At 45.5% G+C, this 57,671-nt stretch carries 43 protein-coding genes and 1 tRNA gene; 21 read left to right on the top strand and 23 right to left on the bottom strand.

Translation table 11 applies throughout. The features are described 5' to 3' along the window. The first annotated feature begins 3 nt into the window (after positions 1-3). The 3 genes from QUA90_RS15295 to QUA90_RS15285 all read left to right on the top strand — a co-directional run bounded on the left by QUA90_RS15295 (position 4) and on the right by QUA90_RS15285 (position 1,039). Complete coding sequence (locus QUA90_RS15295) at positions 4-228, top strand: hypothetical protein (protein WP_333446351.1); 225 nt, start codon at positions 4-6, stop codon at positions 226-228. A gap of 119 nt (positions 229-347) precedes the next feature. Continuing rightward, positions 348-668, top strand: coding sequence for a hypothetical protein (locus QUA90_RS15290; protein WP_333211457.1), 321 nt, complete (start codon positions 348-350; stop codon positions 666-668). 29 nt (positions 669-697) lie between these two features. Next, a complete protein-coding gene (locus QUA90_RS15285) occupies positions 698-1,039 on the top strand; it encodes an HNH endonuclease (RefSeq protein WP_333446349.1) in 342 nt (113 codons plus the stop codon). 151 nt (positions 1,040-1,190) lie between these two features. Here the strand turns inward: QUA90_RS15285 and petL are convergent, their stop codons facing one another. After that, a complete protein-coding gene (gene petL / locus QUA90_RS15280) occupies positions 1,191-1,292 on the bottom strand; it encodes a cytochrome b6-f complex subunit PetL (RefSeq protein ID WP_006633742.1) in 102 nt (33 codons plus the stop codon). 77 nt (positions 1,293-1,369) lie between these two features. Between petL and aroB the strand changes: the two genes are divergently transcribed. Beyond that, the gene (aroB, locus tag QUA90_RS15275) at positions 1,370-2,464 is read left to right on the top strand and encodes a 3-dehydroquinate synthase (RefSeq protein ID WP_333446347.1); all 1,095 of its coding nucleotides are present in this window, start codon (positions 1,370-1,372) and stop codon (positions 2,462-2,464) included. A 96-nt stretch (positions 2,465-2,560) separates the two neighbouring features. Here aroB and QUA90_RS15270 read toward each other — a convergent pair whose 3' ends face one another. After that, positions 2,561-3,331, bottom strand: coding sequence for a tetratricopeptide repeat protein (locus tag QUA90_RS15270; RefSeq protein ID WP_333330034.1), 771 nt, complete (start codon positions 3,329-3,331; stop codon positions 2,561-2,563). 191 nt (positions 3,332-3,522) lie between these two features. On the opposite strand from QUA90_RS15270, the gene QUA90_RS15265 reads away from it, so the two are divergent. Further along, complete coding sequence (locus tag QUA90_RS15265) at positions 3,523-4,359, top strand: stomatin-like protein (RefSeq protein WP_333231035.1); 837 nt, start codon at positions 3,523-3,525, stop codon at positions 4,357-4,359. On the opposite strand, the gene folP is transcribed toward QUA90_RS15265, so the two are convergent. From folP to QUA90_RS15240, 5 genes are all read right to left on the bottom strand, one after another. Continuing rightward, positions 4,350-5,216: a dihydropteroate synthase gene (gene folP, locus QUA90_RS15260; protein WP_333446345.1), complete on the bottom strand. Its 867-nt coding sequence runs from the start codon at positions 5,214-5,216 to the stop codon at positions 4,350-4,352. The genes QUA90_RS15265 and folP overlap by 10 nt on opposite strands. Positions 5,217-5,309: 93 nt before the next feature. Beyond that, positions 5,310-5,870 carry a Uma2 family endonuclease gene (locus QUA90_RS15255; protein ID WP_333387897.1) on the bottom strand — a complete coding sequence of 187 codons (561 nt, stop codon included), beginning with the start codon at positions 5,868-5,870 and terminating at the stop codon, positions 5,310-5,312. A gap of 123 nt (positions 5,871-5,993) precedes the next feature. Next, positions 5,994-6,719, bottom strand: a complete 726-nt coding sequence (tpiA, locus tag QUA90_RS15250; RefSeq protein WP_333446375.1) for a triose-phosphate isomerase — start codon at positions 6,717-6,719, stop codon at positions 5,994-5,996. Positions 6,720-6,794: 75 nt separating this feature from the next. Then, positions 6,795-6,980 (bottom strand): PCP reductase family protein, encoded by a 186-nt coding sequence (locus tag QUA90_RS15245; RefSeq protein ID WP_006633749.1) that lies wholly within the window; start codon positions 6,978-6,980, stop codon positions 6,795-6,797. 385 nt (positions 6,981-7,365) lie between these two features. After that, a complete protein-coding gene (locus QUA90_RS15240) occupies positions 7,366-8,046 on the bottom strand; it encodes a hypothetical protein (RefSeq protein ID WP_333446343.1) in 681 nt (226 codons plus the stop codon). 836 nt (positions 8,047-8,882) lie between these two features. On the opposite strand from QUA90_RS15240, the gene QUA90_RS15235 reads away from it, so the two are divergent. Together QUA90_RS15235 and QUA90_RS15230 are read left to right on the top strand one after the other, a co-directional pair. Further along, the gene (locus QUA90_RS15235; protein ID WP_333446341.1) at positions 8,883-9,896 is read left to right on the top strand and encodes a PleD family two-component system response regulator; all 1,014 of its coding nucleotides are present in this window, start codon (positions 8,883-8,885) and stop codon (positions 9,894-9,896) included. A 225-nt stretch (positions 9,897-10,121) separates the two neighbouring features. Then, complete coding sequence (locus QUA90_RS15230) at positions 10,122-16,139, top strand: response regulator (protein ID WP_445300113.1); 6,018 nt, start codon at positions 10,122-10,124, stop codon at positions 16,137-16,139. A gap of 334 nt (positions 16,140-16,473) precedes the next feature. Here the strand turns inward: QUA90_RS15230 and QUA90_RS15225 are convergent, their stop codons facing one another. The 3 genes from QUA90_RS15225 to psbD all read right to left on the bottom strand — a co-directional run bounded on the left by QUA90_RS15225 (position 16,474) and on the right by psbD (position 23,491). Then, on the bottom strand, positions 16,474-20,334 hold the full coding sequence (locus QUA90_RS15225; RefSeq protein WP_333446337.1) for a GAF domain-containing protein: 3,861 nt from the start codon (positions 20,332-20,334) through the stop codon (positions 16,474-16,476). A gap of 562 nt (positions 20,335-20,896) precedes the next feature. After that, complete coding sequence (gene psbC, locus QUA90_RS15220; RefSeq protein ID WP_333048188.1) at positions 20,897-22,276, bottom strand: photosystem II reaction center protein CP43; 1,380 nt, start codon at positions 22,274-22,276, stop codon at positions 20,897-20,899. A 156-nt stretch (positions 22,277-22,432) separates the two neighbouring features. Then, positions 22,433-23,491 carry a photosystem II D2 protein (photosystem q(a) protein) gene (psbD, locus tag QUA90_RS15215; RefSeq protein ID WP_333055206.1) on the bottom strand — a complete coding sequence of 353 codons (1,059 nt, stop codon included), beginning with the start codon at positions 23,489-23,491 and terminating at the stop codon, positions 22,433-22,435. 203 nt (positions 23,492-23,694) lie between these two features. Here psbD and QUA90_RS15210 point away from each other — a divergent pair, with 203 nt between their 5' ends. From QUA90_RS15210 to QUA90_RS15180, 7 genes are all read left to right on the top strand, one after another. After that, entirely contained in the window at positions 23,695-24,261 is a 567-nt protein-coding gene (locus tag QUA90_RS15210; RefSeq protein ID WP_333057558.1) for a photosystem I assembly protein Ycf4, read from the top strand. A gap of 313 nt (positions 24,262-24,574) precedes the next feature. Further along, positions 24,575-25,360, top strand: coding sequence for a peptidylprolyl isomerase (locus QUA90_RS15205; RefSeq protein WP_333325447.1), 786 nt, complete (start codon positions 24,575-24,577; stop codon positions 25,358-25,360). A gap of 126 nt (positions 25,361-25,486) precedes the next feature. Continuing rightward, positions 25,487-26,758, top strand: a complete 1,272-nt coding sequence (locus QUA90_RS15200; protein WP_333446333.1) for a beta-ketoacyl synthase N-terminal-like domain-containing protein — start codon at positions 25,487-25,489, stop codon at positions 26,756-26,758. Positions 26,759-27,093: 335 nt separating this feature from the next. Further along, positions 27,094-28,203, top strand: coding sequence for an ATP-binding protein (locus QUA90_RS15195; RefSeq protein WP_333387874.1), 1,110 nt, complete (start codon positions 27,094-27,096; stop codon positions 28,201-28,203). Positions 28,204-28,385: 182 nt separating this feature from the next. Then, on the top strand, positions 28,386-30,263 hold the full coding sequence (mutL, locus tag QUA90_RS15190) for a DNA mismatch repair endonuclease MutL (protein WP_333446331.1): 1,878 nt from the start codon (positions 28,386-28,388) through the stop codon (positions 30,261-30,263). A gap of 401 nt (positions 30,264-30,664) precedes the next feature. After that, positions 30,665-31,489, top strand: coding sequence for a transglutaminase family protein (locus tag QUA90_RS15185; protein ID WP_333387868.1), 825 nt, complete (start codon positions 30,665-30,667; stop codon positions 31,487-31,489). A gap of 391 nt (positions 31,490-31,880) precedes the next feature. After that, positions 31,881-32,498, top strand: a complete 618-nt coding sequence (locus QUA90_RS15180) for an alpha/beta hydrolase (RefSeq protein WP_333387865.1) — start codon at positions 31,881-31,883, stop codon at positions 32,496-32,498. Between the two features lie 159 nt (positions 32,499-32,657). Here QUA90_RS15180 and QUA90_RS15175 read toward each other — a convergent pair whose 3' ends face one another. Further along, positions 32,658-33,122 carry an SRPBCC family protein gene (locus tag QUA90_RS15175; RefSeq protein ID WP_333325431.1) on the bottom strand — a complete coding sequence of 155 codons (465 nt, stop codon included), beginning with the start codon at positions 33,120-33,122 and terminating at the stop codon, positions 32,658-32,660. A gap of 147 nt (positions 33,123-33,269) precedes the next feature. On the opposite strand from QUA90_RS15175, the gene QUA90_RS15170 reads away from it, so the two are divergent. Both QUA90_RS15170 and QUA90_RS15165 read left to right on the top strand, forming a co-directional pair. Continuing rightward, positions 33,270-34,469, top strand: a complete 1,200-nt coding sequence (locus QUA90_RS15170) for a transposase (RefSeq protein WP_333446329.1) — start codon at positions 33,270-33,272, stop codon at positions 34,467-34,469. Positions 34,470-34,570: 101 nt separating this feature from the next. Beyond that, positions 34,571-36,247, top strand: coding sequence for a mechanosensitive ion channel (locus tag QUA90_RS15165; RefSeq protein ID WP_333446327.1), 1,677 nt, complete (start codon positions 34,571-34,573; stop codon positions 36,245-36,247). 242 nt (positions 36,248-36,489) lie between these two features. Here QUA90_RS15165 and QUA90_RS15160 read toward each other — a convergent pair. From QUA90_RS15160 to QUA90_RS15145, 4 genes are all read right to left on the bottom strand, one after another. Then, positions 36,490-36,563 (bottom strand) — tRNA-Pro (locus QUA90_RS15160). Positions 36,564-36,600: 37 nt separating this feature from the next. After that, positions 36,601-36,969: a DUF1818 family protein gene (locus tag QUA90_RS15155; protein WP_333216042.1), complete on the bottom strand. Its 369-nt coding sequence runs from the start codon at positions 36,967-36,969 to the stop codon at positions 36,601-36,603. Positions 36,970-37,110: 141 nt separating this feature from the next. Beyond that, positions 37,111-37,758 (bottom strand): hypothetical protein, encoded by a 648-nt coding sequence (locus QUA90_RS15150; protein WP_333446325.1) that lies wholly within the window; start codon positions 37,756-37,758, stop codon positions 37,111-37,113. 251 nt (positions 37,759-38,009) lie between these two features. Beyond that, positions 38,010-38,246 (bottom strand): DNA-directed RNA polymerase subunit omega, encoded by a 237-nt coding sequence (locus QUA90_RS15145; protein WP_333080095.1) that lies wholly within the window; start codon positions 38,244-38,246, stop codon positions 38,010-38,012. Between the two features lie 80 nt (positions 38,247-38,326). Here QUA90_RS15145 and QUA90_RS15140 point away from each other — a divergent pair, with 80 nt between their 5' ends. From QUA90_RS15140 to QUA90_RS15130, 3 genes are all read left to right on the top strand, one after another. Then, positions 38,327-39,019, top strand: a complete 693-nt coding sequence (locus QUA90_RS15140; protein ID WP_333216046.1) for a GDSL-type esterase/lipase family protein — start codon at positions 38,327-38,329, stop codon at positions 39,017-39,019. Positions 39,020-39,179: 160 nt separating this feature from the next. Then, a complete protein-coding gene (locus QUA90_RS15135) occupies positions 39,180-40,751 on the top strand; it encodes a GmrSD restriction endonuclease domain-containing protein (RefSeq protein WP_333080099.1) in 1,572 nt (523 codons plus the stop codon). Positions 40,752-41,157: 406 nt separating this feature from the next. Beyond that, positions 41,158-42,411, top strand: coding sequence for an S-layer homology domain-containing protein (locus QUA90_RS15130; RefSeq protein WP_333446322.1), 1,254 nt, complete (start codon positions 41,158-41,160; stop codon positions 42,409-42,411). Positions 42,412-42,538: 127 nt separating this feature from the next. Here the strand turns inward: QUA90_RS15130 and QUA90_RS15125 are convergent, their stop codons facing one another. The 7 genes from QUA90_RS15125 to QUA90_RS15095 all read right to left on the bottom strand — a co-directional run bounded on the left by QUA90_RS15125 (position 42,539) and on the right by QUA90_RS15095 (position 49,702). Continuing rightward, a complete protein-coding gene (locus QUA90_RS15125; protein ID WP_333389642.1) occupies positions 42,539-43,048 on the bottom strand; it encodes a pentapeptide repeat-containing protein in 510 nt (169 codons plus the stop codon). A gap of 151 nt (positions 43,049-43,199) precedes the next feature. Continuing rightward, on the bottom strand, positions 43,200-44,549 hold the full coding sequence (locus tag QUA90_RS15120; protein WP_333080103.1) for an LCP family protein: 1,350 nt from the start codon (positions 44,547-44,549) through the stop codon (positions 43,200-43,202). A gap of 14 nt (positions 44,550-44,563) precedes the next feature. After that, positions 44,564-44,911 carry a DUF6717 family protein gene (locus QUA90_RS15115; RefSeq protein ID WP_333080104.1) on the bottom strand — a complete coding sequence of 116 codons (348 nt, stop codon included), beginning with the start codon at positions 44,909-44,911 and terminating at the stop codon, positions 44,564-44,566. 423 nt (positions 44,912-45,334) lie between these two features. Continuing rightward, positions 45,335-46,510: an aminotransferase class V-fold PLP-dependent enzyme gene (locus QUA90_RS15110; RefSeq protein ID WP_333325410.1), complete on the bottom strand. Its 1,176-nt coding sequence runs from the start codon at positions 46,508-46,510 to the stop codon at positions 45,335-45,337. Between the two features lie 56 nt (positions 46,511-46,566). Further along, positions 46,567-47,172: a molybdenum cofactor guanylyltransferase gene (locus tag QUA90_RS15105; protein ID WP_333325407.1), complete on the bottom strand. Its 606-nt coding sequence runs from the start codon at positions 47,170-47,172 to the stop codon at positions 46,567-46,569. Between the two features lie 294 nt (positions 47,173-47,466). After that, positions 47,467-48,531, bottom strand: a complete 1,065-nt coding sequence (locus tag QUA90_RS15100; RefSeq protein ID WP_333446321.1) for an anthranilate phosphoribosyltransferase family protein — start codon at positions 48,529-48,531, stop codon at positions 47,467-47,469. Positions 48,532-48,727: 196 nt separating this feature from the next. After that, a complete protein-coding gene (locus tag QUA90_RS15095) occupies positions 48,728-49,702 on the bottom strand; it encodes a LysR family transcriptional regulator (RefSeq protein WP_333325400.1) in 975 nt (324 codons plus the stop codon). A 595-nt stretch (positions 49,703-50,297) separates the two neighbouring features. Here QUA90_RS15095 and QUA90_RS15090 point away from each other — a divergent pair. Next, on the top strand, positions 50,298-53,732 hold the full coding sequence (locus QUA90_RS15090; RefSeq protein ID WP_333446319.1) for a PAS domain S-box protein: 3,435 nt from the start codon (positions 50,298-50,300) through the stop codon (positions 53,730-53,732). 20 nt (positions 53,733-53,752) lie between these two features. Here QUA90_RS15090 and QUA90_RS15085 read toward each other — a convergent pair whose 3' ends face one another. Next, the gene (locus tag QUA90_RS15085) at positions 53,753-55,969 is read right to left on the bottom strand and encodes a polysaccharide biosynthesis tyrosine autokinase (RefSeq protein WP_333446317.1); all 2,217 of its coding nucleotides are present in this window, start codon (positions 55,967-55,969) and stop codon (positions 53,753-53,755) included. Between the two features lie 1,343 nt (positions 55,970-57,312). Here QUA90_RS15085 and QUA90_RS15080 point away from each other — a divergent pair. Beyond that, positions 57,313-57,663, top strand: coding sequence for a hypothetical protein (locus QUA90_RS15080; RefSeq protein WP_333446315.1), 351 nt, complete (start codon positions 57,313-57,315; stop codon positions 57,661-57,663). Positions 57,664-57,671: the final 8 nt, after the last annotated feature.

Here is a 57,671-nt window from a genome sequence, read left to right as displayed (position 1 = left end):
CCTATGATACCAACATCCAAGCCCAAATTAAACACTCATCCCTGGTGTATCGTGCGGCAATTGCCAAATATGCAGCGATTGGTTGTTGCTAGGTTCCACCGCCGAGGTGATGCAGAGGGATATCTCCAGATTTTACGGCGGTTGTTGCCGGCGGCTAAACACGCGATCGTATTTGATACGACTGGGGTCGATAAATTGCCCGAAGTTCGATCGACTCAATTAGATTGAATGTTTTAATTAATCAGGAGCGATCGAGTTTTACAACAAGTGCGATCGCTCTTTCCTTAAATTCACTTAACAACGGATAAGCTACAATATTCCAAGAGTATCTGAGAGCTGTTATTCCTATGAATACTCAATTAATGGTAAAACCTTCTTCTTTGATGCCCCAAGGCATCAAAATGGTAGAATTTGGGAATATTTACTTATTCAGATTTACCGACGATCTCCAATCTCGCATGGAAGAACTGCTAGAGAGAAAAAGACTAGATTTGTTAACTGTCGATGAAATTCCAGAATTAGCTGGCATCATCGAACTATCCCGAATTTTTACCTTGATTAACGCCCAACTTTCCACCCAAGCTAAATGGTGTCCGATCGCACTCGACAATTTATACGACAACGAGCTAAATATCTCTGCGAATACTGCCACTCTCCAGAATATCTAAGCGCAGATCGCTTTACCATAGATCATCTCATGCCCAAATCTATCGGCGGATCTGATGACAGTGAAAATTTAGCATTAGCTTGCCGTCGCTGCAACGAACGCCACTACAATTTTACCAACGGAATTGACCAGGAAACTCAGCAAGAATGTTTATTATTTAATCCTCGTCAGCAGCAGTGGTCAGAACATTTTATCTGGACAGCAGATGGTCTAAATATTGTCCCTAAAACTCCCATAGGTCGAGCAACTTGCAATCGGCTTGACCTTAATGATGAACGTTATGATGAAGAGGATTCGATTCGGCGATCGCGCAGGTTTTGGGTAGAAGGTGGTTGGCATCCACCTGCTGAAGATGCTCGTCAATTAGAATAAGCACGATCGTTCAAGCCAAAAGTTTTATGAAATGAAGCACTTGCGCCGTCAATCTACAGATAAACCTAGAGATTTTTCGCGCAAATACTTCGCCCAAACGATACTTTTGCCAGAGATTAAATCCTCTGGTTGAGACATCTAAATTAGCAAATTAGATGAGTTTGACAGCCCGCAGACCAAACATCAGCACTGTCGCCAAGCCGATCATGCCGCCAAAAATCCCAAAATAAGTTATTGCTCCGCTAAGAGTCATGGCAATTTCTCCAAAACAATCAATAAAAAGACCTATAAGAACTATAATCTAAAATCTAATATCTAAATTAGATAAATATGCAATCCATAATTAAAGTTGACTTGGGGCCACAATCTTACAATGTTTGCGTGCGATCGGGCGGCTTAGACGAACTCGGCAGTCTGATGGGCGATCTAAGTTTGGGCAAAAAAGTGCTGCTGGTGTCGAATCAGTCGATTTTTCGGCAGTACGGCGAAAGAGCAACCGCAGCCCTCGAATCAGCCGGGCTGGAAGTCGGTACCTGCATTTTACCACCGGGAGAACAGTACAAAACTTTAAATTCGGTACAGAAAATTTACGGTGCGGCTTTGGAAAACCGCTTAGAACGTTCCTCGACAATGGTGGCTTTGGGCGGCGGGGTGGTTGGCGATATGACGGGTTTTGCTGCGGCGACGTGGCTGCGGGGAATTAATGTCGTACAAGTTCCGACTTCGCTGTTGGCCATGGTTGATGCTTCTATTGGTGGCAAAACGGGGGTAAATCATCCTTTAGGGAAGAATTTAATCGGGGCTTTTCACCAGCCGCGTTTGGTGTTAATTGACCCGGATGTACTCAAAACTCTGCCGGCGAGGGAGTTTCGTTCGGCGATGGCGGAAGTGATTAAGTACGGGGTGATTTGGGATGTTGAATTGTTTGAAAAGTTGGAAAAGTGCAAGCGTTTGGATCAAATGCGCTATGTGAAGGCGGATTTGTTGGCTGAAATTTTGAGTAGGTCTTGCCAAGCTAAGGCTGAGGTGGTCAGCAAAGACGAGAAGGAATCGGGTTTACGGGCGATTTTGAATTACGGGCACACCATCGGTCATGCTGTGGAAAGTTTGACCAATTACAAGGCGATCAATCACGGGGAAGGAGTGGCAATCGGCATGGCTGCGTCAAGCCGATTGGCTGTGGAGTTGGGAATGTGGGATGCTGAGTGCGATCGCCGTCAGTCTGCTTTGATTGAAAAAGCGGGTTTACCTGCCAAATTGCCTGCTGGTGTGGATGTTGAGGAAATTTTGCATACTTTGCAACTCGATAAGAAGGTGCAGGATGGCAAGGTGCGGTTTGTGTTGCCGGTGCGCTTGGGTGAGGCTGCTGTGAGCGATCGGGTGGATGGAGATTTGATTATACAAGTTTTGAAGGAAATGCTTTAGATTCTCGTTTTTGGGTGTGTTTAACCGCCGCTGAACGCTGATTCACGCCGATCGCCAAAGATGTTTTTTCTTTCAATCGGCGATCGGCGGTTGAGTTTAGGACTCGCTGGATCGCGAATTAATTTCCTCCAAAATTTTATCTACTCTGTTAGCAGCTTGAGTTCTACCTTGCTTGATAAATAACTCCTTAGCTTTTTTGAGACTGGCTACCGCCTCCGCTTGGTTTTCCTTGTCTCCTAGCTGGTACAAACCGACTCCTAAATTGTTTAAAGCATCGGGATATCGATCGTTAATTTTAACGGCTTGTCTCCACTGAACAATTGCCTCTGGCAACTGGCCTTGACTTGCCATTGCCACGCCTAAATCGTTGTGAGCTTTGGCGTGCTGTGGGTTGACTTCAATTGCTTTTTGGAATAGAACGATCGCATCGCTCATTTTATCTTGCCCCGACAGCATAGTTCCCAACTTGTAATAAGCATCCGCTTCTTTGGGATAGCGAGCGATTAGTTGCCGGTACAAAGCTTCGGCATTGACAGCATTTCCTTGACCGTAAAGGTCGTTGGCAGTTCTCAAACCCATCGTGTAGCCTTTACCTACAACTTGGCACTTTTTCTCGGAGTTGCCTTCCTGCTTGCAAATCCTTAGTTCGTCTCCCTTCATCTCGTAGGACAGAACTTCCCGAACAGCAGGGGTGCGGCGCGGGGGCTGCAAGTTCTGCGATTGCAAGTTTTGGGAGAGTTGCAGGGCGATTGTCTCAGCTTGTGCCGGTTGGGCCGCTGCGACATTGCAGATTCCTGCACCCAACAAAAGGCTTGGGGCAATCCACCTCAAAGGTTTGAGCCAGGGAAACTCTCGATCGTTTTTCATGTCTTTTGTGGAAACGTGTTGTTGATATGCTGGGTTTCACTAGCGCCGTAAGAGTCGGAGCCGATGGGGCCCACCCGATGAAATAGTTAGTTATTAACAGTCGAGATATTTTAGCACTGCGGGGCCGAGTTTGAGTTAAATTAGAGTAGAATTCCGATCGATTCTCAGTCAACCTTAGCAGGAAAATAGAAATGGGGCAGTCTATTCTTACCATGCTCTTTGCGCTCATCCTCGGCTACGCTGTTAACTCAAGCGTCAAAATAGTCAGCGGTGGCGACGAAGCTTTAGTGGAACGTTTGGGTCAATACAAGCGCACCCTCAAGCCAGGATTCCACTTTATCAGTCCCCTGGTCGAAAAAGTCGTCTGCGTGGACACAAGCCGTGAAAGAGTTTTAGACATTAAACCTCAGTCAGCAATCACGGGAGATAATGTGGCTCTCGAAGTCGATGCCGTTGTGTATTGGCGGGTTGTAAATTTACAGAAAGCTTATTATGGAATCGATCAAATTGAAAATGCGATCGCCAACTTAGTGTTAACGACGTTTCGCGCTGAAATTGGTCGATTGCCCATGCAAGACATCTTGGGTTCCCGAGATGACATGAATAAAAAGTTACTCAAGAAGTTGGACGAAGCTACCGAAACTTGGGGTGTCAAAGTAATTCGGGTGGAAATTCAAAGCATTACACCTCCGAAAAGGGTGCAAGAAGCTATGGAATTGGAGCGCGCCACCAAGAGCGAGTGGCAAGCAATGGTTAATAAGGCGATCGGGACTAAGGAGTATATGAGGCTCTTAGTTGAAGCTTTAGACTCCCATCCCAATAGCAAGCAAGTTTTGAATTACTTAGTAACAGAAAAATACTTAGACGCTCAACAAAAATTGGGCGAAAGCGACAATGCCAAAATTCTGTTTATGGACCCGAGGAGCATGACCGAAGCCCTGGGCGAGCTGATGGGTTCTATGCCCGATGTGATTCATTCTGAGGGCGGAGAAATGAAAGTTATCGATACTCCGACTTCTCAAGACTGATTCCTGAAGATAGCGTCGGCAACCAGACAAACATCGTGCATTTCTCTGACATCGTGAACTCGCAAGATATCTGCCAAATTTGCGATCGCACCTGTACAAGCCGCCGCTGTCCCCCAAACTCTTTGTTTCGCTTCTGGCTGATTCAAAATGTGACCGATGAAGCTTTTTCGCGATACTCCCACTAAAATGGGACAGTTTAAAACACGGAATTTTCGCAACTCTCGCAGAATTTCTAAGTTTTGACTGTAATTCTTAGCAAAACCAATACCAGGGTCGAGAATTATTTGAGATTTGTCAATCCCCGCAGCAACTGCTGCCGCAATTCGACTCTCGAAAAATTCCCCAATTTCTCCCATTAAATCCAGATAATCTGTGAGTTGTTGCATCGTCTGGGGAGTACCCCGAATGTGCATCAAAATTATTGGCACTTTTAACTGAGCAACGGTTGACAGCATTTCCGCATCAAAAGTAGCTCCCGAAATATCGTTAATTATATCCGCTCCCGCCTCAACCGCAGCTTTAGCAACCTGCGATCTGGTAGTATCGACCGAAATAGGAACTGAGCCAAAAATATCGGCTTTTTGTCGCAGTATTTGTACTACAGGTATAACGCGATCAATCTCTTCTTCTAAAGATATTTCCGCTGCACCTGGCCGAGTAGATTGACCGCCAATATCAATAATATCAACTCCAGATTTTACCATATTTTCAGCTTGCGCTAAAGTAGATTCTATGGTATAGAAATCTCCGCCGTCACTAAAACTGTCAGGGGTTACGTTCACAACGCCCATCAAATAAGTTCGTTTTCCCCACTCAAAAACTTTATTTCTAATTGTAATTTTTTTGTTATTTATCATATCACCTAATCACTCGGCGATTGAAATCGCTTCTTGTAAAACGAAATTCATCTCTAAAATACGCAAGAATAAAGCAGAAGCGCCATTCTTAATTCAACCAAAACTTAACCAGCTAAAAACAGTGTCAACTGTCAATTCTAATTCAATTTTATCAATTATTGGCAACAGATATGCACCTTTGTACAGTTCTACTTTTTGTCCTGGAAATACTGCCAAAATACTCTCTTCTTCTGGATCTAGCAACCACCCCAACTCAGTGCCGTTTCGCGAACAGTGGAGTAAGTTACTCAGCACTTTTGTTTGGCTTTGGTTTGGAGAGAGAATTTCTATCGACCAGTCGGGATTAATGTCAAAGCGGTTAGCAATTCTACCCGACGGCAAACAAGGAATTCTTTCCCATCGGAATACTGCTACATCTGGCACGATTGATGCGCCGCCAAAAGTGCAGCGCAACTCGGGAAAAGCATTGGCAATTTTCCGAGTTTTCGCTACTTGATTGATAGTCTTGCAGAGTTCACCTTGAAGTACGCTGTGTTCACCTTGAGGCATGGGCTTCTGAATGATTTGTCCCTCAAGAAATTCTGAGGCCGGTTCAGTTTCAGGAAGTTTGAGGAACTCGTCTAAGGCTGGCTTGGGTTTAACGATCGCAGTCATAGGTTAATTCTCCCGATCCGAGAAACACTGAACGGCACATCACAATTGTAGGCGATAGCTGTTTAATTCCCGCTGCCCTTGTTCCAATTACCAGTTAACACTTACCAATTAGCAATTACCTAATTACTGATAATTGACAATTCGAGCAAAACTCGCAGCTTCCAAACTAGCACCGCCTACCAGAACCCCGTCAATCTCAGGCATCGCCATAACTTCATCAATATTCTCCGGTTTAACAGAGCCGCCGTACTGAATTGGCACGCCCGGATTAGTCAATTTACTGCGAATCAAACCAATAACTCGGTTAGCTTCCTTCGTTTCGCAAGTATCGCCAGTGCCGATCGCCCAAATCGGCTCGTAAGCAATTACCAACTTATTTTGGTCAACATCAACTAGATCTTTTTCCAACTGAGAAAAAATGTGAGATTCAGTTTCCCCTGCATCTCGCTGCTGCTTGGTTTCCCCAACGCACAGAATCGGAATTAAATCGTATTTCTGAGCCGCTTTCAGCCGCAAATTCACCGTTTCGTCAGTTTCCCCAAAATATTGGCGTCGCTCGCTGTGGCCTACGATGACATAGCGCACACCAAGTTCACTGAGCATTGGCCCGGAAATTTCCCCAGTAAAAGCTCCAGACTCTTGCCAGTGGACGTTCTGAGCACCGAGTCTGATCCGGCTGCCGTGCAAATTTTTCGAGAGGACAGCCAAGGAAGTGAAGGGAACGCAAAGCACGACTTCCCGTTCCTCTGGGGTTTCCGTCAGGCAGGACATGAATCCTTGAAGAAACTCTAGGGATTCAGTCCTAGTTTTGTACATTTTCCAGTTGCCAGCAATAACTATTTTCCGCACGGGTGACTCAGTAGCTCTGTGAACATCAAAATCAGGCAAATTATAGTGTAAAGCTTTAGGGTACCTTTCGAGCCCTTATTGCCCAAACTCAATGCGAGCTTGCTCAACTAAGTCAACGGTGACGACTTCGGTTTCGGCTTCGCGGGCCAACTGCTCGATGCGGACGCGGGCTTGTCCCCGGACAAAGTAGGGAATATTTTTCAGCTTCGCCTTGGCTTCTGGCGTCCATTTTAAATCATCGGAAAATTCGGAATCGGGCATGGCGTTTTGAGCGATCGACTACAAGCCTTCATGGATCTGGCTTTGATGGAAAGCCTTGATTTCTTAAATTTACCACGAGTTGCGATCGCCCCACACCTTCTCACTCTGCCTTAAATTTGTTGCCTAAAATAGCCGACGCTTCTTGTAAAAGCTGATTCTGCTCTTGTCGAATTGCCTCCAACCTGGCCAAAATATTAGCAAGTCGTTCTTGAGACTCCAAACTGTTTGATTCCACTCCCCTCAATTGTAAACCTGAATTATTTTTGTCTTCGGTATTCTTTGAAACCAATGAGTTTACAGCCACTCTACCGACATTACTTACAGATTTAGAGCCGACAGTCAAAACTCTTTGCATAAATTTTACAGGGCTTTGCAGAATAAATAATCATCCTTCAGCAAACAAGCTACTTAAACCCTGAAAAAGACCCAATATAATGAATGTAAATAGCAGTATCAGTGCTAAAAATATCAGCGGATGACTCACAAACCAGAAGACTACAGGGTGAGAATCAATCCATTTTGTGACGGTAGCATTAATAGCACTTTGAAGGGCATCTGAAGCGGTATCGCTCATATTTGTCGCCTTGTGAATGCTATCTTCTAATGAAGCCTTAGCCTTTTCGGTAGCTTGATTTACACTCTCTACAGCTTGGCTAGTGCTTTGATTCAGAGTATTGATCGCAGAGTTAGTAGTTTGATTAATAGTTTCTTTAGCACTTGCCGCAGAGTGAGAAACAGCATCAACAGCTTTGTTGGTACTTTCACTGATGCGACTAACTGCTTGATTGCCGACTTCCGATATAGAAAGCCTCACTTTTTCTGTTTTCTCCGCTACAGTACCTAAAGCATTGTTCGTAGCTTGATTAACAGTATTAACGGCATAATTCGTAGTTTGAGTGAGAGCTTCTTTTGCCTGAAATGCAGTTTGTGAGAGAGAAAATTTAGCTTCCGCTGTTGCTTCTGAAGTAGAATTCACTGCTTTTCCGACTTGTTCCGTCCAAACTTCTTTCGTTTTTTGAAAGCTTTGAGAAAAATCTTGAGAAAAATCAGGGAGTGTTACTTCCATAGTCAGTGATCTCCATCAAGTTAATTTACTGTTTTCCAGTGATTATAGTATATAGCAATTCTTGCAGGAGTCATAATTTTTTTACCCACCCCAACCCTCCCCGAACTCGCGGGGAGTCCGTAAGAAATTCACAAATGATGCGAGAATTGCTATAGTATTAGCTTCCATGCCCCCATGCTTTGAAAGATAGTGCCAACGCTTTGACGATGTGTTCCAGACTCAAGCCCAAAGACAGGAGTTTATACACTATCTGGGGGGATTATTGGGAGAAAGAAGAGAAACAACCTATCGGAGAAGGCGCAAAAGGCTGTAAAAATTTCTTAACAAAGCTTACGCCTTTTGGCCGTCAGAGCTTCCTGGTGCGGACAAACGCTCAACTAAGGGCGAAGCTATACGCGATAATGTGACCATCAGATGTATTTCCCAAAAATAGCTCGGACGATCGCTCAAAGATGAGGTAGGAATTTGATGCACCTGAAAAAGGCTGAATTTAGTTGAGAAATATAGCATATTATTCCAGTGGTGATCGCGGGATAACTGGCGATCGTTCGTCAAAGCTCGCTCGACGTTGTAAAAACTGTTTAATGCCCCCCAAAATAATTACATATTTACAAAAATTAGCGCAAGTTACCAGACTTTATATCCCCAAAAAAAAGCGAGAAATTTTAAGTTGAGTGTGGCTGTTGGTTTAACAAACCGGACGCTGCCGAGGATGTTGTTGCGGCAGCTTATCTGGTGTATAATTTATGACATATTTGCCAAGTTTTCACTTTCCATCCCACGGTCAAAATATGCTAGGCTAGAATGTTTCCAAAGTTTAAGATACACCCTGACGTATGTATCAATCATTAGAAGAGTCAGCCATTTCGACTAACCCATCTACGGAATCGTCCTCTCTAATTCTGATTGTGGATGACGATGCCTTGATTCGTTTGCAACTTAGACTGTATTTACAGAAGGAAAAATACCGAGTGGCCGAAGCTAGTGATGGGTTGACAGGGCTAGCAGCTTATGAGGAAGTACATCCAGACCTGATCCTGCTAGATGCAGTGATGCCTACTATGGATGGTTTTGCTTGTTGTCAAAAATTATCTGAAGTGCCTGAGAGCGATCGCCCACCTATTTTGATGATTACTAGCTTGGAAGACAAAGAATCTGTCGATCGAGCGTTTGCAGCAGGAGCGGCTGACTATATCACTAAGCCGATTCACTGGGCTGTTCTGGGACAGAGAGTGCGACGGTTGATTCAGCAATTCCACTTGCAACAGCAACAAACCCTACTTTACAAACAGCTAGAAGCCGCCAATCGGCAATTAAAATACCTCGCGTCAATTGACGGCTTGACTCAGATTGCCAATCGCCGTCAGTTTGACCAACAGCTAGAGGAGGAGTGGCGACGCATGACGAGGCAGCAAACTCCTTTGTCACTGATTTTGTGTGATATCGATTTATTCAAGCCTTACAACGATACTTATGGACACCAAGCAGGGGATGTATGTTTACAGCAAGTTGCCGCAGCTCTCAATCGCAGTATTAATCGAGCTGGAGATTTAGTCGCACGTTATGGAGGTGAAGAATTTGTAGTGATTTTGCCCGAAACAGAGCTTGAGGGAGCCGTCCAAATCGTTAAAAAAATTCAGGATTGCATCCAAGCTTTAGCAATAGTTCATAAGAGTTCTCCGAATCATTGCATTACGCTCAGCTTCGGTATTACCAGTGTGATTCCTACCCAAGAGAGCCGGCCAGAAACTTTAATTACTGCTGCCGATGCAGCACTTTATCAAGCCAAAGACAAAGGTCGTAATACTTTTTGCACCAAGATTCATACAGTTAATGAATTCACCCGTTAAATCATAAGGGTAAGAACTATGCCTCTCGAAATTGGGAATAATTATTTTTTAAAAGTTTAGCGAAATATCAAGTCCTGCATGAGTAAGCCTTGATTTTAGTATTAAAGCCTCAATAATCGGTTGTGCGACATTCATGAAAACTGTCAGGGATAGAACGAGAGTGTGTCTACGACAATTTTTTACCAAAATCAGTTTATATTCAGCAAGTAGCGATTCTAGAAGTTTATGGAAGGAGCTAGCTCAGTGCGTGATCAAAGATGGTTTGGTGCGATCGCCCTTCTCACTGGTGCGGGTTTTCTGGGCAACTATTTCAGTGTGTCTCTTTTATTTGGGGTTGATTTTCTCTTTGGCAGTATTGCGGTACTGATTATTACTTACTATTTCGGCTGGGGCTGGGGAGGCTTGGCTGGTCTAATAGCAGGCAGCTATACTTATGTCCTTTGGCATCATCCATACGCCACGATTATTTTGGTAATTGAGGCTCTGTTTGTAGGGTTTCTTTGCAAGAAGCGCAAACATCCGAACCTCCTTTTATTCGATGGGATTTACTGGTTCTTAATTGGAATGCCCCTCGTTTGGCTTTTCTACGGTCAAATGATGCACATGGACGCGAATCAAGCCATCCTCGTTATGTGCAAACAAGCAGCCAACGGCATTTTTAATGCCTTAGTTGCCAGCTTAATCATTTCGTATGCGCCGAGAAATCGGTGGGTTATTCATTCAAAACATCTCGCCCTCTCTTTACAACAAACTATTTTTCATCTGTTGGTTGCTTTTGTCTTTATTCCAGGACTGCTCCTATTAGTGATTGATGGTAGATCCTTTCTTGGTCAAATCCAGACAACGGTGCAAACGGAGTTACAAACAAACGCAAAAAGTCTCACGAGCGCAATATCTAGATGGCATCAGCGACATCTCTTAGCTTTGAATACATTAGCTGAGAAATCGCTCATACCTGAAGCCGCAACTGCTGCTAATACAGCGATTAAATCATCCGAGCAGCTAGAACAAAACATTAGCCTGATCGAGCAGTTGTTGCCAGATTTTGACAAAATTTATGCGACCGATTCATCGGGAAAGATTTTAGCTACTTCTTCTCCTTTTAATCAAAGCCGTCGGCGGTTGATCGAAGAAAGCAGGGAACATAAATCTCTCATTACCCAGGCTCAAAAGCGATCAAAACCTTGGATGACTTCTATCCACAAAGATTTATTAATGGACGAAACTCATGTAGGATTGAATGTACCCCTGCAAGTTCAAGGTCGTTTTCTTGGGGTAATCCACGGTTCATTAGGATTGACCAAGATCAAATCTCTCTACATTTTCCAGAGTAACGATCGGCAATTAGGCATTACATTGCTCGATGAAAACAACCGAGTCATTGCGAGTAATCAATCCGACCAAAAGCTTTTGATTAGGGTTCAGGATTCAAAGAACGGCAGCACTCGCACCTTAGAGGGAACCTTGCAGCAGTGGCTTCCTAGCAATGGCAAAAATCCGATGATCCGTTGGAAAAACTCTCTGTATATACAGGAATTTACAATTAGCTCCGATCTGGACTGGAGATTACGTTTAGAAATTCCAGCCTCTCCCTATGTAGAAAATTTACAAAATCGCTACAAGGCTGACTTGATTATTCTACTCGTCATCACCATGTTGGCATTTTTGTTTGCAACGCTGGTTAGCGAACGACTGGTCAAGCCATTATCCTATTTAGCTGGTGCGACTGCTGACTTACCCAACAAGCTTTCAGAAGGAACATTTGAATGGAAACATAGCTCTGTTACTGAAATCAATGAGCTTGCTCGCAATTTTCAATTGATGGCGATCGCACTCAATCAAAGGTTTAGGGAGATTAAACAGGCTAACGCCACATTAGAAGAGCGGGTTCAAGAACGAACGCAAAAATTATCCAGAATCAATCGCTCTCTCAAAGGTGAAATTCAGAGACGTAAACAAGCCGAAGCTGAATTAAGAACAAGAGAGGCGGCGATACGATCTTTATATGAAGCTACTTCTACCCAAAATCTCAATTTTGAGCAGCGCATCCAAGCGTTGATTGACATGGGATGTGAGAATTTAGGGCTGGAAAGTGGCATTTTAGCTCGCGTGCAAAATAATCTTTATGAGGTAATGGTTGCGCGATCGCCCGATCGAGTCCTGAAACCAGGTGATGCCCTTGATATTAAGCAAACTTTGTGCTGTGAAGCTTTAGACACAAATGAACCCCTAACCATCGAACATATAGGCACCTCAAAATGGCGTTACCATCCTGCCTATCTTGCCCAAGGCATGGAAGCTTATATTGGAACACGAGTTTTAGTTGCAGGCAAAGTTTACAGTACCCTCAGCTTTTCTAGCAAATCTCCCCGTGCAGACAGCTTTAAATCTGCCCATGTGGAATTACTGAAGCTGATGGCTCAATGGATAGGTAGTGAAATTGAACGGCATGAGGCAGAAGTCGCTCTGCAAGCGAGTGAAGAGCGGTGGGAACTCGCCCTACGTGGTAGTAATGATGGGGTATGGGATTGGAACGTCAACACCAATGAAGTATTCTTCTCGGCTCGCTGGAAACAGATGTTGGGCTACGAAGACCATGAACTCCCTAATCACCTGGATGAATGGAGCAAGCGGGTGCATCCCAATGATCTCGATTGGGTGATGCAAGTAATTCAAGATCACTTTGAGGGCAAAACTCCCTTTTATATTACAGAACATCGATTGCTTTGCAAGGATGGGAGCTACAAATGGATTTTAGCTCGAGGGCAAGCGCTTTTGGATGAAGCAGGCAAAGTTGTCCGTATGACTGGTTCTCACAGCGATACTACCGATCGCAAAAAGTTGGAGCAGGAAATTCAAGCCAGAGAGCAATTATTGAATGCTTTCTTTAACGGAGCTTCCCTAGCAGGGGTGGGGCTGTGTATCCACGATCGGCAGTTTAAATTTTTACAAATCAATGAGGCACTAGCTGAATTTAATGGCCACTCTGTGGAGGCTCACTTAGGTAAGACAACCGATGATATTTTGGGAGAATTTGCTGCTGGTGTAAATCAACTATTACAAAAGGTTTTAGCAACTGGAAAACCTTCGATCAATTTGGAAATTAGCACAGCATTATCCAGTCCAACGGGTGTCAAGCGCCACTGGCTCGTTTCTCACTTTCCCATTTTCAAGGATGCAGAGCAGCCTGTAGCAGTGGGTTGCATTCTAATTGAAATTAGCGATCGCAAACGCGCCGAAGCAGAACTGCAACAAATGAGTGCCGCGCTAGAAAATGCCGTAGCAGGCATCTCTCGACTCGATACTCAAGGACGCTATCTGTTTGTTAACGCAACTTATGCCGCCATCACGGGATATCAGCCGGAGGAAATGCTAGGGATGGACTGGCAAAGAACCGTTGCTCCTGAAGATGTTGAGAGAATGGTAGCTGCTTATCAACAGATGTTGAGAGAGGGCAGAGTTGAGGTTGAGGCTAGGGGGATGCGAAAAGATGGCTCCAGCTTCTATAAACAATTGGTGATGGTTTCTGCTTATGACGAGCAAAATGTCTTTGTGGGGCATCACTGCTTTATGAAGGATATTACCGATCGCAAGCAGGCAGAAGAAGCACTACAGCGACAGTTGCAAAAAGCCCTACTGCTGAAGCAAATTACCCAAGAAATTCGGCAAAGCCTCAATGCTCAGCAGATATTTGAAACGGCTGCTATTCAGATTGGGCAAACTTTTGGGGCCAGTCGCTGCTTAATTCGCACTTACCTGGACAATCCACAGCCTCAGTTTCCTGTCGTTGCAGAGTATCTAACACCCGGAGCAGCCCCCAGCAGGGAGCATGACATTCTGGCCGCGAGTCCTGCTTATACAAAACAGTTGATGGCTCAAGATGAAGCGATCGCCTCCCCGGATGTCTATTGCGATTCATTACTCTCCTCTGCTCATTCAATTTTTACCAGACTCAAATTGAGATCGACATTAGTAGTGCGAACTTCTTATCAAGGAGAGCCGAATGGTGCCATTTGTTTGCACCAGTGCGATCGTTACCGTCATTGGACTCCCGATCAAGTGGATCTGCTAGAATCCGTCGCGACTCAAGTAGGAATTGCCCTCGCTCAAGCCAAATTACTAGAGCAAGAAACTCGACAACGAGAAGAATTAACTCTGAAAAACTGTGCCCTGGAGCAAACTAGACGAGAAGCCGAAGCTGCGAACCGAGCCAAAAGTGAGTTTCTGGCGATGATGAGCCATGAAATTCGCACTCCCATGAATGCGGTTATTGGCATGACGGGACTACTGCTAGATACAGAACTCAAGGCTCAACAGCGAGACTTTATCGAGACGATTCGCAATAGTGGGGATACGCTTCTGAGTATCATCAACGACATCCTTGACTTCTCCAAAATTGAGTCGGGCAAGCTGGAGCTAGAAAAGCATCCCTTGAGCTTGAGAGATTGCATAGAAGGTGCGATCGATCAACTTGCAGTTAAAGCAGATGAGAAGAATATTGAGTTGGGCTACCTGATCCACCCTAAGACTCCTAATTTCATTTTGGGTGATGTCACCCGTCTCCGTCAGATTCTAGTTAACTTGCTCAACAATGCGATTAAGTTTACTGAAACTGGGGAAGTTACCATTTCCGTGGAAGCCTCTCTAGTGGATTCTGACAAAACAATTTCTGAGCCAGGGAACTTGTCAGAAAGCTTGTATGAAATCCAGTTTGCCATTCAAGACACAGGCATTGGTATTCCAGCCAACCGGCTCGATCGACTGTTTAAGTCTTTTAGTCAAGTAGATGCTTCGACGACTCGGCAGTATGGAGGGACAGGTTTAGGTCTGGCGATTAGTAAGCGACTTAGTGAAATGATGAACGGCATGATGTGGGTTGAGACCAGAGGTCACGTCGGAGGAACCCCTTCACCCAAATGGCTAGCCACTAATTCTCATCGAGTCACAATGGGTTCTACCTTCTACTTCACAATTGTGGCTTCCTCTGTGGCTACTGAGTTAGCGGAACCGATGGAAATGATACCAGAACTATCTGGCAAGCGTTTATTAATCGTGGATGACCAGCCCACTAACCGACAAATTCTGACATTGCAAGCCGAGACTTGGGGGATGCAGAGTCGGGCTGCCCAATCGGCTGTGGAAGCGCTCAATTGGCTTGAGACTGGAGAAACCTTTGATGTGGCTATTTTAGATATGCAAATGCCACAAATGGACGGCCTCACACTCGCCTCAGCCATCCACCAGCATCCTAAGTGCCACCGTTTACCCCTAGTATTGCTGACTTCAATGGGCTACCCAGAAGCGAGTTCTTCAGCCCTCTCCACCCACTTTGCGGCTTGTTTAAGCAAACCCATCAAACAATCCCAGCTCTATCAAATACTGATCCATGTGCTACAAGGTCAACCGAAAAAATTTCAACAACAGCTTCCTAGATCTGTCCAGGATGATATGAAACTGGCCCAGACACTCCCACTGCGAATTCTTTTAGCAGAAGATCATCTGGTGAATCAGAAGGTGGCACTGCTGCTGTTAGAGCGTTTGGGATACCGTGCCGATGTTGCTGCCAATGGATTAGAAGTCTTGGAAGCCCTGAATCGCCAGCCTTATGATGTGGTGTTGATGGATGTACAAATGCCAGAGATGGATGGACTAGAAGCCAGCCGTCGTATTTGCCAGGAGTGGCCCGCTCATGCTCGTCCCAGAATTATTGCCATGACGGCGAATGCCATGCAGGGCGATCGCCAGGTTTGTCTTGATGCTGGCATGAATGACTATATCAGTAAACCGATTCGAGTAGAGGCTCTCACGCAAGCGCTGAGTCAGTGTCCACCCAACCCGGAACCGCAGCAGGCCCACAAGGAGGAATCAGATAGCAACAAGCCAGAAATTGATAAGCCAGCGGTTAACCTCACAGAACTGCAAGCCTTCTGTAGCAGCATCGATCAAGATTCAACCCAGATTTTGAGCTTGCTGGCGAACTGCTACTTTGAGGAATCTCTAAAGTTGCTACAAGCTATGAAATTAGCGATCGCCCAAGCGGATACTCAAACCCTAAAGCGAGTGGCTCATACCCTCAAAGGCAGTAGTGCGAATCTAAGCGCGGCTCCTCTCGCCCAGCTTTGTAGCAGGTTAGAAGTCATCAGTACCTCTGGTGAACTAGATCAAGCCTCAACCCTATTGGCTCAAATCGAGGGTGAGTACGATCGTGTCAAAAATACTCTCCAACAAGAACTACAAGCATAGCGAAACTAATCTATGAAACTCAATTAAATAGGCATCTTTTTGCATCAGGACTTAGGCAACTGTCACCCGCGATGCCGCAAGGTGGCTATGCGATCGCATACGCATGAGCAAGCCTGATTTCAAATCTGTTAGAATCGGAATTATTATTCATATATCTCTTCTCTGCATCTGCGTGAATCTGCATTTATCCCTTGTCATCTGCGGTTCATAAATTCTCTTTTTTTTACCGCAGAGGAGGGCAGATTAACACAGATTAACGCAGATTAATTATATCCATTATGATTGCTATGTCCCTGATTGTTGAGTGTTGAGTGTTGGCGGGATTTTACAATCTCTAATGAGTAATGACTGCTGGCTGCTGTCGAAGCGGAATCTCGATCACAAACTCAGTACCCTTCCCTAATTCTGAATTGCATTTTAAAATGCCACCGTGTTTTTCTACTACAATTTGGTAACTAATTGACAGTCCCAATCCAGTACCTTTTCCCACTGCTTTAGTCGTGAAAAAAGGGTCAAATATGCGTTTTCTCATAGATTCCGAAATTCCCGTACCGTTATCAGAAATCCGAATCAGCGCGCTAGGAATAGTACCATTAAGTTGACCGACAGCAGTAGAGATTTTAATTTGAGGAACTACAGATTTACCAGCGAGCAACTTGTGCGATTCCAAAGCATCGATCGCATTTCCAATTACATTCATAAATACCTGATTCAACTGTCCCGCATAACACTCAACTCGATGCAAAATGCCGTATTCTTTCACTAGCACAATGTTGGCACTGTCCGCATTAGATTTCAGCCTGTGCTGTAAAATTAACAGCGTGCTGTCAATGCCCTCGTGAATATCAACCGCCTTCATTTGACTTTCGTCAAGACGGGAGAAATTCCTTAAAGACAAAACTATTTGACGGATGCGATCGGCTCCCACCTTCATTGAAGATAGCAATTTGGGCAAATCTTCTAGCAGAAATTCCAAGTCAATATCTTCACTCAATTTGTCTATTTCAGGACTATAAGCGGGATATTGCTGCTGGTAAAGTTCCAGCAAACTTAGTAAGCTAGCAGTATATTCACTAGCGTGATTGAGATTGCCGTAAATAAAATTAACCGGATTGTTAATCTCGTGAGCAATCCCGGCTACCAGTTGCCCCAAACCAGACATTTTTTCAGTTTGAATCAATTGAGCTTGAGTGTGCTGCAAATCCTTTAAACTTTGAGCGATTTGTTCTGCTTGGCGTCTGGTTTGAGCCAGCAAATCGGCTTGTTGGATAGCTACGCCTAATTGATTAGCAATCTGAGCTAAAAAGTTAACTTCTGAACTTTCCCAACAGCGGGGCGCAGAATGTTGATACGCTGTCAGCAAACCCCAAAGTTTTTGTCCTACAAAAATCGGCGCTATCGCATAAGCCTTCACCTGAAATTGCTCTAAAATACCGACCACACACTCCGAGTGGCAAACTTGATAGATATCGTCAATGGCTAGAGTTTCATTATTGGCATATCTGCCGCCTCGATTTTCCTGCAAATAAGTATCTTGCCAAACTGTACTGATACCTTCCCCTACCAATTTTATCCAGCCATCTTTCACACACTCGGCTACATAATAGCCACTCCAATCAGGATTAAATTGATAAACAGCTATTCTATCAACTTGCATAAACTGACAAACTTCTTGAGTAGCCGTCTTAAAAATTGCGTCGATATCGAGAGACTCCCGAATCTTGGCTACCACTTCAAACAGTATCCGCTGTTGCTCGGCTACCCACTGTAAATAAACTGACTGCTGCCGCGTTTTAGCCAACAAATCTGCTTGTTCTAATCCTACACTCAACTGAATTCCCACTTGCCTAGCAAACTGAATTTCCGAAGTGTTCCAATGGCGCAAACCGCTGCACTGGTGCACGCACAGCAAACCCCAAAGTTCGCTGCCATTCATCAGCGGCATAATCACCTGAGCTCTAATTTGAAATTGAGCTAAAAGAGCAGCATGGCACTCGGAAAGTCCAGCATTCTCGACATCTGGTAGCACTTGAATCTGTCCCTGACTGTATTTTTTCGCATAGTTTTCGCTAAAGAAATGATCGCGAACTTTTACATCCATTGCCGAAGAAAAACCAGGCAAAACATCTTCGGTAATAAATTCGCCTTCATTAAAGTTTAAACTAGGATCGAAGCGATAAATACCAACTCTATCGGCTTTTAATATCCGCCGCAATTCTGTAGTTGTAGTCCGAAAAATTGTATCTAAATCGAGAGATTGTCTAATCTTAGCAACTACCTCAAACAGTATTCGCTCCTGCTCTGCTGCCCGCTGCAAATCAACTGCTTGCTGCTGAGTTTGAGCGAGCAAATCTGCTTGTTCTAGGGCGATACTGAGCTGAGCGGAAATTTGGGTAGCAAACTTAATTTCGGAAGATTCCCAGTTGCGGGGAGCCGAACATTGGTGTACGCACAGCAACCCCCAAAGGTCGTTGCCTTTCATAATCGGTGCAACTAAAGTAGCTTTGACTTGAAATTGCTCCAATAGTTGCTCATAGCAATCTTGCAGTCCGGCCTGTCTGATGTCGGACATGGCGTGAACTCGCCCCTGAGAGTAAAGATTGGCGTAATTTTCTCCAAAGCAGCGATCGTGCACTTTGACTGCCATTGCTGACACAAAATCTGGCAAAACATCTTCGGCAACGAATTTGCCGTCGTTAAATTCCGACGCGGGTTCGAAGCAGTAAACCGCAACTCGATCGGCATTTAAAGCCCGTCGCACTTCCTCAGACATCGTGCTAAAAATCTTGTTCAAGTCGAGGGATTTCCGCATTTTTGCCACCACTTCAAACAGCACTCGCTGCTGTTGGGTCAACTGCTGTAGTTGAGCGGTGCGCTTTTGAACTTGATTTTCTAAATTTGTGTTAAGTTCCTCTATTTGTTGATCGAGTTGGTAGTGGTTAATAGCATTAGAAAAGTGGGTGCCAAAAATTTGCATCAATTCAATTTCTTCAGCCTTCCAGTCGCGAATTTGGGCAGTTTTTGACTCTTTCCACGCTTCAAAAGATATCCGAGATTGGGCAAGCCGCCCGTCGCTATCAAACTGTCTAGCCCAGAGAGTTTCGGTGTCAAATTCTTCTCGAAAAATGGTCAAGTAACCGAATATGTGCTGGCGGGTTCTGAGTGGTACGATTAAAATGCTGCGAATTTTGGTCGATCGAAATGCAGGTTGTAGGCTTCTCAAACTGCTAATTTGGTACAAGTCGGGAATTGCCCAAACCTGTTGCTCGCCGGATTTAAAATATTCGTGCCAGACGCTGTATTGCTCAACCTGCGGGTATTTTGCGGAAATTCCCATCTTCGGCCCTAAGCCGCAAGTGTAGACTGTGAGTTCGCCAGTGGAGTTATCCGAATAGGGAACTCGATTCGTAACCTTGCTGCTGTCGGAAATGAATGGCGTGGCGAAAATGCACAGCCTGCCGCCCGCGGCGTCTAATGCTGCTACCGATTCTACCAAAGCCGTTTGGAGTTCAATCGTCGGCTGGGAGTTAAGGGCAGCAGCCACGCGGTTGACGGCAGCTTCCCGTTGAGCTTTCGCCCTCGCTTGGGCGAGGAGGGTTGATTGGGCTATGGCGACGCCGAGCTGATCTGCCACCATCTGAACGCCTTCGAGTTCGTTTTCGGCCACACTCCGGGACTCGGAGTGGTGAGATACCAACAACCCCCACAATTCTTCGCCGTGAAAAATTGGTACTACTAAGCAAGCCTTGACGCCCAGTGCAGTCAAGTATTCAGCGTGGCAGGGGTCAACCGCACGAAAGCGCATTTGGTCGTCGGGCAGCCGTTGGCCGGAAACCGCCTCGCGGCGCGGACTTTGGCCTAGCTGACCGGAATCTATATCGACGATCGATCGCACCTGTAGTTGCGCGAACAGTTCGCGGGCGTGAGGGGGAATATCGTCTGCGGGAAAATGCAGACCCAATAGGGAGGGCAAGCGGTTGCCGTTAATTGATTCGGCAATCACTTCACCGCTACCGTCGCTATGAAATTTGTAGATTTTTACTCTGTCTGTTCCCAAGAAGGATTGAACTTCCGCTGCTGTTGCGTTCAGAATTTCGGGTAGTTCTAGAGAGCGGCGAATGCGGTTGGCGATGCGTTCGAGCAAATTTGCTCGATCGAACCTCACCTTGACATTTTCTATCTTTAATGAGTCCATTATTAATCTTTTGCTTTCTTAGCAATAACAGTAAGCGGCCCACAAGTTTTGTGCCTGTTAAAAAATTCGGCAAGCACAGCCATTTAATAAAATATAAATATCCTGATGGCGATCGTCGATTAGTTTTGCACCTGTAGCAATCTGCCTTAAAATTGAAAGTTTTCAGTGCAACTTTCAATTGTGTGGGATTAAAAGTTTTGTACTTTAAATATAAACTTTGTAGAGCCTGCCTTGCAAGCTCTTTACCCCAACGGATTAAAATTGTCAAGTTTCAAGACTTGCAGAGTCATTCACCGCAACCGATGGTCGCACTGAAATATCTCAGTCCTGGATGCAAAAGCTCGCTGAGGAAGGAGCTGACGGAAAGAAACAGCATAATTCAACAGGTTAACTCAGAAACCGGGTTTCTACCTCTAGGATTGTATCTGCTGCTAGGGGATCGGAGAACAGTCGATCGACAATCCGCAGCTTGTTCAGATATTATTAGATCAAAAAAAAGCTCCTGCCGTTAAGCAGGAGCCTTTTTCAACTAGACAATCCAATCAGAAATAAATTCGATCGATTAGTCTAAGTCTGGCATAGAAAGTACCGCTTCATTTTCGCGATCGATACCCTTCTCAAAGCCAGCGACAGCCGCGCGAGCGCGACCAGCGTGCCACAAGTGGCCGACCAAGAAGAAGAAACCCATCACAAAGTGGAAACAGGACAGCCAAGAACGAGGAGAAGTGAAGTTAAACGAGTTAACTTCAGTCGCCACACCGCCCACAGAGTTCAAAGAACCCAAAGGAGCGTGAGTCATGTACTCAGCCGCCCGGCGAGCTTGCCAAGGCTGAATGTCATTCTTGATTTTGTTCAAGTCCAAACCATTAGTACCGCGCAAGGGTTCCAACCAAGGGCCTTGGAAATCCCAGAAACGCATCGTTTCACCGCCGAAAATGATTTCGCCAGTAGGAGAGCGCATCAGGTATTTACCCAGACCGGTGGGGCCTTGTGCAGAACCGACGTTAGCACCCAAGCGTTGGTCGCGGATCAGGAAGGTCAAAGCTTGCGCTTGAGAAGCTTCCGGGCCCGTCGGGCCGTAGAATTCGCTGGGGTAAGCAGTGTTGTTGAACCAGACAAAGCAGCAAGCGATGAAGCCCATCAGGGACAAAGCACCCAAGCTGTAAGACAGGTAAGCTTCGCCAGACCAGATTAAGGCGCGGCGAGCCCAGCCGAAAGGCTTGGTCAAAATGTGCCAAACACCGCCAGCGATACAAATCAGGCCCAGCCAGATGTGACCGCCGATGATGTCTTCCATGTTGTTGACGCTGACAATCCAGCCTTCGCCACCAAAAGGAGAGCGAACCAAGTAGCCAAAAATCACAGCCGGGTTCAGAGTGGGGTTCGTGATAATACGCACGTCGCCGCCGCCCGGAGCCCAAGTGTCATAGACACCGCCGAAGAACATGGCCTTAGCTACTAGCAGCAGAGCGCCGCATCCCAACAGAATCAGGTGGTAGCCGATGATATTGGTCATCTGGTTCTTATCTTTCCAGTCGTAGCCGAAGAAAGAAGAGTATTCTTCGAGAACTTCCGGGCCGCGAACGGCGTGATAAATGCCGCCCAAACCGAGAACAGCAGATGAAATCAAGTGAAGAACGCCGACTACGAAGAACGGGAAGATATCCGTAACTTCACCGCCGGGGCCGACGCCCCAACCCAAAGTAGCGATGTGGGGCATCAAGATTAAGCCCTGTTCGTACATGGGCTTTTCTGGGATAAAGTGAGCGACTTCAAACAAAGTCATTGCACCGGCCCAGAACACGATCAAACCAGAGTGAGCGACGTGTGCGCCCAGCAGTTTGCCGGAGAGATTGATTAAACGAGCGTTGCCAGACCACCAAGCGAACCCGGAGGATTCTTGGTCGCGACCGCTTGCGTAGGAATTAGAGAGCGTTACCACCCGGTAGAACCTCCAACGATTTTAGATTTTGGATTTTGGGTTTTTTTGTTCCCTAGTAGGGCACGGGAGTACCGCGCCTGCGCCGGGGAATAAGGATTTGGATTTCCGATTAAGTTAAAAAAACTAAATTAATCTGAAATCCAAATCCTGATTTTTTTAAAGTGCGTTACCGCGAGGCAGAACTTCTTCAGGGAAGATGAAGTTTTCGTGGGGTTGGTCAGTAGGAGCCATCCAAGCACGAATGCCTTCGTTAAGCAGAATGTTCTTAGTGTAGAACGTTTCAAACTCAGGATCTTCAGCAGCGCGCAATTCTTGGGATACGAAGTCATAGGCGCGCAGGTTTAATGCTAAACCGACAATGCCAATGGAGCTCATCCACAAGCCTGTGACAGGTACGAACAGCATGAAGAAGTGCAACCAGCGCTTGTTGGAGAAGGCAATTCCGAAGATTTGCGACCAAAAGCGGTTAGCTGTCACCATCGAGTAGGTTTCTTCTGACTGAGTTGGGTTGAAGGCGCGGAAGGTGTTTGAGCCTTCGCCGTCTTCAAACAAGGTGTTTTCTACGGTTGCACCGTGGATAGCGCACAACAGCGCGCCGCCCAAGATGCCTGCAACGCCCATCATGTGGAAGGGGTTGAGCGTCCAGTTGTGGAAGCCTTGCAGGAATAGCAAAAAGCGGAAAATTGCTGCGACGCCGAAACTGGGGGCGAAGAACCAGCCTGATTGACCCAAGGGGTAAAGCAGGAACACCGAAACAAACACGGCGATGGGGCCGGTGAATGCTAGGGCGTTGTAGGGACGGATGCCGACTAAACGGGCGATTTCAATCTGACGCAGGCAAAAGCCGATCAGTGCGAAGGCGCCGTGGAGGGCGACAAATGTCCACAAACCGCCGAGTTGGAACCAGCGGGTGAAGTCCCACTGTGCTTCGGGGCCCCACAGGAACAGCAGGGAGTGTCCGAGGCTGTTGGCTGGGGTGGAGACTGCTACGGTGAGGAAGTTGGCTCCTTCGAGGTAGGAGCTTGCCAAACCGTGGGTGTACCAGGATGTGACGAAGGTGGTGCCTGTTAACCAGCCACCGATGGCTAGGTAGGCGCAGGGGAATAGCAGGATGCCAGACCAGCCTACGAAGACGAAGCGATCGCGTTTAAGCCAGTCGTCGAGGACATCAAATATGCCTCTTTCGGTCTGGGCGCGTCCGACTGCGATTGTCATTGGGGTAAAATCCTTTTGCTTGTTAAAAGACCAAGGTTTCTAATTAAAGTTAACATAACTATATATTAGAAGTTCATAATTTTTCAACATAATTAGCAGGAGTTGATACACAATGCCGATCGGTCGATCGCGATCTCGTCAGCGAAGCGTGACGCTCGGTGGGCTAATTGAATTAAGATTTGGCTTTAAGGCTGTTTAATTTTATGACTGCAAAAACAATGACCTCGATCGATCCTGTCCTGCGCTACCCGGTTTTGGGCTCCCGCCGCTTCAGCAATTACTGGTGGGCAACGGTGGTCAGCATTGGAGGGACTGGTTTCCTGCTGTCGGGCATTTCCAGCTACTTGCACGTTAACCTACTGCCTTTTGCTGACCCGACTCAGCTCATTTTCATCCCCCAAGGCATTGCGATGGGTTTCTACGGTGTCTGTGGCGTGCTTTTGGCGCTCTACTTGTGGCTGACTATTCTCTGGGATGTCGGTGGCGGTTACAACGAGTTCGATCGACAAACTGGTAACATTCGGATCTTTCGCTGGGGTTTTCCCGGCAAAAACCGCAAAGTTGATTTTAATTGCAAGACATCGGAGGTGCAATCTGTGCGGGTGGACATTAAAGAAGGTCTCAATCCCCGCCGCAGTATTTATCTTAAGCTCAAAGACCGCCGTCAGTTTCCCCTGACTAGAGTCGGACAGCCGATTGCTTTGTCGGAAGTGGAAAATCAAGCGGCCGAATTGGCTCGATTTTTGCAAGTTCCCCTAGAAGGACTTTAGGGATTTTCGATTTGCGGTTTTAGATTTTAGATTGGTAATGTCTCGTAGGGTGCGCCGAAGCGCACCTTACCTACCTGGTAAGTGAAAAAGATCGATCTGCGAGTAAGCCTGTTACCAATTTTTGAATCTATCAATTCACAATACTTCGGATAGTTTTTGATTGCCAACTGTAGAATAAGGGTTTCAAGGCGATTAGGCAAGTTCGCTATCCAAGGAAAATCGCGGGTTTCAGACTGCGAACTAAAAACACTCCGGACTATTGAATTAAAATCTTTAGTTGCAAAGTCCGTAATTGACTCAAAGTGAAATACAAATGCAAATGCAAATCAAAATTCAGCGGTGGTTATTCTCACTTTTAATAATTGGCGCGTTGTTTGTCGGAGGATGCGGTAGTTCCCCTGTGGCAAACTCGACTCCGACACCAAATCCGGCGTCGGGTGAAAATATTTCTTTGTCTCCGTCTCCGTCTCCTGCTGCTGTAGTGGCGAGTTCGCAATTTAGCAATTTGCCACGATTGGAAGGAAAAGCAACGGTGGTGATGACGGTTAAAGGTGCTCCAATTACGATCGAACTCGACGGCACAAATGCGCCAATTACTGCGGGCAATTTTGTCGATTTGGTTCAGAAAGGAGTCTACGACGGGCTGGTATTTCACCGAGTCGTGCGGGAACCTCAGCCTTTTGTAGTTCAGGGCGGCGACCCCCAGGGTAAAGACCCTAAATTCCCTACAGCGCGACTGGGAACTGGGGGTTTTATTGACCCAAAAACTTCTACCGAACGCAGGATTCCTCTGGAAATTAAAGTAAAAGGTGCTGCCAATCCGACTTACAGCCAAACGCTAGAAGAAGCTGGGGTTAAGGAGAAACCCGTGTTGATGCACACTCGCGGGGCTGTTGCTATGGCTCGATCGCAGAGTCCTGATTCGGCTTCTTCTCAGTTTTACTTTACTTTGACGGATGTACCGTTTTTGGACGGTAGCTATGCAGTTTTTGGGTACGTAAAGCAAGGCATGGATGTGATTGATAAGATTGAAGCGGGCGATCGCATTGATAAGGCTACCGTTACTCAGGGTTTGGAAAATTTTAAGGCTGTTAATTAGTAGTCAGTTGGCAGTTGGCAGTTGGCAGTTGGCAGTTGGCAGTTGGCAGTTGGCAGTTGGCAGTAGTCATTTGAGAAACAACTGCCTTCTACTTTCTACTTTGTGCCAAAAGCAAGCCTTTTACTTATGGATGTTGTTGTTACCGGAATTGGTCTTGTTTCGGCTTTAGGTACTCTGGATGATGGCTGGAAAAGATTGTTGTCCGGGAAGTCGGGAATTCGACACCATCAACCTTTTTTAGAAATAGAACCGCTACCTTTGGCTTTGGTTGGCACAAAACCTGCTGATTTAATAACTTTAATTCGGCAGGTTTTAGCAGATGCTTTGCAAGATGCTAATTTGACTTTGCCTTTGCCCGATTGCGGAATTGTGATCGGTTCTAGCCGCGGCTTCCAGGCAAATTTGGAACTGTTGGCAAGCGAAGGAAGTTCGGCAACGGATTGTGTAACGGATGTAACGGATGGAAGAAAGACGGAAGTTGAAAGAAGTCTGAGGGAATTCGGAAGAGGGAAGTCGCAAGAAGGAAGGGAATTCCCAATTACCGATTCCGACTTCCCAATCCCCAATTCCCAATTACCGATTACTAATTGTCAATTTGTGAATTTTTTGCCTCACATGGGGGCGATCGCAGCGGCGAGGGCAATTGGCTCAACGGGGCCGGTATTGGCGCCGATGGCGGCTTGTGCCACGGGTATTTGGTCGATCGCCCGTGCTGTTGATTTAATCCGCACTGGTGAGTGTCAGCGGGCGATCGCAGGTGCTGTGGAAGCGCCTATCACACCGCTGACTCTGGCTGGATTTAGCCGGATGGGTGCTTTGGCAAACACTGGGTGCTATCCCTTTGATGAAAATCGGGAAGGCTTTGTGCTCGGTGAAGGCGGGGCTTTATTTGTATTAGAATCGGCCGAGTTGGCAAGGCGTCGGGGTGCTAAAATTTACGGTCGAGTTTCCGGTTTTGGCTTGACAAATGATGCTTGTCATGCTAATGCGCCGGAGCTGGGGGGGGAAAGTGCGATCGCGGCGGTAAATCAATGTTTGAAACGCAGTAATTTAGCGGCGATTGATATAGATTTTATTCATGCTCACGGTACTGCAACTGAGTTAAATGACCGACACGAAGCACTGTTAATTGAGAAGTTATTTCACCCAGGAGTTGCTGTTAGTTCGACTAAGGGGGCGACGGGGCATACTTTGGGAGCTTCGGGAGCTTTAGGCGCTGCTTTTTGTTTGATGAGTATTAAATATCAGATGTTGCCGCCTTGCGTGGGAATGAAAAAACCGGGGTTTGAATTAGATTTTGTTCGCTGTGCGCGATGGGCGATTGTCAGAAATGCGGTTTGTTTAAGTTTTGGCTTTGGCGGGCAGAATGCTGCGATCGTTTTATCGGGCGATCGTTAATTTTTGTAAACTCGGTCGATCGGCGTTTAATTTACACGATCTCTCTACAGTTAAAATCTTCTGAGGTGGTCGGAGAACTCTCCCACTTCCAATTTAAATCTCAAAAATAGTACAATATTTATGTATTTTAGCTAATTAACTGAGAATTTTGGTGAGATTGCTGCTGCTGCTATGCTAGTCTGGCTCTGCATCCCGACGCTGATCCTTGCGTCAAAGCCGAGGAGACTAGAAAAGAGAGGCAGATTAAAGCAGTATTGTATTTTATTAACGCACCGATGGCGATCGGTGAAAATAGAAGAAAGAAACTGTTTAAATTAAGTCTCAGGTATTTTCACATGGATCTGGCATCTCATCGATTTATGTCTTATTTTGAACCAGAGCAAGCTGCTCACCTTTGCCAAATAGCTGTTTTGGAGAGTTTTGCTGAGGAAACGCTGGTTTTTGAAGAAGGAGAAATAGCCGATTTTTTCTATCTAGTTTTAGAAGGTAAAGTCGAGTTTAGCAAGCGGATTGAAAATCATAAATATCAAACGGTTGCTGTCGCTAAGCCAGACGATTATTTTGGCGAACTCGGAGTTTTAGACGGAGAGCCTCGCAGTGCTAGAGCTGTGGCAGTTGCAGGCTCGACTTTGGCGAAAATAGGCCGTGAAGAACTAATCACAACTCTCCAGTTTGCTAAAGGCAGTTCGGTACTGCAAATGTTTAGTTTCATTACTAAAAATTTACGGGAGACCACGGATCAATATGTGAGCCAGTTGGTACACAAACAAAAAATGGTATTGGTAGGAGAAATGGTGAGTACAATTATTCACGATTTCAAAAGTCCTTTTACCGGAATTAAACTCTCCAGTGAAATGCTCAAAGAAATGCACTCAGATGAGGAAACTCAGGAGTGGTGTGAACTTATTCAATTGCAGGTTCATCGAATGTTGGGGATGGCTGAAGAAGTATTAGAATTTTCGCGAGGCAATTCTGTATTCAATAAAAAACCAGTTAATTTAATTCAGACGTTGCAGCAGTTTGAAAAGTTGAACAGAGTTTATTGTGAAGCAGCAAAAGTAGATTTAGCAGTACGGGTGACAGAAGTAATAGTGGAAGCGGATGAAAATAAGATTTTGCGCGTTTTACAAAATTTAGTTGGGAATGCTGTTGAGGCTTTTGGCGGCAGAGGGGGTCGGGTGGAGATTGCGGTGACACAAAGTGAGGAGTGGGCAGAAATTAGCATTTACGATAACGGCCCAGGCATTCCGCCGACAATTAAGGAAAAGTTATTTGAACCGTTTGTGACTTATGGAAAGCGGACTGGTACTGGGTTGGGAACGGCGATTGTTAAGTCGATTGTTGAGGCTCACAAAGGGAAAATTACTTATGAGTCAGAGGACGGAAAAGGCACAACTTTTTACATCCGCTTGCCGAAAATCATGGCTTTAGGAGAGCAACATTAAGTAGGTTGGAAGATATATACTTAGGACTTTTTCACTAAGTGTCAGAGACTTAGTTGATGAGTAAATATCTTGTTGTAAAACAATATTTTCCTAATAAACCGGGTTTAAGAGCGTAAGTCCTAATACTGTGTAGCGACTGAGAGAATCAAGTATAATTGAATTAACAAACTGCTAAAAATTTGATGCCAGTTAATATTCAAACCTTACCCACAGAAGTTATCAACTTAATTGCCGCCGGCGAAGTGATTGACTCGATCGCCGCTGCGGTACGAGAATTAGTTGAAAATTCTCTGGATGCTGGCGCAACTCGCATCGTTGTTTCTGTCTGGCCCGAACAGTGGCGGCTGCAAGTTGCAGATAATGGTACGGGAATGGATCTGGAAAATTTGCGGCAGGCGGCTTCGCCTCACAGTACAAGCAAAATTACCACTGAAGCTGACCTTTACAAAATTGATACTTTGGGATTTCGTGGGGAAGCTTTGCACAGTTTAGCTCAGTTGGGCTGTTTGCAGGTTTTGAGCCGATCGAATGATTTGGGATTGGGGGATTTTTCGGAAAATCGAGATTCAGCGCAAACCCCCGCCAAATCTTCCTTTAACAAGGAGGGAGTTGAAAATGCTCGATCGGGCTGGCGGGTGGTTTACAATAACGCGGGCGTTGCTGTGGAGGTGGAAACAGCCGCGATCGCTCCTGGTACGGTGGTGACTGTTGATAATTTGTTTGGCAATTGGCCTGTGCGCCGCAGTTTTTTGTCGCCGGCACAGCAAATGCGATCGATCCAATTAACGCTTCAGCAAATTGCTATTTGTCACCCGCACGTTAATTGGCAGTTGCGTCAAGGAAATACGCCTTGTTTGCACGTAACTCCTGGTAGCACAGCGGAACAACTTTTACCTCAATTTGTGCGCGGTTTGCGATCGAGCGATTTGCAGTATTTAAAGTTAGATTTGTCGGCGAGTCCTCAAAATCAGAAAGCTGCAAATTTATTGCTAGAAACTCAACTTGTTGGCGCTACAGTGAAGCCTAATTACCAATTACCAGTTGCTACTTCCCAATTCCCAATTCCCAATTCCCAGTTTTTAGAATTAGTAATTGGTTTGCCCGATCGCTGTCACCGCAGGCGGCCGGATTGGGTGAAAGTTGGGGTAAATCGGCGAGTTGTGCGATCGCCCGAATTAGAGCAAACTATTCTCAGCGCCTTTGCCCGCACTTGTCCGCGAGATCGCTATCCCGTGTGTTTTGTCCACCTGCAAATCTCCCCTTCGGAAATCGACTGGAACCGCCACCCCGCTAAGGTTGAAATTTATCTGCATGATCCGAGTTTTTGGCAAGCACAAGTTAGCGCGGCAATTGCTCGTGCTTTGCATTTGAACGATGAAGTTTTGCCGCCTGCCCCAATTCCCGATCGAGTGGGAAAATTGCTGAAGGCATCGGAACAAAAAAGTGCTTACAGTGTCGGGATTTCGGCTAGGCAGAATGATGGCGGCGGTGAAGAGGAAAAAGCTAATAAAATAGGATTGATGGAATTGAGGGCGATCGCTCAAGTTCACAATACTTACATTGTTGCCGAACATTCCAGCGGAATGTGGTTAGTGGAACAACACATCGCTCACGAGCGCGTTTTATACGAGCAATTGTGCGCTGCTTGGCAGCTAAAAAATCTAGAAAAACCAGTAATTCTCAGTCAATTATCTGCACTGCAAATTGAGAATTTATCCCGCTTGGGTTTGGAAGTAGAAAGTTTTGGGGAACAGCTATGGGCCGCCCGCGAAGTTCCTGAATTGTTAGCCGATCGAGATGACCGTGCGGAGGCGCTTTTTGAACTCAGTAAAGTCGCCGATTTGCAAGCTGCTCAAGTTGCGACTGCTTGCCGTAGCGCTATGCGGAATGGTACTCCTTTGAGTCTTTCCCAAATGCAAAATTTGTTGGATGAATGGCAGCAAACTCGTAATCCGCGCACTTGTCCTCACGGCCGCCCTATCTATTTTGCTTTGGAAGAATCAACTCTGGCTCGGATTTTTCGCCGCAGTTGGGTGATTGGTAAAAGTCACGGGATTTGAAAGTTGATTTGACATCCGAGGGCGTTCACCTCAATCTGGCTCGATTTAAAAAAAATCGTGAAGCTTTATTAAAAATAGGGGCTGATTTAGATGAAAAAACTTAGAATATATTAAAATTTATATAATGCAGTGTTTTTAATATTTTTTGGGCAACAGGCAAGATGCCTGTTCCACAAGAAAAAATGCCTTTTTTACCATAAGCAAGGTTAATTATATTACAAAAAGCTGCAACAGACAAGATGCCTGTTCCACAAGAAAAATTACCTGTTTTACCATAAAAAAGGTTAATTATACTACCAAAAAATGCCGATTCACCCGAATAATCTTTGTTGTGGAACAGGCATCTTGCCTGTTCATGATATGGGTACAGAATGTAAATAAAAAATAAATCAATAATAAATATGGATTTTCCGATCGCCCGACAACTATTTTATCGAGAAATAAATCAGCCAGATGGCTCGATAGACCTGGCGAAAGCTGCCCTTTATATGGCTTTGGAAGAATACCCAAATTTAGAGCCAGAGGAGTATCTAAATGCTCTCGACTCGATCGCAGATGAAGTGCGCTCACGCCTGCCGACACAGAATTATCCGCTGCGGATTATTCAAACTATTAACGCCTATTTATACGGGGAGTTGCAGTTTGCGGGCAATGATGTTGATTATTACGACCCCCGCAATAGCTTTTTGAATGAAGTGATCGATCGGCGTACTGGTATTCCGATCTCTTTATCTTTGGTTTATTTGGAGGTTGCTAAGCGCATTGATTTTCCGATGGTGGGAATTGGGATGCCAGGACATTTTTTAATTAGACCGGATTTTGAAGATGCTGGCATTTTTGTTGATGCGTTTAACGGCGGCGAAATCTTGTTTCCTGAAGATTGTCAAGCCAGACTTTCTCAAATTTATGGTCAACCTATGGAGTTGCAGCCCACTTTTCTCGCCCCGGTAAGTCGCCGACATTTGTTGGGGCGAATGCTGGGAAATCTGAAGGCGATTTACTTGCAACAGCAAGATGCTGTGAGGGTACTCTTGGCGATCGAACGGATTTTGCTGCTGTTTCCCGATGCGCTGGGGGAACGGCGAGATCGCGGAATTCTCTATTATCAACTGGGACGCTTGGTGGAAGCGCGCCACGATTTGGAACTATACCTGAGAAATGCTCCGAATGCTCCTGATGCTGCTAGAATTCGCCAATTGGTCGATCGGCTCGATCGGGATTTTTGAACTTAAATTCCCTATATGTCGCACAGTACACTATAAGACATAAAAGTCGCACTCAATAAACTGCTGCCTGACGACCAAATTTCGCTTTTATAATTTTTGCCAATGTCTCTAAAATTGTCAAACGGCTAATCATAACATATTAATGGTCAATTAATACCTATCTTTTGATAGGTTAAATTTGCTTGACATGACTGTAAAATCATAGGTCATTTACCGAACTTCCGGGTCCACTTTCCCGGCTGATACCCGCACTGATACCCGCACTGATACCCGCACAGACGAGCGATCTAAAAAGTATTTTGACCTAAAGAGGCACAAACTCATGAACTTTCAGTTTCAACAACGGTATCTCCACGCAATGCAACCCCTGTCAGCCCATTTAACCAAAAGAATGTCAAAGTCTTTATCCTTAGGTTTGGCGTTTTTGCTGGGAACAAGTGCAGTATTCCTAAGCAGCGGCAAAGCCTTTGCATTAGATAATGTTACCGTAAAATACGGTGCTGTTGACGTAACATTACCGATGAGCGACTTGCAAAGCTTTGCACAAACAGGCCAAGCATCATCTCAACTGCAAAGCGTTCTGAGTCTTGCGAAACAAACTCCTGAGTCGATGCGCGAAATATTAACGCGAGAAGTGCCTTTAGATTCCCAATTAGTAGCGCGGCTAGCAAGCACTTATTTTGGGGAAATTGTTTTCAAACAATTGGGGGAGGTTGCTTATGCGCCGGCAACTCGGCTGCAAAGTGCGCCCGCACTGCGCGATGCTTTAGTCGCAGCTTCCAAAGATGGCAAAATATCGCTGATAGAAGTGATGCAAAATTACAGCCCTGCTGCTTTAGAAGTTGACGGCAATCAAGCGATGGTTATTTATGAACGAGTGATTAAAGATGTGCAAGATTTGCAAGCTTTGTATCAGAATTCCCCGGCTTTGCAAAATACGGCTAACCAAGCCGTGAATTCGGCGAGAGAAATGATTTGTCAGCCCAATCCCTCGGGAAGTGCGAAATAAATAACTGAAGTTGGAGGGAAGGGGGAATTGGGAATTGGGAATTGGGAATTGGTGCTTTTTTCCTATTAGCTCTAGCTTTCAGCTATTAGGAATTACTTATGACCGATTACCAATTATTCGGCTACGCGAGGGTAAAAGTTCCCAATTACCCATTATCCATTACCCCTTACTCATTCTTTGAGATAGTTGCTCTGCTACCCGCTTGAGTCTGCGGAGTTGGTCTTTCATATCTTTTTCTGTCCAAGGGGCTGCAAAGCGATTGAAACCAAATCTAATTAAACGATTGGGAATTTGAAATTCAAAGCGGTTAATCAAGAGAGTTCCTTGGATTTGCGGCTGGCATTCCCAACGATCGCATCCTTTGAAAAATCCGTCAAACCCCCAAACAATTAAACCGGGTTGTCGCTCCAACACAACACTCTCTAAAGAGGGTTGCAAAACGGGAATTTTTATGATAAATAAGCTGCGACTTCCTACGGCAGTATCCCATTCGCCCTGGGGATCGCAGCGTAGCAGGGGATTGAGCCACTTGTGCATTAAAGTGCGATCGACTATACATTGCTCCACCAGAGTAGCAGCAGCGCGAATTTCAATGGATTGCTCGAAAACTTGACGAATTGACATGAGAACCTGCAACAAGGAGGGTATTACAAAACTTTGCTTACTTGATAGTCCTTTATTTACTTGTAACGTCAATTTTCCCAGAAATTAAAAGATTGACACACTCATAAATACAGTGTATCATCTTGAATTAAAGTATATATACCGATTATGGAGTTAGTCGAAAGGCACATCATTAAACCAAATCATAGGTTTTATCGAGAAGCCGATAGACTGTCTTTGCTGTGCAAAAATCTTTACAATAGCGCTAACTACATCTACAGTAAAAAATTTTTCGCTAGCCAACAAACAAACGCTCTGGCTGTTGATCACGCCCTCAAAACAAGTCCTGATTACAAAGCACTGCCCGCAAAATTAGCACAAAGCACGATCGGCTTCGTGATCAAAGCATGGACTAGCTACTATCTAGGGGTGCGAAACTATCAGGAAGACACCACTAAATTTAAAACCGCACCGCAAATCCCTCATTATCAAGGTTCAAGAGATCGAAAAAGAGAGGACGGGCGCTATGTAGTTGTATTTAATTGTCAAGCTGTCAGCAAAAGAGCCTTAAAAAAAGGATATGCTCGCCCCTCCGGGACTAATATTTGGTTGCCATTAAAAGTCACCTCGATTCTGGAAATCCGGATTGTTGCCAAAGTAGGTTGTTATGTGGTTGAGGTGCTCTATGAGAAGTTAGAACAGCCTTTACAAGTTAATCAGACAGTAACTGCCATAGATTTAGGATTAAACAATCTGGCAACATTAACCTACAATGTTCGTGGGTTAGTAGCGACAATCTACGACGGACGGGCTGTTAAGTCAACCAATCAATACTGCAATCAAGTTTCATCGGCATTGAAATTATTGCTGCCCGTAGCGCAAAAAAACAGTAAAAAACTCGCCAAATTGTGGCACAAGCGTAACTGTAAAGTGGATTACTACCTCCACACGACGAGTTACGCAATTATTAAAGAACTCCTTAATCATCAAATTGGCTTGCTGGCTATAGGCTGGAACGATGATTTTAAAGATGGGATTAATACAGGTTTGGTTAATAATCAAAATTTTCCCTGTATTCCCCATCGCCGGTTTGTGCAAATGTTGCAGTACAAAGGACAACTTGCTGGAATTCAAGTTCTGTTAGTTGAGGAGAGTTACACCTCCCAATGTTCAGCTTTGGATTGGGAACCAATTCAACAACATTCCGACTACATTGGCAGTAGGGTAAAAAGAGAATTGTTCAGAACCAAAACTGGACGCTTCATCAATGCCGATGTAAACGGTTCTTGGAATATTGGCCCAAAAGCAGTCGGATATGGGTTGATCCCAAATTCGATAGAGGGTTTTGTAGTTAACCCAGTACCTTAAAAGTGTACAAACATTAAATTTAGGCGATGTCTAGATTTTTTGGAACTATTATTAAAGTTTCGTCTTGTCCTTGTCAAATGTGACGTTAACCTGAGAAAAAAATGAATGAAACTTGGCAAGAAATAACTCAACCGATATCGGGGCCCATAGCGGCTTTGTCCGATCGCATTTTGGCCCAGGCCCAGCCCGGGAATCCCCTGACCGATGCCGAACGCGGAATTAACAATTTTATTCAGGGCTCAAACATTGAAAATCTCCTCTGGGCCGTCGGTATCCTGCTCATTGGCTTGATAGTATCAGCCCTCGTCTCATCTTTAGTGGGGGGATTGCTCAAGAAGACTACGATCGACAACCGGTTGGCTGCTTGGATTACCGGTCGCCCGGAAGGAGCTGGAGCCCCGCAAGTGGAAAAATGGATTTCCGCAGCGGTGTTCTGGATCATTTTTGTCTTTTTCCTAATTGCCTTTTTCAACCGGCTGAATCTAACGGCTGTCTCGCAACCCCTCAATACTTTTCTGAATCAAATTACGGGTTTCTTGCCGAAGTTAGCCGGCGCGCTAATTTGGTTGGGGATTGCTTGGGTGTTGGCAACTGTCGCCAAAATGGCCGTATCCCGCGCGATGCGGGCTTTTAGCGTGGACGAGCGCTTGAATCAGGAAGTGGGTGCAGCGCCCACTGAGCGCCCTTTGCTGCTGAGCGATACTGTGGCGAATGCGCTGTACTGGTTCATTTTTCTGCTGTTTTTGCCGCTGATTCTCGACTCACTCGAAATGCAGCAGGCTCTGCTGCCGGTTAATAATTTACTCAACCAAATTCTGGCGGCAATTCCGAAAATTCTGGAAGCTGTGGTGATTGGGTTTGTGGGCTGGCTACTGGCTATGGTGGTGCGGCGGATTGTCACTAATCTGTTGGCTGCTGCTGGGGCGGACGGTTTGGGCGCTCGGTTTGGAATTTCGCGGACTGCTGGCGGACAATCGCTGTCGTGGATTGTCGGTACGATCGTCTATGTTTTGATTTTGATTCCAACGGCGATCGCAGCTCTGAACGCTTTGGACATTCAGGCGATTTCGCAGCCGGCAATCGCGATGCTCAACACGATTCTGGGCGCGCTTCCCAACATTTTTACAGCAGCGCTAATTCTGGGGGTTGCTTACTTTTTGGGGCGCTGGATCAGCGATTTGGTGACTAATATCCTGACGGGAATTGGCTTTAACAATGTCTTTTCTTGGTTGGGAGTGCAGCAGCCGAAACAGCGACTGCGACTACCGCCAAGTTCGATCGATCCGGAGGCAACGATTCTTCAGGAACCGGAACTTCCGGCCCGCACGCCTTCTGAGTTTGTCGGCATCGTGGTGCAGGTGGGCATCATGCTGTTTGCTGTGGTGGCGGCTACCGATGTGCTGGGGATTCCAGCACTGACGGCGATTGTTAGCGGTATTGTCCTGGTTGCAGGTCGGGTGCTGGCCGGTTTGGTGGTATTTGCGATCGGCTTGTATTTGGCGAATCTGGCGTTTAGTTTGATTGCCAGTTCTGGAACTCGTCAAGCGCGGCTTTTGGGCCAAGCGGCTCGGATCGCGATTATTGCCTTTGTTTCAGCCTTGGCGCTGCAACAGATGGGCATTGGAAGCGATATTGTGAATTTGGCTTTCGGGCTGCTGCTTGGGGCGATCGCAGTTGGCATTGCTCTAGCTTTTGGTTTGGGCGGGCGCGAGATTGCGGCCGACCAAATTCGCGAATTGTTAGCGTCGTTTAAACAAGATAAGACGCCGCGTTTGTAATTCTATAAAAAGGCGTTTGTACTTGACAAACGCCTTTTTTTTATGATTAATTTTATTGTGAGGGTCGCGAAGCAATCGCAAAGCCTTTGAATTTGATTTGAATTTGAGGATACAGCTATAGACTGTTCGGAAGCAAAGATTGATTCTTGTTTCTGGGCCGATGCCCCTAATTGAGAATGGTAAGAGCTGCATCGCGCGCCCTAAAACAACAAAACCTTCTCATAGAGAAGGTTTTATCACAATCGGAGCGGCGGGATTTGAACCCACGACCCCTACTACCCCAAAGTAGTGCGCTACCAAGCTGCGCTACGCCCCGACAGCTTTAACAGCTTAGCATAGAGTTCCCGAAAAAGTCAAAAAACTTTTAAAACTTTTGCAGCCTGCACCAAACTCGGAGCCACAGCCGTCGGCCAAAAACCCTCGCACCTCCTGCCAGCATTCAAGATCAACTGCACGCTGTAAGCTTCGGGATAGCCTTCCACCTGCACCCACAGCAAATCGCTTTCGGCTTCAATAGCTATTTTTTCCTCGTCCATTAACTCAGAGGCCATGTGACTCATTGTGCCGGCTAATTGCCCCAACAATCGGCAAAAATCGTTTAACTCAGCCTCCGTGAGTTCGATCGCCCAACTGTCGCCACCCACTAAACCCTTAAACTCCTGGGCCTCCGGGTTCCATCCCAAACGCCACCCAACACCCGTTTTAATTACACGTTCCACCATTAAGGGATTTTAGATTTTAGATTTTGGATTTTAGATTAGTAGGACTTACTCATAAATACGAAAGAAAACGGGTTTTTTACCTGTGTTAAAGGCTCAACAGCAATATTCCCGTAAAAAACCCGGTTTCTGCATTCCTGAGTATTAAGGTGCCAGCAACTTCGCATCTCCCGGCTGCGGCTGCGGTATCTCCGGCGAATTCGATCGCCCTTGTGGTTTTTCCCCCGCCGTCGGTGTGCGCCCACCCCCCGAACTCTCCGTAAAAACATCAACCAAAGCTTGAACCAAAGCATCCCGCTGTGCTCTATTTAAACTTTGAATAGCAGCACGATCCTGTTCCATGGGATTTGAGCGCAAAACGTCCTTTCCCGGATAAACGCTTTCCACCAAATAATCGGGAGTTGCCCCCAAATAGTCAGCTAAACTCAACTTCCAATCAAAGCGGTAATTGGGCGGCCGTCCTTTGACAAATACGTGATATCGAATCAACCGCCCGACTAAAGTATTGGTAGGATCGACTTTTCCAGTTTCCTTAGAAATGTAGTTATTTTCGATCGGCAAATCCGGCAATTTTTCGTACACTAATTTCCACGCATCTTGCACCCTCACTTGCGGCGGCGCAGATTGTTGAGTCACCCGCTGCACTGAGGCAGACTCAGAACTCCGCAGCAGCGAAGGTTCCAAAGCCGACATACTCAGTTCCCCGGATTCCAATACCCAACTCAAAAGCGTGAAAATCGCTACACTCAAAGTAACCAACAGAAAACTTAAGCCCTGCTTTAATCTATTCACGGTTTTGACAAAAATTTCAAAAATAGAATAATTTCATAAACTTACCCCCAAGCAGATGTCCTAGTTTCTAATTTTAGGATTTACACTCCTCAACCCGGTTTATTGAAAAATCAGAGTTTTGTTAACGAGGGAACTAGGAATAAACCGGGTTTATCCTCCCGCGCGCCCAAGTCTAGTTTGAAAAAGTTGTGAGTTTTGAGTTGACAAAAATTGCTGGCAATTCACCACTCAAAACCCAAAACTCCAGAAGTCTAGTACTTGTCTCCGATAATTTCCGGCTGAGTCAGTTCGTCCGACATCTCAAATATCGCCCGCATTACAGGTTTCATTTGATGGTCGTCCATATTGTCAAAATCTTCATAGCGACGGCGTTTTGCGCGGTTCGCCACCTGCACCGTAATCCGATAGCGGTTGGATGCACCGTTAATCAACTCTTCCGCGCGACGGGTTAGCTGAGTAGAATCGAAGGGTGGACGCTTATTAGCCATGAGACTACCTACTTTATGTAATGTTACATTCTAGTCTAGTATGTCAAGATTCATAATTTATTAACTGAGTATCATTGCTTATGCAGGTAGCAACAGCCTATTCCTTTGGTCACTTGCATCGGGGAAATTCTCATCCCCTCAAATTGGTTGCTTTCGGCGACAGCTTAATCTACGGTTTCGGCGACGGTGTAGGTGGGGGTTGGGTGGAAAGATTGCGGCGCCAGTGGATGTTACCGGAGAGTGCAGGACACGTTTTATACAATTTGGGCGTTCGGGGTGATCGCACCTATCAAGTCTCCCAGCGGCTCGAAAACGAGTTTCGCCACCGTGGCGAACTGAGAAATCGTTTCCCGGATGCGATTATTCTTTCGGTAGGCCTCAACGATTCGGCGAGAGTGCAGTCGCCTACCGGGCGCAGCTACACTGAGTTTGAACATTTTAAAACTGTTTTGGATCATTTGTTAAACCTGTCCCAACAACTTTGTCCGGTGATATTTGTCGGGATGGTGCCGGTGGATGAAAGTAAAATGCCTTTTCAAGATTGTTTGTATTACAGTCATGCTGACCAATATCGGTATAAAGAAGCAACGAAATTAGCTTGTGAGTTGCGGGGAATTCCCTATTTAGATATTTTTGATAAATGGATAAATCGGGGCAGTGATTGGTGGCGATCGCGCTTGATTGCAGATGGGCTGCATCCCAATGCAGCGGGCTATCAATCTTTATTTGAAGATGTGACAAGTTGGGAGCCGCTAGCCTCTATTAGTCATTAGTCGGTAGTCATTCGTCATCATGGCTGACTTCCGTGGCATTCTGAACTCCCAATATGCCACCTGCTCCAGGCATCAAAATTGACCTGGCTTGCAACGCTCAAACGAAAGCTTATTAAGCGAAAACTCAAGAAATACTCAAAAGTAACAATCGGTACCTAAAATGGTAAAATTATCCAAAAATTCCCCAGTTAGTCTAGATGCACTTATTCCCAGAGACGCATTTGAGATTAAAGATCAGCCCGAACGCAATATGGGAAGAAGTATCCTCACTATAGGTATTCGCGACCTAGAACAAAGTTCTTTTTTCTATCCGTTTTTGCGAAAACCGGATTTTCAAAGAGAAAGTAATGAATGGGATGCAGCAAAAATATGCGAGTTTATTGAAAGTTTTTTAGATGGAGATTTAATTCCCGCAGTTATTCTTTGGCGAGGTAGTAGCCACTATTTTGTTGTTGATGGTTCTCATCGACTGAGTTCGTTACTTGCTTGGATTAATGATGATTATGGGGATGGTAAAATTTCTAAACTATTTTATGACGGCAACATCACTGACGAACAGAAAGAGGCAGCCAAAGAAACTCGCAAACTAATTAAAGAGAAAATAGGAGCTTACAAAGATTATCAATCATTGACTTCACAGCCTGGTCAAGTTAATCCTAAAATGCTGGAAAGAGCTAGGAACTTAGGGGCCTCAGCGATTTCACTTCAATGGGTTGAAGGTGATGCTATGAAAGCGGAGGAATCTTTTTTCAAAATCAACCAGAAAGCAGCCCCCATTAGCGAGACTGAGATGAGGTTGCTACTAGCACGTAAAACACCTAATGGTGTGGCTGCGCGTGCGATCGTGAGAAGTGGTAATGGTCATAAATATTGGTCGGAGTTCTCTGAAAAAAAACAGGATGAGATTGAAACAGTAGCGCAAGAAATACACGAACTTATATTTCAGCCCAAACTTTCAAATCCCATTAAAACCTTAGATGTACCAATTGTGGGGAATCTTTCATCTTCGGATAAGCTGGAATTGATTTTAGAATTTATAAATATTGTCAATAACATATCAACCGATAATCAGTTGGGAGAAGATTCAACAGGCGATAAAACTATTGAGCTACTAAAGCAGTGCAAAAAAGTGGCTCAAAGAATCAATAGCAAAGATCCTTCATCTCTGGGTTTACATCCACTGGTATACTTTTATACTCAACAAGGGAAGCCAAAAATTGGTTCCTTTTATGGGGTGGTTAGTTTAATTTTACATTTACAACAGACTAAATCTTGGTCTAAATTGATCGAGGTAAGAAAAGACTTTGAATGGGTAATTTGGAATTATGATATGGTTCCACAACTTGTTGCCAAGAAGAGTGACGCATTACAAGCTAGAGAGCTAGTGAGAGACTTCTACTTAGAAGTCATTAATAAGTTGTCAGGAGGTATAGATAAAAAGAATGTTATCACAGAAATAAGATCCGGCGATAAAAGATTTGCGACTCTGAAAATTCCAAAGAAAGCCGACACTGGGGAAATTGTGAGTAAAGAATTTTCTAGAGAAACCAAAGCATCTGCGTTTATCAGAGAGGCTCTACCAGGCTGGCCAGTTTGTAAAATTTGTGGAGGGTATCTGCCTTGCAGATTTAATAGTATCGATCATATTACAAGAAAAGCTGATGGGGGTTTAGGAACTTTAAAAAACGCACAATTAACTCACCCCTACTGCAATACTACCTATAAAAATTGAAAAAAAATTGTATTCGATTTAATGTAGAGCCAAAATATTGCGATCGCCGATGGTTAAATTTTAGCGACAGGCAATTGCTTTTTTGTTAAATCAATCTCATACAATTTGGTATGCGATCGCGATCGCATATCAAACGGCTTTGTCTCTAAATCCTTTTAATTGCAGACACAAGGTAGATAAGGGAGATAAGCAACATAAGGATTTTAAGGAATTTAAGCATTTTAAAATTACCCAATAACCATAAAAATATTTTTTTTAAAAGACCGTATCTTCCCCGCACCATAAGTAAAATTCTTCAATAATGATTACATAACTGAGGGAAAAAGCAAGTTAGGCAGGAATCAATCAGCCTCTCAAAAGCTTAGTTATTCTCAATAAAAAAATGTGTAAATTGGAGAATCAAATAATGTCTGTATTACATCGCATTATATCCGGTACATCTGTTTTATTAACACTGGGAACCGTTGCCGGAACCGCAGCGCCGATGCTAGCTCCCGCGCCTTCTTTTGCTCAAACAGCTTTTTCGGATGTTAATAATAACTACTGGGCAAAAGACTTTATTCAAGATTTGTCGGAAAGAGGCATTATCAAAGGATTTCCCGATGGTAGTTTTCGCCCGGATGCACCGGTAACGCGGGCTGAATTCGCGGCAATGGTACGTTCTGTGAAAAAGGCAAAAACCCGCGGTGCTGTAAGGTTTGCCGATGTTCCTTCTAATTTTTGGGCAAGCGGGGCGATCGCAGAAGCTTACGAAATGGGATGGATGTCTGGCTATCCCGGCAATGTTTTCAGGCCGACACAGCAAATTCCTCGCGTTCAAGTTGTAGTCGCTTTAAATAACGGAATGGGCTATGAGCCTACGTGCGATTTTCAAGATGTTCTCAGCTACTATAATGATGCGGGTGAGATTCAAACTTATGCTGTCAAAAGCGTTGCTGCTGCTACTGAAAAACAGTTGGTTGTCAGCTATCCCAATCCTAAATCTCTCAAACCAAACAAGTCAGCAACGCGAGCTGAAGTAGCTGCTTTTATCTATCAAACATTAGTGAGTACCAATCAAGCAAGAGCAATTAATTCTCCTTACATTGCCAAGATTGATGTTAGCGAATCTGTTGCTGTGCAAATTCCCAGGGGGGTGACTATCCCAATCGAGTATGCAAAAGGCAAGATTTTGCTCGCCCCCAATGACAAATCTCCGATTACGCTGACTGTTGCTTCGGATATCACGGGTAATAATGGCCAAGTGCTGATACCCGAAGGCTCGAAAATTAGCGGCGAATTGCGATCGACTGCTTCGGGCGTTCAGTTTGTGGCTCAAGAATTAAGTATAATCAACGGCAGCAGAGTGCCTCTCAATGCCACTTCGCAAGTGATTACTAGGAAAGAAACTGTTACCAAGGGCGTTAATGTTGGTAATCTGGTTAAGAATACGGCGTTGGGTGCAGCAGCAGCGGCGGCGATCGCAGGTGTTACGGGCGATCGGGCGATCGCAACTGAAGAGGTGCTCGGCGGTGCGGGAATCGGTACTTTGATCGGGGTATTTTTGGGTAGAGATAAAGTCGATTTGTATGCTGTTAATCCTGACACCGATTTAGATTTGCTTTTGAATTCCGATTTGGTAGTTGGTACTGCCAGCACAGGCATTTGTAGCGCTCGATAGAGCCGATACTTGGAAATTTCCTCAAACCCCTCGCCTTGCCGGAGAGGGGTTTTAATGTGTGTATTTTACCTCGCTACAGGTGCATCTAATCAAACAATTACTCAGGAATTTTTTAACTTGTAAATTTCTACGGACATCCCAAACTTTCGCGGGTAGAAACTCCCGTCACGGGATTGACACCATCTGCTTTCTCGCACAGGATAGTCACTTGATAAGCGTCGATAATCGCGTCAGTAAAATCAGCGCCGGAAATTGCAGCATCAAAAAACCGAGTTCGAGTCATAATTGCCTCGGAAAAATTAGCATTCGTCAAATTAGCGCCGTCGAATGTAACTCTATCTACCAAAGCACCGGAGAGGTTAGCACCTGACAAGTTGGCATTCAGCAAAACTCCCTTAGTCAAAATCGCATTAGTTAAATCAGCACCTTGAAAATTGGTTCCCCGCATTTCGGCTGCGACAAATGTTCCCCCTGCTAAATCCGAGTTGGAAAAATCGCGATCGGACAAATTAATGTTTGTGTAATTAATATTTGTTTTCGGCAGGGCAAATGCCGGAGTAGCACTCAGCAGCACCCACCCAACAGCCAACACTAAACTTAAAAACAGGCTCAGGAATATTCGGAAAACGCTTTTCATAATGATGGGAATGGGGAATTGGGCATAAGCTGTCGCGCATTTAAATTGTAGATTCAGGACGGGCGGGACGCCCACCCCACAAGACTTTAATTTTTTTTGACAGACAATTTAAATGCCGCTACAGCTTAGTTGACTGTTGACTGTTGACTAATTAAAATCGCTTTACCCAATCTTCGCCAACGCGAAGTGTCAAGTCAGAATTAATTTCACCCGTAGAAGATGCTTCAAGTTTGCCGCCACCTAACTCTTTTTGCAGTAGATTGGCTGCCTCTAAATCGCCTTGCTGAACAATAATTTGACTTTGACGCTGCTTCTGGGGCGCATCCTGCACTACAGATACATTAAAAAAGCCCTTTTTTGTGAGAAATTCAGCAACGTTTTTTGCGGTTGTCGGTTTGCTAGAAGCGTTTTGGACAGATATTTTGAGGTTTTTGGGCAACAGGGACTCGCTGGGATTGCGAATTCGTCCTTGTTCAAAATCCGGCACACCCAGGTTCAAATATTGTGTCATAATGCGATCGCGCCCTAGCGCATCTACAATCCAATAACTCCTCAAATCCCCTGTTTCTGAACTAGAACGTCCAGGCAACATTACCATTTTAAAATTATCTCGCTCCAATTGCAAACCGAAATTTGCCAGCGTCAATATTTCCTCATAATTTAGGTTTGTATCCACATATTTTTGCATCAATCGAACAATTTGTGGCAAGCGCACCAATACTGATGGACTTGCGAGGCGGTCCCGAATAGCTTGAATTAAAGATTGCTGCCGCTGAATGCGGCCGATATCTCCTAAACCATCGTTGCGAAATCGAGCAAATTGTTCTGCTTGTTCTCCGTTGAGAGTTTGCCATCCCTGCCCTAAGTTTATTTTTAACTTTTGAGCGGTATCTGTATAGGACATCGCGCGAGGTACAAATACCTCAACTCCGCCCAACAAATCGACTAATTCCTGAAACGCATTACTGCTGACTCGCACGTATCGTTCAATTTTCGTATTGTTCAGCATACTGCTAACCAATCGCGTCGCCAAAGCTGCTCCTCCTCTAGCATTGGCTTCGCTAATTTTGCTGAAGCTAATTCCGGGCTCTTCGACTTGAGTATCTCGTGGAACTGAAAGCAAACTAATAGATTTATCTCTAGGATCGAGGTGCAATAAGAGTATGGTATCGCTGCGACCCTCGAAAATCTTAGGGGAATTGGCGACAGCTTCCGGCACGCCGTCAATTCCCAATATCAAGATATTAACTGACCGCGACAGGCGGTATCCAGAGCGGTTGGAGGATAGATAGTCAAAGCCAGTCGCCTCTAATACTCTATTGATAATTGGGGGTTCCACGGGAGCTAAAAGGGCGGTAATTGCCCCCAATGTAGCCGAGATGGCGGCTGTGAAAACTAGGAAAAATAGCCCCACTATATACAGGAAGAATTTAGGCTTTTTTCGAGAGATTTGATCGACTGGTTTAACAAAGTCTCTTTTAAAAATTGACAAGTTTTTCATTGACTTGCTGTTGATTATTGCAGTTTTTCAGCTTTGCAGTAAAACTTGGGCGGTGCTTCTGGAAAGTATTTGAACATAGCCGGACACAGCCAGCCTTCGAGATTTTTCGATTCCCACCGATACCAGTTACCGCCGTATTCTGCTTTCAACCACAGCATTTCTGCTTGATATCCGGGAAATGGATTGGCTGAAAATAAAAGTCGGAAACCTTGAGCGGCATTGGGAATGTCTGCAACAAGCGTGTTAATCATTTCGGGGACGCCCTGAACAAATGGTTCTCGGACAAGTCCGACTCGCTCGTCGTCAAAAACCCAGGTGTACTGTTCGCGATAGGGGTAGATTACCATCATGGCATTGGACATGGTATTCGCCTCTTTTCATTTCCTTTTTTTGTCTGCAAAAATGCAAGTGTGGATACATTATATTCTGTTGCGCCGAAGTTGTGCGCTATCCGATTTAACAACCCTGTTTTAAATTAGGAATTTTAGCGGGTTATTTACAAACTTTATTCGGTTTGGGCGGATTGGCGAAGTTTAGGGCTATGGGGTTTTAGATATATTTTTGTGGTCGTTTTTATGGTAGGTGAATAATATTCTAATTATGCAAGGAATAAAGGTGATTCCTTGCATAATTTTTACTCTTAGGGTGCCTATTTGTATAACGTTTACTACGTTTATAGTAAGGACAAATAGTCTGTATTCATCAACTCTAAGAAGCGACAACCTAACTACAAACCTATAACTGTTTGTAGCTGGGTGTGATGTTGCTTTCCGGGAACCTTCAGCTCAAATTCTCGTCAGCTCAACTAGCGCATTAGCTAAATATTGATACTGCGGCAAAGTATTATATAACTGAGCCGAAATCCTCACCAACTGCTTACTAGCATCCGGCCAAGGAATCACCGGAACTTCAATTTTAAAAATCTCCCATAGCGCCTCTTGCAAAGGTGGAATTCCTCCCTTTGCAACCACATCAGACTGGGAGTCTGCCAGTGGCACAACAGCCATTGAACCAACCATTTCATCAGGACAAGGCAGCGGCAAATCTAATTTGTCAGCCAATATTTTTCTCCCCGCCAATGCTAAAGCATGATTTTTTGCCCTCAATTCTGGCCAGCCGCCGCTTAACAAAGAACCCATAAAATCAATAGCTACAGGCACGCACAAATAGGGACTGGGATCGACAGTTCCCATCCAGTCAAATTCTAATTGAAAGCGCGATTTATCAGCGCGGGGCGAATTAGCACCGTGACTGATAGTAGTTGGGCGAATGGCATTTTGCTTGTCGCGCCGCACGTATAAAAAGCCCGCACCTTTGGGCGCACACAGCCATTTGTGGCAATTTCCCGTATAGTAAGCCGCGCCAATTTCATCTAAATTCAGTGCTACCATTCCCGGCGCGTGAGCTCCGTCTACCAATACATCCACGCCACGGTTAGCTAACTCACCGACTAACTGTTTGATGGGAAAAATTAAACCTGTTTGGCTCACAACGTGGTCTAATAATGCCAACTTTGTTTGCGGTGAAACGCACTTAATTATTGCTTCAATAATTTGTTCGGGTGACTCAATGGGAAAGGGGACTTCTGCTACTACTACTTTAGCGCCTGTACGCTCGGCTACAAAATTAAGTGTGTTGCGGCAAGCGTTGTATTCCTGATTTGTAGTTAGCAATTCGTCGCCCGGAGAAAAACAGAGCGATCGCAAAACTGCATTTACTCCCGTCGTCGCATTCGGCACAAACGCCAAGTCCTCGTCAGCCGCACCAATAAATGCTGCTAACTGATTTCTTGCATTATCCAACAAAGGTTCAAATTCCCGCAGTAAAAAGCGCAATGGTTCTCTTTCTAGTTGTTCTCGAAAAATGGTTTGCGCTTCGAGTACGGGAATTGGACAGGCCCCAAAAGAGCCGTGATTGAGGAAAGTTATATTGCGATCAAGCAACCAATATTGGTTAATCATTAGTAATTAGTAATTAGTCATTAATCATTAGTCATTAGTTAGTCAACTGTCAACAGTCAACCGTTACTCATTTTACCTTTTAATTGCTCAAACTCTTCTAATGTATTGCAATTCGATAACATTACTGCTTCTCGTCCCCCTACAGGTAGAGGGATTGCGGAGATTTGATTTAACCAAACTTGAAAGGAACGTCCCCCTTTGTCCATAAAACTTTGCAAACTGGGCAGAGATTGTTGGCGGTAGAAGCCGCACAAAGGCTCCCAGCGCGAATTTTGATAAGGCACAACTGCTAAAGTAGATGGGGGAAACTCGGTTAACTGACTTGCCCAATTTTGAATAATCTGAGCATCCAACAAAGGCAAATCGCAAGCTAACAGTAAAATCCACTCGGCGGCTATTTCTGTCAATCCCTGAGTCAATGCAACCAAAGGGCCGGAGCCCGGATTGTACTCTACCAGAAATTGGGATGTTTCGGTTAAGGTCGATCGATAGCGATCGGGCCAAGCAGTCAGAACATAAACTTCGGGGGTTACAACTGTGGCAACTTCCAACGCCCGCTGCAATAGGGATTTGCCCTCAATTTCCAGCAAAGCTTTATCCTTACCCATCCGCGAACTTTGACCGCCTGCAAGCACAATTACAGCAATTTTATGATTAGTCATTAGTCTGTAGTCTGTAGTCTGTAGTCTATAGTCTGTAGTTATCGCAAGAATTGCCTATTTTGAACAGGCTTTCCGGCTTGTTCCACAATAATTATTGGAGATGTCTATAGCAATCCTAAATGATTTGCGTAATTTTTGTAGGGGCAATCCCCCCGTGGTTGCCCCGATAGATAGGGGGTAGGCACTCTTAGCACTACCCCTACAAATTTATCTGAATGATTTAGGATTGCTATAGTAGTCAGTAGTAAGTAGTCAGTAGTTAACGGTCAACTGTCAAGTGTCAACTGTCAACTGTCAACTCAAAATACTAACGGCTTGGCTAACTTCCTCAAGTTTTTGCACGACTTGACCGCGACTTAATAAAGTTTCTGCCTCAATCAAACCAGAGTTTATATCCAAACAAACTCCGCTGCGCCACAGATAAAATCCGCCGTTCCAGATAGCGGACTGCATCAATTCCGATGGTTTTCCGAGCAAAACTTCCTGCATTTGTTTGAATAACTCAGGGGCTGATTCAAAGGCAGGATTTGTGTTGCTAAAACCGTAATCTCCGTGAGCTAAAAGCACTCGTTCAAACTCGGCATCCGGCTTAGCAATGCCGATAATCGCAGTACGATCGCGCGGCAAATCGCAGCTTCCCTCCAATCCCTTGACTGTGGTATAATTTTTGATTACCCGCAGCTCAAAGGCTTTTTGAAACATACCTTCTGTCGGCGGGTGGACGTAGCCCGATATAACGTTAACGTCACCGGCACAGGGACACCACATCAACTCCATTGTCGAAAAAGGTGGCCGTTTACCAATTTCGCGGCGGTAGGGTACTAAAGCCGCGGCTTGAGGAAAATGCTTGGGAAGGTAAACAAAACCCAAACCCGTATTGTCAAAAACTTGCTGGACTTTTTCTAAACTCAGTTTTCTCCAGTCAACTCCCAAACCGCGCCAAATTTCAATCAGGGGAATGCCTTCCTTGGTTGGCATGGTATCTCCCCCGTGCATGAGGGTTGGAACGCCAGACGCGGCTAAAATTAGGGCGGTTAAAGGGCTAATTGGAGCCGTGCGCGATCGCCCGTCGTAAGCAACGCCAAACACGGCCACGGTAGAGACGGAAAACCCTTTTTCTCGGTTTGGGGGGGCAAGCATAGGCCCTAATTCTTCATAAGCATCGAGCATTCCGGCTAATTCTTCCCCAGTGGGCCGTTTAATGCGGTGGGAAATCATAAAAGCTCCGATTTGAGCCGGTGTTGCTTCCCCCAGCAGCATCATCCGCGTTGCTGCTGCTGCTTCCGAGCGAGTTAAGTTTTCTCCTGTGTGTACTCCGCTGCCAATTTTTCGCAGCAATTCTCTAAATGCGTCACTCATAACATTTGAAGTTGGTAATTGGTAAGGGGTAATTGGTAGTATTTGAACCGTTTTAAATTTAAATTTCAGAACTATCTATTTAAAATTATCGAATTATACCAGTTCCCAAAAAGAAGGCAATTGTTGGAAATGTCCAAACCCTTATTTCATCAGTCATTCCCAATATAAAATATAAAATATAAAATCTAAAATGGTATTAACTCCCTGATTTTTCTAGCTTGATTACATCAAATGGGGGCACAAATTCGCGTACCAGATTCCAGAAATGGGCGATCGGCGGAATTTGCATTCGATCGTGAGTTGTCACCAACACCACTTCGCGAGTCCAAGTAGGATCTGCGGCCAATTGACCGATCGTCGAAACCTTGGAATTTGACCGCTCTTGGGCGATCGACCGAACGGCTAAAGTGCGATCGCCCTTCGCGTCCACCAAAGCTGAATGCGGCAGCAAAGCAATCAACTCTCCCTGTCGCACCACACCCCGAAAAGCATCAAGAGTGTTGAGTTCCAAAACAGCATGAAGTTTAGCACCCATGCGTCCAAATTGTTCTTGCACCATCCGCTGCATTCCGTACCCGTCCTTAAACACCACTTGCGGGTAACAAATCAATTCCGGCCAAGGTACTCGTTCGTACTGGGCCAGGGGATGACCCGCCGCCATCAACACCTCGATCGGCTCATTGTAGAGCACCTCAACCAACATTTCCGGGGCGTGAGTAAAATGGCGGTTGTTCATCACCACTGCTATGTCCACCAAACCATCTTTGAGGACTTTCAGAGCTCGATCGCTCCCCAGAGAAGTCACCCGCAATTGCACGTCTGGATAGTCACGGCAAAACTTTTGCAGCACAGGCGGCAAATAAGCAGCGCAAACCGAATGAATCGCAGCCACGCAAAGTTCCGGCTGTTTTCCCGCCCGTAAGTCTCCCAATTCTTCAGCAGCATTTCGCCAAGTCTGACAGATTTTGCGAGCGTGAGGTAGCAGGCATTCCCCTCCCACAGTCAGTTTCGCGTGGGCCGTGCGGTGAAACAGCGACAAACCCACTTCCGCTTCTAATCCCTGCACTTGGCGGCTAATAGTCGATTGGGTAACGCCACACTTCCGGGCCGCTTGCTGAAAGCTACCAGTTTCAGCAACTGAAAGAAATGCTTGAAGCTGCTCTAAGCGCATGGAGGTTTAATTCGAGAGAGATGGTTTCAGAAATTTTACTGGAAGATAATCTGTGACATTAACCGATTTAGTAGCAGAATTTAGTAGACTTTGATACAGGTACAGATTAGTTTTGATTCCGAGGTCAGAGGCGGGGATGCTGCGATCTAAGCATCAATCTGCTGTGGCAGGATTTCTGAGCCTCCAAGTAGAGGTCGATTCTCCTATGTTGAAGGGATTTCTGAATCTGCAAAATTATCAAAAAATAGATTCCATAAAGATGAATTTATCGAATATTGCCAGTTTCTAGCTAAACCGTTTCAATGAACGGCACTCTAGTAATCCCTTGATCAACTGAGTTTAATTGTTCTGTTTTTCCGTAAGTTGTGAATTCAAAAGATAGCATTTAATTTCGTACCTCCTTGGGAATTATAGTACCTCACTCTCCCTCTACCTCTCAATTAATGTACTAATATTGCAGGCAGCTTAAAGCCTGCTGTGAACTTTCCTCCCCTGACTAAAGTCACTCTTGTTTTCTGTTTTTTTGTGTATAAACTAGAAATTAGCGGGTCAGCAACACAAGTGCAACTAGGATCGATCGCACAGGAAAGCCGAAATGCTGCCATTTATTAAGATTATGTCATTTAACCACAATTTTATTCCCCAAGATGGCTGTTGCCAGTGGCAACCCCAGTTGATGGGACTGCACGCGGTCAGCGATGTGTTAATTGCCTTGGCTTATTATTCAATTCCAGCACTTCTGACATACTATGCCCGGAAGCAGCGAGACGTGCCTTTGAGCAAGGGGTTTCTCCTATTGGGAGCCTGGTTTTTCTGCGGCGGGACAACTCACTTGATGCAAGTTTGGATGCTGGTGCATCCCAGCTACTGGCTGTCAAGTTCGATCGCCGCCTTAACCGCTATCATCTCTTTGTGGGCTGTAGCGTCCCTGATACCCTCGATTTCTCAAGTGTTGGCTTTGGCTGGGGCGGCCTCTTTACCAGCAAATACGGCGCTGGAAACCCAAAAGGTCGATCGACTGCAAGCCAACTCTGATATTACAAATTCCGTCGCATCCCCCACAACCGAACTCCAGCAAATTAACCAGCAATTGCTTGCAGAAATAACACAGCGCGAGCGAGTCGAGGATCTCCTGCTTGACACCGTAGGCAAGCTGCAAGAAAGCGAAGAACGCTTCCGCGTTTTTCAGGAATTATCTCTAGACGGATTTAACGTGTTTCGCAGCATTCGTGCCGAATCCACAATTGTGGATTTTGAATGGGAATACGTCAATCCCGCAGCGGCAAAAATTCAGCAGAGTACCCCGGGCGAATTAATCGGCAAGCGATTGCTGCAAGTGCTGCCAGGCCATAAAGATAGCGGTTTGTTCGACCGTTACGTCCAAGTTTTAGAAACAGGAATTCCCCTCGATACCGAGATTTATTACAACAGCGAAAGCGAAGGCATTATCGGCTGGTTTCGGATTATGACCGTTAAATTGGGCGACGGCATTGCTATTTCTTTTGGCGATATTACTGAGCGTAAGCAAGTAGAAGCATCCCTGCGTGAGGCGTTGCAAAAACTCACTTCTCATTTTGAAAATACCCCCCTAGCGGTGATTGAGTGGGATGAAAACTTTCGTCTCAGAGGGTGGTCGCCGGCAGCCCAAAAGATTTTTGGATGGGAATCAACCGAAGTTTTAGGCAAGCATTTTAGCGAATGGAACTTTATTTCTACGGGCGATTTAGAAGAGGTAAAGTCGGTAATTTATAGTTTAAAAAAACCAGAAAATCGGTGCAATGTAGTTCGCAACAGCAATTATAATAAGTCGGGTTCGTTGGTACACTGCGAGTGGTACAATTCGGCTTTTTACAGCGATTCGGGACAGTTGATATCGGTGCTTTCTCTGGTTTTGGACGTGACGGAACGCTTTAAATTTCTGGAAGTGCTGCGACAGTCTGAAGAGCGGTTTCGGATTGCGGCAGAAAGTGCCAGCGATTTGATTTATGAATGGGATATCGAGACTGACATCGTGCTGTGGTTCGGTCACGTAGACGAACATTTGGAGTACGCAAAAGGCGGATTTCCGAGGACAAGAGCAGCTTGGAACAGTATCTTGCACCCGATCGACCGGGAGCGAGTTTTGGTCGCAGTCGATCGGTATTTGAGTGCGCCAGACAGTTCTGCCGCCCCATTTTTTCAGGAATACCGCGTTCAGTGCCAGCGGGGTCGCTTGCTCCACTGGATCGATCGGGGCAAAGCAGTGCTTGACAAACAAGGCAATCCCTACAAATGGATCGGCGTAATTAGCGACATCACCGCTCGCAAAGAGGCCGAAGAACAGCGGAATTGGGCATTGGCGCGGGAACAGGCCGCCCGCCGCGAAGCCGAAGCCAGCGAACAGTTGTACCGCGTCCTCGCTGAAGCCATCCCACAAATAGTTTGGACTGCCACAGCCGACGGCTGGCTCGACTACTACAACCAGCGCTGGTTTGAATATACCGGCTTGACGCTGGAGGAAACTCAAGGCTGGGGGTGGCAGCTAGCCCTGCATCCAGATGATGTGGAAGATGCTGTAGAAAGCTGGAAGACCTCGGTGCAGACGGGGAAGACTTACGAGGTGGAATACCGCTTTAAACGGGCATCTGATGGAGCTTACCGCTGGCATCTGGGTAGGGCATTGCCCGTGCTGGACGCTGAAGGGAAAATTCTCAAATGGTTCGGGACTTGTACCGATATTGACGATCGCCAGCGATTGGCCCAAACAGCCTATTTTAACGCTCAAGCTTTGGCTTTGCTGTCGTCGGCTTCCCTGGATTACGAGAAGGCGCTGCAAGGTTTGGCAGATTTAACAGTACCGGGGCTGGGTGATTGGTGCTGTGTGCATTTGCTCGATGCCGACGGCTCGATCCGCTTGCAAGCAGTTGCTCACTCAGATCCGAGCAAAGTCGCTCTGCTTTGGCAAATCGATCGGCGTATGCCGCTAGACCCCCAGGGACGGCACGGAGTAGCAAAGGTGCTACGGACTGGTGAGTCGAAGCTCTACCCAGAAATACCGCAATGGGTGATCGAGGCGGTTGTGCCCGACAGGGAACTGCAGTTGGTGCTGCGATCCCAATCCCAGGTACTGTCGGCAATCTGCGTGCCGCTGATCGCTCGCGGGCGGACGCTGGGAGCGATTTCGTTGCTGTGCGGGGAATCTGGCCGTCGCTGCGGGGAGAGCGATTTGGTTTTACTGGAGGATTTGGCGCGAGATGCGGCGGTGGCAATCGACAATGCGCGGCTTTACCGGGAAGCAGCGGAAGCCAACCGGATTAAAGACGAGTTTTTGGGAACGCTTTCTCACGAGTTGCGGACGCCTCTGAACGCGATTTTGGGCTGGGCGCAGATGCTGCGGCAGCGCCAGATGAGTGCCGAAAAAACGGCTGTTGGTTTGGAGACTATTGAGCGAAACGCGCGGTTGCAGACTCAGATGATTGAGGATTTGCTGGACGTTTCCCGGATTGTCAGCGGCAAAGTGTGTTTGAAGGTGTTCCCGGTGGATTTGGTGCGGATTGTAGAAACAGCGCTGAAGACGCTGAGCCCTGATGCTGAAGCTAGGGGAATTGAATTGGTGAGTTTTTGTGGCGAAGGGGTGAGCTTGGTGAGGGGCGATGCTACTCGTTTGCAGCAGGTGGTGTGGAATTTGCTCTCGAATGCTATTAAGTTTACGCCGCCGTCGGGTCGCGTGGAAATCACGCTCTCGGAGGATGGGGAACCGGGATCAGCGGGTGACGCCATGTTGTCTGGGCCGTCTCCGGTTCACTCTGTTTCGATCGTTGTCAGCGATACGGGAATTGGCATCAGCAAGGAGTTTTTGCCCTTTGTGTTCGATCGCTTCCGCCAAGCTGACAGCACTTCTACGCGCAATTACGGCGGTCTGGGACTGGGATTGGCGATCGTCCGCCATCTCGTGGAACTCCACGGCGGCAGTGTCTGGGCCGAAAGTCCTGGGGAAGGACTCGGCTCGACTTTCGGAGTGCGGCTGCCAATAATCAATAACAACAGTTAACAGTTAACTGTTGTTATTGGTTACTGGTTATTCGTTATTCTATTGATACCAGGACTCTGCTCTTGAGCGTAAGATTCATTTGTAAAATAGTAATGGCTGTGCGGTTCGTTTTTAGGACTTACTCCATTCACCACTAAGCCCAGAACGTGCTGACTTGATTTCTTCAATAGCTCCTTCGCAAAAGCCACAGTACCAGAATGAAGAACTCCCGGTCGCACTACCAATAAAATCCCATCCGCTTTATTCCCGAGAATCAGAGCATCAGCAGCAACATTCAAAGCAGGAGTATCAACGATTACGGCATCATAACTAGCCGAAAATTGCTTAATTAATAAAGTGAGCCGCTGTGAATCCAAGAGAGCCATTGGATTAGGCGGAATCACCCCGCAAGTGAGCACATCTAAATTATCCATAACTTGGGCGATCGCATCCCCAAACCCAGCTTGTCCGACTATCACGTTGCTCAAACCTACTTGATTGGGCAGCTCCCAAATCCGATGCTGAACAGGACAGTGCATATCCGCATCTACCAGCAAAACCTTCCGTCCTAATTGAGCTATAGCTACAGCCAAATTAGCCGATACAGTAGACTTGCCTTCTTGCGGTAGCGAACTACTGACAACAATCACTTTCAGCTCTTTATCCGAACTCAGGAACCTCAGATTTGCCTGAAGCATTCGGTAAGCAGCACTGCTCGAAGTATGAGGAGTATCTCTAACAACAATCTGTCGGGAAGATTGTTCTAAATCCTGCGAAGCAGACTTAAGGTGCTGGGAATTGCGCCGAGGATTTTTTTCCGGCTTTCTATGCAAAGGAATCACCCCCAACAAAGTAAACCCAAATAATTCCCTCGCCTCTTCAATAGTTTTGACAGACTTATCTTGAGATTCTAAAAGCAGCGCTGCACCTATAGCAAGCAGAGTGCCCAACAAACCGCCCGATACCAGCAATAAAGACTTGCGAGAACGCGCTGGTTCCTCCGGAACACTCGGCTTTTGGATAATCCGAGCATTCCCCACTTGCTGATTTTCTGTAATCCGAATTTCTTGGAGTTTTTTTTGCAATTCCTGATAATCAGCTTCGGCTTCTTGGAGTTTTCTTTCAAATTCCCGCTTTTCTTTCTCTAGCTTAGGCAAAAGTTTTACACGCTGCTTGTAGCCAGCTAGAGCATTTGAGAGAATAGTAACTCGCTCAGCCAAACCCTGGCGTTCTACATCTACCTTAATAAATTCTTCGATCAGTTTTGGTTTCACTTCTCCTATCTGTAAACTTGGATTTTGCAACGGCTGTTGTCCGCCTAACACTTGTTGTATTTGTTGGTCTAGTAAAGCTTTCATAGTAGCTTTCTTAGTTTCTAACCTAGTTATTATAGGCGAATTATCCAGGTAGCGATTTTGCTCTATTGCTAACTGCCGCTCTATTTGTTTGTATTCTTTGAGAGCTTCCTGCACAGTGCTAGATTGGCTGAGAGTGCTGGCGGTCAATGCTTGCTGGGGATTCATTTGTAATTCGTCTTCAAATGCTTTAGACTTAGCACTGGTTCGGAGCAAATCCGACTTAGCTTGGTCGATTTGACTTTCGAGTCCTGCCATAACTGCCACTGCTGATTTAGCTTCTTCTTCAAGATTTACAACTTTATTATCTTCTTTAAACTTGCTCAATTCTGCCGCTGCTTTCCGCATAGCTTGGTCTGAATTAGGTAGTTTTCTTTCAATAAACTGTCGAAGAGATACAGCTTCTAAGCGATTCACTTTTTGATTGTTATCTATATAAAAATTCATCAGGGCTTTTACGACATCGGCTGCTATTTTTGGGTTTTGGTGTTTGTATGAAACCGTTAGGATGTCAGCTCCCCGGATAGTAGATACTGTCAGGTTTTTCAAAAAATCTTTTGTTTTGAGATGATTACTTTTTTCGTCTTTCAAATGAAGTCTATCGATGGTTTTTTGGATGATTTCTATAGAACGAATCAGTTCGATCTCGGTAGTCAGAGGGTTACTTTGCTCCGCCGCAGGAGTCAACTCTCCGATTTCTTTGCCCAATTCTGTTAAAGCAGAGCCCGGAGTCGTTTTCTTAAATAACAGCTTTCCTTCTGCTTCATAAACGGCTTTTTCCTGCAGCGTGCCGTAGGTGGTGAGTGCAACAACCGAGGCGAATACAGCTAAGGCTGGCAGCCACCTGCGCTTCAGAATCTGCCAGTATTCCTGAAATCCAATACCACTTTCAGTTGATTCCATCAGTTACTCCCGAAAAATGATTTTTTGTAAACTCTAACACCCTAGGGCGTGTTTTCAAACTATAACCACAACATCATGCAGGCGATCGTAATCATGGCTGTATAATTTGCAGCCAATTTCTCATATCCGATAGCAATACGTCTCCATTGCTTGAGTCGGTTGATAGCACATTGAACTATATTGCGTTGACGGTAGATTTCACGGCTAAAAATACGGCGACGTAGTTCATTTGAAGGTCCTGGGATGGTAAAACGGATACCGGGCGCGACTTAGATAACTACGGATGCGACGACCTGCGAGCGCCTTTGTCTCCTACGACTCTTTCAGGGGATTGACGCGACCGACCTGCACCAGAATGCGCTTACTGCTCATTGTTCCATCAATTGTTCTAAAAAAATTGACTCGTTACGTTGACAAGCGACTCAGAAGAAAAGTTATAGGTTTACCTTTACCCTCACTTTAACGTATCTGTATTTTGGTACTAAAACCACCACGAGAACGGCCTAGTTTTTCCTGTGATTCGCCTTCTTTTTTCCACCATAGCCGAGGGTTGGCGGGCACGAATCACGGTTCAATCGACGTAATGAACCGGACAGTCTAGCTTTCGGAGTTTGTCAGCATGGGCTTGTAGGCATTCTAAGACTTGTTTCCAAATATCGGCTTTGTGCCACCGATTAAACCGTGTTCCCACGATGCACCCACTTGCTATAACCTTCTGGCAGGTCTTGGCACGCAGACCGGGTTCTAAGTATCCAGACGATGCCATTCACAACCTGTCAGTGGTTATGACGCAGGCTTACCCGTTTTGGGTTGGAGCGGTGGAGGTAGCGGTTTTAACTTCTCCCACTGTTCGGTACTTAAGTCTCCAAGGGTTCGTCAAGACTCCTTGCCGGAGCTCGCCTATTTTCGAGGATCCAACGAGGCAAGAAAACACGCCCTAGGCTTTTAAACTCATTATTGAGGATATCCACTGTATCACTTAAGTCAATTACTGTTATGGTTTTAACACAAATGTTGTTAGCCATCCCCCTAAAGAAATATATTTTGGTTATAAATAAGTAAATAATTGTAAACTTATGGGCTATGGAACCAGTAGTAGGAGAAGATAAACGCAGTAATAACGCGGCATCTAATAATTTCATCTCAAAAAAATACTCTTAAAAAGGAAATTAAGAGAAGGGAAAGATTCTTGATAATCAATCCTTAATAATGTCACTTGAGTGAGGCCCTACGATTAAAAGGTTGATTAATTTCAGGGGACAGGGTGGTATAAAAAAATACCTCAGAATGAGGTACTCGATCTAGTTACGGTAAAGTTGTTGTCTGCATAGCGTCGGAGGAATATGATCATAAAAAAAATTAGCAAAGTGTTGGTGGGATTAAGAACCCGTCATTTTTTGGTAATCGATGCAATTTGTTTGGTGATCGCACCGTTACTGGCCTTGGCAATTCGTTTAGATGGTATATTGAATCTGGCTCCCTACTTACAGAGCCTAGCGGTAGTTACAGTATTATTTTTAGCAGTCAAGCTTACAGTATTTTATGCGGGGGGCTTGTACAAGCGTTACTGGCAGTATGCGGGTCTGGAAGAAATGGCACAAATAACGATGCTGATAGGTATATCCCTAGTACAGCTCGGCGTAAATACACAGACTATTAAACAGCCAAGACTTTACCCTTGTATGTCCACTTAAAAGGTTTG

Source organism: Microcoleus sp. D3_18_C4 (genome assembly GCF_036702355.1).
Lineage (GTDB): Bacteria > Cyanobacteriota > Cyanobacteriia > Cyanobacteriales > Microcoleaceae > Microcoleus.
This window is presented reverse-complemented; position numbering and strand designations above follow the sequence as displayed.

Coding starts and splice junctions, on each gene's coding strand:
- QUA90_RS15295 (WP_333446351.1), top strand. CDS start 4: ATGATACCAACATCCAAGCCCAAATTAAACACTCATCCCTGGTGTATC.
- QUA90_RS15290 (WP_333211457.1), top strand. CDS start 348: ATGAATACTCAATTAATGGTAAAACCTTCTTCTTTGATGCCCCAAGGC.
- QUA90_RS15285 (WP_333446349.1), top strand. CDS start 698: ATGCCCAAATCTATCGGCGGATCTGATGACAGTGAAAATTTAGCATTA.
- petL (WP_006633742.1), bottom strand. CDS start 1,292: ATGACTCTTAGCGGAGCAATAACTTATTTTGGGATTTTTGGCGGCATG.
- aroB (WP_333446347.1), top strand. CDS start 1,370: ATGCAATCCATAATTAAAGTTGACTTGGGGCCACAATCTTACAATGTT.
- QUA90_RS15270 (WP_333330034.1), bottom strand. CDS start 3,331: ATGAAAAACGATCGAGAGTTTCCCTGGCTCAAACCTTTGAGGTGGATT.
- QUA90_RS15265 (WP_333231035.1), top strand. CDS start 3,523: ATGGGGCAGTCTATTCTTACCATGCTCTTTGCGCTCATCCTCGGCTAC.
- folP (WP_333446345.1), bottom strand. CDS start 5,216: ATGATAAATAACAAAAAAATTACAATTAGAAATAAAGTTTTTGAGTGG.
- QUA90_RS15255 (WP_333387897.1), bottom strand. CDS start 5,870: ATGACTGCGATCGTTAAACCCAAGCCAGCCTTAGACGAGTTCCTCAAA.
- QUA90_RS15245 (WP_006633749.1), bottom strand. CDS start 6,980: ATGCCCGATTCCGAATTTTCCGATGATTTAAAATGGACGCCAGAAGCC.
- QUA90_RS15240 (WP_333446343.1), bottom strand. CDS start 8,046: ATGGAAGTAACACTCCCTGATTTTTCTCAAGATTTTTCTCAAAGCTTT.
- QUA90_RS15235 (WP_333446341.1), top strand. CDS start 8,883: ATGTATCAATCATTAGAAGAGTCAGCCATTTCGACTAACCCATCTACG.
- QUA90_RS15230 (WP_445300113.1), top strand. CDS start 10,122: ATGGAAGGAGCTAGCTCAGTGCGTGATCAAAGATGGTTTGGTGCGATC.
- QUA90_RS15225 (WP_333446337.1), bottom strand. CDS start 20,334: ATGGACTCATTAAAGATAGAAAATGTCAAGGTGAGGTTCGATCGAGCA.
- psbD (WP_333055206.1), bottom strand. CDS start 23,491: ATGACAATCGCAGTCGGACGCGCCCAGACCGAAAGAGGCATATTTGAT.
- QUA90_RS15210 (WP_333057558.1), top strand. CDS start 23,695: ATGACTGCAAAAACAATGACCTCGATCGATCCTGTCCTGCGCTACCCG.
- QUA90_RS15205 (WP_333325447.1), top strand. CDS start 24,575: ATGCAAATGCAAATCAAAATTCAGCGGTGGTTATTCTCACTTTTAATA.
- QUA90_RS15200 (WP_333446333.1), top strand. CDS start 25,487: ATGGATGTTGTTGTTACCGGAATTGGTCTTGTTTCGGCTTTAGGTACT.
- QUA90_RS15195 (WP_333387874.1), top strand. CDS start 27,094: ATGGATCTGGCATCTCATCGATTTATGTCTTATTTTGAACCAGAGCAA.
- mutL (WP_333446331.1), top strand. CDS start 28,386: ATGCCAGTTAATATTCAAACCTTACCCACAGAAGTTATCAACTTAATT.
- QUA90_RS15185 (WP_333387868.1), top strand. CDS start 30,665: ATGGATTTTCCGATCGCCCGACAACTATTTTATCGAGAAATAAATCAG.
- QUA90_RS15180 (WP_333387865.1), top strand. CDS start 31,881: ATGTCAAAGTCTTTATCCTTAGGTTTGGCGTTTTTGCTGGGAACAAGT.
- QUA90_RS15175 (WP_333325431.1), bottom strand. CDS start 33,122: ATGTCAATTCGTCAAGTTTTCGAGCAATCCATTGAAATTCGCGCTGCT.
- QUA90_RS15170 (WP_333446329.1), top strand. CDS start 33,270: ATGGAGTTAGTCGAAAGGCACATCATTAAACCAAATCATAGGTTTTAT.
- QUA90_RS15165 (WP_333446327.1), top strand. CDS start 34,571: ATGAATGAAACTTGGCAAGAAATAACTCAACCGATATCGGGGCCCATA.
- QUA90_RS15155 (WP_333216042.1), bottom strand. CDS start 36,969: ATGGTGGAACGTGTAATTAAAACGGGTGTTGGGTGGCGTTTGGGATGG.
- QUA90_RS15145 (WP_333080095.1), bottom strand. CDS start 38,246: ATGGCTAATAAGCGTCCACCCTTCGATTCTACTCAGCTAACCCGTCGC.
- QUA90_RS15140 (WP_333216046.1), top strand. CDS start 38,327: ATGCAGGTAGCAACAGCCTATTCCTTTGGTCACTTGCATCGGGGAAAT.
- QUA90_RS15135 (WP_333080099.1), top strand. CDS start 39,180: ATGGTAAAATTATCCAAAAATTCCCCAGTTAGTCTAGATGCACTTATT.
- QUA90_RS15130 (WP_333446322.1), top strand. CDS start 41,158: ATGTCTGTATTACATCGCATTATATCCGGTACATCTGTTTTATTAACA.
- QUA90_RS15125 (WP_333389642.1), bottom strand. CDS start 43,048: ATGAAAAGCGTTTTCCGAATATTCCTGAGCCTGTTTTTAAGTTTAGTG.
- QUA90_RS15120 (WP_333080103.1), bottom strand. CDS start 44,549: ATGAAAAACTTGTCAATTTTTAAAAGAGACTTTGTTAAACCAGTCGAT.
- QUA90_RS15115 (WP_333080104.1), bottom strand. CDS start 44,911: ATGTCCAATGCCATGATGGTAATCTACCCCTATCGCGAACAGTACACC.
- QUA90_RS15110 (WP_333325410.1), bottom strand. CDS start 46,510: ATGATTAACCAATATTGGTTGCTTGATCGCAATATAACTTTCCTCAAT.
- QUA90_RS15105 (WP_333325407.1), bottom strand. CDS start 47,172: ATGACTAATCATAAAATTGCTGTAATTGTGCTTGCAGGCGGTCAAAGT.
- QUA90_RS15100 (WP_333446321.1), bottom strand. CDS start 48,531: ATGAGTGACGCATTTAGAGAATTGCTGCGAAAAATTGGCAGCGGAGTA.
- QUA90_RS15095 (WP_333325400.1), bottom strand. CDS start 49,702: ATGCGCTTAGAGCAGCTTCAAGCATTTCTTTCAGTTGCTGAAACTGGT.
- QUA90_RS15090 (WP_333446319.1), top strand. CDS start 50,298: ATGCTGCCATTTATTAAGATTATGTCATTTAACCACAATTTTATTCCC.
- QUA90_RS15085 (WP_333446317.1), bottom strand. CDS start 55,969: ATGGAATCAACTGAAAGTGGTATTGGATTTCAGGAATACTGGCAGATT.
- QUA90_RS15080 (WP_333446315.1), top strand. CDS start 57,313: ATGATCATAAAAAAAATTAGCAAAGTGTTGGTGGGATTAAGAACCCGT.